This window comes from Streptococcus pseudopneumoniae ATCC BAA-960 = CCUG 49455 (assembly GCF_002087075.1).
Lineage (GTDB): Bacteria > Bacillota > Bacilli > Lactobacillales > Streptococcaceae > Streptococcus > Streptococcus pseudopneumoniae.
Window position 1 is genome coordinate 1 of sequence record NZ_MWSM01000013.1, and the last position, 57,671, is coordinate 57,671.

Annotated in this window: 57 protein-coding genes, 1 tRNA gene, 3 pseudogenes and 1 other annotated feature (1 of these 62 running past the window's edge); of the genes and pseudogenes, 11 read left to right on the forward strand and 50 right to left on the reverse strand. The window is 38.9% G+C overall.

Annotation, left to right across the window (positions count from 1 at the left end; all coding sequences use genetic code 11):
- Nucleotides 1–421 precede the first annotated feature (421 nt).
- From B4W83_RS03215 to B4W83_RS03250, 8 genes are all read left to right on the forward strand, one after another.
- Nucleotides 422–1,567 carry a site-specific integrase gene (locus tag B4W83_RS03215; RefSeq protein WP_000592975.1) on the forward strand — a complete coding sequence of 382 codons (1,146 nt, stop codon included), beginning with the start codon at nt 422–424 and terminating at the stop codon, nt 1,565–1,567.
- 131 nt (nt 1,568–1,698) lie between these two features.
- Nucleotides 1,699–2,268 (forward strand): CYTH domain-containing protein, encoded by a 570-nt coding sequence (locus B4W83_RS03220; protein WP_000681273.1) that lies wholly within the window; start codon nt 1,699–1,701, stop codon nt 2,266–2,268.
- Nucleotides 2,269–2,380: 112 nt separating this feature from the next.
- Complete coding sequence (locus tag B4W83_RS03225) at nt 2,381–3,340, forward strand: ribose-phosphate diphosphokinase (protein ID WP_001283810.1); 960 nt, start codon at nt 2,381–2,383, stop codon at nt 3,338–3,340.
- A 9-nt stretch (nt 3,341–3,349) separates the two neighbouring features.
- On the forward strand, nt 3,350–4,465 hold the full coding sequence (locus tag B4W83_RS03230) for a cysteine desulfurase family protein (protein ID WP_000639649.1): 1,116 nt from the start codon (nt 3,350–3,352) through the stop codon (nt 4,463–4,465).
- A gap of 4 nt (nt 4,466–4,469) precedes the next feature.
- Nucleotides 4,470–4,817: a DUF1831 domain-containing protein gene (locus tag B4W83_RS03235; RefSeq protein WP_000863540.1), complete on the forward strand. Its 348-nt coding sequence runs from the start codon at nt 4,470–4,472 to the stop codon at nt 4,815–4,817.
- Nucleotides 4,818–4,824: 7 nt separating this feature from the next.
- On the forward strand, nt 4,825–5,040 hold the full coding sequence (locus tag B4W83_RS03240; RefSeq protein ID WP_000462493.1) for a DUF4649 family protein: 216 nt from the start codon (nt 4,825–4,827) through the stop codon (nt 5,038–5,040).
- Nucleotides 5,041–5,122: 82 nt separating this feature from the next.
- Nucleotides 5,123–5,764 (forward strand): redox-sensing transcriptional repressor Rex, encoded by a 642-nt coding sequence (locus tag B4W83_RS03245; RefSeq protein WP_000653403.1) that lies wholly within the window; start codon nt 5,123–5,125, stop codon nt 5,762–5,764.
- Between the two features lie 17 nt (nt 5,765–5,781).
- A complete protein-coding gene (locus tag B4W83_RS03250) occupies nt 5,782–6,471 on the forward strand; it encodes a gamma-glutamyl-gamma-aminobutyrate hydrolase family protein (protein ID WP_000743351.1) in 690 nt (229 codons plus the stop codon).
- On the opposite strand, the gene radC is transcribed toward B4W83_RS03250, so the two are convergent.
- The 6 genes from radC to murA all read right to left on the reverse strand — a co-directional run bounded on the left by radC (nt 6,468) and on the right by murA (nt 13,971).
- Nucleotides 6,468–7,148 (reverse strand): RadC family protein, encoded by a 681-nt coding sequence (gene radC, locus B4W83_RS03255; protein ID WP_000286927.1) that lies wholly within the window; start codon nt 7,146–7,148, stop codon nt 6,468–6,470. The two genes, B4W83_RS03250 and radC, sit on opposite strands and share 4 nt — an antisense overlap.
- 42 nt (nt 7,149–7,190) lie before the next feature.
- A complete protein-coding gene (pcrA, locus tag B4W83_RS03260) occupies nt 7,191–9,482 on the reverse strand; it encodes a DNA helicase PcrA (RefSeq protein WP_000992883.1) in 2,292 nt (763 codons plus the stop codon).
- Between the two features lie 516 nt (nt 9,483–9,998).
- Nucleotides 9,999–10,859, reverse strand: a complete 861-nt coding sequence (locus B4W83_RS03270; RefSeq protein ID WP_000631540.1) for a methionyl aminopeptidase — start codon at nt 10,857–10,859, stop codon at nt 9,999–10,001.
- A gap of 15 nt (nt 10,860–10,874) precedes the next feature.
- Complete coding sequence (spxR, locus tag B4W83_RS03275; protein ID WP_000033819.1) at nt 10,875–12,152, reverse strand: CBS-HotDog domain-containing transcription factor SpxR; 1,278 nt, start codon at nt 12,150–12,152, stop codon at nt 10,875–10,877.
- The gene (locus tag B4W83_RS03280) at nt 12,145–12,696 is read right to left on the reverse strand and encodes a GNAT family N-acetyltransferase (RefSeq protein WP_001028719.1); all 552 of its coding nucleotides are present in this window, start codon (nt 12,694–12,696) and stop codon (nt 12,145–12,147) included. The genes spxR and B4W83_RS03280 overlap by 8 nt, the downstream gene beginning before the upstream one ends.
- 15 nt (nt 12,697–12,711) lie before the next feature.
- Nucleotides 12,712–13,971 (reverse strand): UDP-N-acetylglucosamine 1-carboxyvinyltransferase, encoded by a 1,260-nt coding sequence (gene murA, locus B4W83_RS03285; protein ID WP_001227095.1) that lies wholly within the window; start codon nt 13,969–13,971, stop codon nt 12,712–12,714.
- Between the two features lie 134 nt (nt 13,972–14,105).
- On the opposite strand from murA, the gene B4W83_RS12855 reads away from it, so the two are divergent.
- Entirely contained in the window at nt 14,106–14,321 is a 216-nt protein-coding gene (locus B4W83_RS12855; protein WP_031222405.1) for a hypothetical protein, read from the forward strand.
- 802 nt (nt 14,322–15,123) lie between these two features.
- On the opposite strand, the gene B4W83_RS12935 is transcribed toward B4W83_RS12855, so the two are convergent.
- From B4W83_RS12935 to B4W83_RS03495, 40 genes and pseudogenes are all read right to left on the reverse strand, one after another.
- Entirely contained in the window at nt 15,124–15,282 is a 159-nt protein-coding gene (locus B4W83_RS12935; protein WP_007284777.1) for a hypothetical protein, read from the reverse strand.
- A gap of 9 nt (nt 15,283–15,291) precedes the next feature.
- Complete coding sequence (gene obgE, locus B4W83_RS03300) at nt 15,292–16,602, reverse strand: GTPase ObgE (protein WP_004248745.1); 1,311 nt, start codon at nt 16,600–16,602, stop codon at nt 15,292–15,294.
- Between the two features lie 63 nt (nt 16,603–16,665).
- A complete protein-coding gene (locus B4W83_RS03305; RefSeq protein WP_000863859.1) occupies nt 16,666–16,800 on the reverse strand; it encodes a DUF4044 domain-containing protein in 135 nt (44 codons plus the stop codon).
- 58 nt (nt 16,801–16,858) lie between these two features.
- Nucleotides 16,859–17,035 (reverse strand): PspC domain-containing protein, encoded by a 177-nt coding sequence (locus B4W83_RS03310; protein WP_025170615.1) that lies wholly within the window; start codon nt 17,033–17,035, stop codon nt 16,859–16,861.
- A 29-nt stretch (nt 17,036–17,064) separates the two neighbouring features.
- The gene (locus tag B4W83_RS03315; protein ID WP_001219419.1) at nt 17,065–18,390 is read right to left on the reverse strand and encodes a glycosyltransferase family 4 protein; all 1,326 of its coding nucleotides are present in this window, start codon (nt 18,388–18,390) and stop codon (nt 17,065–17,067) included.
- A 15-nt stretch (nt 18,391–18,405) separates the two neighbouring features.
- On the reverse strand, nt 18,406–19,449 hold the full coding sequence (gene cpoA, locus B4W83_RS03320) for an alpha-galactosylglucosyldiacylglycerol synthase (RefSeq protein WP_000412290.1): 1,044 nt from the start codon (nt 19,447–19,449) through the stop codon (nt 18,406–18,408).
- 115 nt (nt 19,450–19,564) lie between these two features.
- Nucleotides 19,565–19,894 (reverse strand): metal-sulfur cluster assembly factor, encoded by a 330-nt coding sequence (locus B4W83_RS03325; protein ID WP_000331929.1) that lies wholly within the window; start codon nt 19,892–19,894, stop codon nt 19,565–19,567.
- A gap of 13 nt (nt 19,895–19,907) precedes the next feature.
- Entirely contained in the window at nt 19,908–21,017 is a 1,110-nt protein-coding gene (rpoD, locus tag B4W83_RS03330; protein ID WP_000201906.1) for an RNA polymerase sigma factor RpoD, read from the reverse strand.
- Nucleotides 21,018–21,019: 2 nt separating this feature from the next.
- Nucleotides 21,020–22,780 carry a DNA primase gene (gene dnaG / locus B4W83_RS03335; protein ID WP_000227873.1) on the reverse strand — a complete coding sequence of 587 codons (1,761 nt, stop codon included), beginning with the start codon at nt 22,778–22,780 and terminating at the stop codon, nt 21,020–21,022.
- Nucleotides 22,781–22,869: 89 nt separating this feature from the next.
- Nucleotides 22,870–23,628, reverse strand: a complete 759-nt coding sequence (locus B4W83_RS03340; RefSeq protein ID WP_000125438.1) for an ABC transporter ATP-binding protein — start codon at nt 23,626–23,628, stop codon at nt 22,870–22,872.
- Nucleotides 23,625–24,491 (reverse strand): ABC transporter permease, encoded by an 867-nt coding sequence (locus B4W83_RS03345; RefSeq protein ID WP_000637230.1) that lies wholly within the window; start codon nt 24,489–24,491, stop codon nt 23,625–23,627. Before B4W83_RS03345 ends, B4W83_RS03340 begins: the two co-directional genes overlap by 4 nt.
- A gap of 68 nt (nt 24,492–24,559) precedes the next feature.
- Entirely contained in the window at nt 24,560–25,564 is a 1,005-nt protein-coding gene (gene trpX / locus B4W83_RS03350; RefSeq protein ID WP_000792181.1) for a tryptophan ABC transporter substrate-binding protein, read from the reverse strand.
- A 266-nt stretch (nt 25,565–25,830) separates the two neighbouring features.
- Nucleotides 25,831–26,048, reverse strand: a binding site (T-box leader).
- A 69-nt stretch (nt 26,049–26,117) separates the two neighbouring features.
- Nucleotides 26,118–28,814: a phosphoenolpyruvate carboxylase gene (gene ppc, locus B4W83_RS03360; protein WP_000058212.1), complete on the reverse strand. Its 2,697-nt coding sequence runs from the start codon at nt 28,812–28,814 to the stop codon at nt 26,118–26,120.
- 24 nt (nt 28,815–28,838) lie between these two features.
- A complete protein-coding gene (gene ftsW / locus B4W83_RS03365) occupies nt 28,839–30,062 on the reverse strand; it encodes a cell division peptidoglycan polymerase FtsW (RefSeq protein ID WP_000703356.1) in 1,224 nt (407 codons plus the stop codon).
- Between the two features lie 143 nt (nt 30,063–30,205).
- Nucleotides 30,206–30,520 (reverse strand): annotated as a pseudogene (locus tag B4W83_RS03370) (helix-turn-helix domain-containing protein); the annotation flags it as partial.
- A 495-nt stretch (nt 30,521–31,015) separates the two neighbouring features.
- A complete protein-coding gene (locus B4W83_RS03375) occupies nt 31,016–32,299 on the reverse strand; it encodes a hypothetical protein (protein ID WP_000782009.1) in 1,284 nt (427 codons plus the stop codon).
- A 75-nt stretch (nt 32,300–32,374) separates the two neighbouring features.
- The gene (locus B4W83_RS03380; RefSeq protein ID WP_001127479.1) at nt 32,375–32,719 is read right to left on the reverse strand and encodes a hypothetical protein; all 345 of its coding nucleotides are present in this window, start codon (nt 32,717–32,719) and stop codon (nt 32,375–32,377) included.
- A gap of 240 nt (nt 32,720–32,959) precedes the next feature.
- On the reverse strand, nt 32,960–33,205 hold the full coding sequence (locus tag B4W83_RS03385; RefSeq protein WP_000536918.1) for a hypothetical protein: 246 nt from the start codon (nt 33,203–33,205) through the stop codon (nt 32,960–32,962).
- Between the two features lie 69 nt (nt 33,206–33,274).
- On the reverse strand, nt 33,275–33,643 hold the full coding sequence (locus tag B4W83_RS12290) for a hypothetical protein (protein ID WP_000447545.1): 369 nt from the start codon (nt 33,641–33,643) through the stop codon (nt 33,275–33,277).
- Nucleotides 33,644–33,773: 130 nt separating this feature from the next.
- Nucleotides 33,774–34,538 carry an ATP-grasp domain-containing protein gene (locus B4W83_RS03395; protein WP_000262013.1) on the reverse strand — a complete coding sequence of 255 codons (765 nt, stop codon included), beginning with the start codon at nt 34,536–34,538 and terminating at the stop codon, nt 33,774–33,776.
- A 62-nt stretch (nt 34,539–34,600) separates the two neighbouring features.
- On the reverse strand, nt 34,601–34,789 hold the full coding sequence (locus tag B4W83_RS03400) for a hypothetical protein (protein ID WP_000179767.1): 189 nt from the start codon (nt 34,787–34,789) through the stop codon (nt 34,601–34,603).
- A 320-nt stretch (nt 34,790–35,109) separates the two neighbouring features.
- Nucleotides 35,110–35,676, reverse strand: a complete 567-nt coding sequence (locus B4W83_RS03405; protein ID WP_000234981.1) for a hypothetical protein — start codon at nt 35,674–35,676, stop codon at nt 35,110–35,112.
- Nucleotides 35,677–36,144: 468 nt separating this feature from the next.
- Nucleotides 36,145–36,889 (reverse strand): annotated as a pseudogene (locus tag B4W83_RS03410) (CPBP family intramembrane glutamic endopeptidase).
- A gap of 261 nt (nt 36,890–37,150) precedes the next feature.
- Nucleotides 37,151–38,568: pseudogene (gtfA, locus tag B4W83_RS03415) on the reverse strand (sucrose phosphorylase).
- 8 nt (nt 38,569–38,576) lie between these two features.
- Nucleotides 38,577–38,897, reverse strand: a complete 321-nt coding sequence (locus B4W83_RS03420; protein ID WP_000343789.1) for a PTS sugar transporter subunit IIA — start codon at nt 38,895–38,897, stop codon at nt 38,577–38,579.
- A gap of 13 nt (nt 38,898–38,910) precedes the next feature.
- The gene (locus B4W83_RS03425; protein WP_000653346.1) at nt 38,911–40,224 is read right to left on the reverse strand and encodes a PTS sugar transporter subunit IIC; all 1,314 of its coding nucleotides are present in this window, start codon (nt 40,222–40,224) and stop codon (nt 38,911–38,913) included.
- A gap of 10 nt (nt 40,225–40,234) precedes the next feature.
- The gene (locus B4W83_RS03430) at nt 40,235–40,537 is read right to left on the reverse strand and encodes a PTS sugar transporter subunit IIB (protein WP_001020606.1); all 303 of its coding nucleotides are present in this window, start codon (nt 40,535–40,537) and stop codon (nt 40,235–40,237) included.
- Nucleotides 40,538–40,549: 12 nt separating this feature from the next.
- Nucleotides 40,550–41,980: a 6-phospho-beta-glucosidase gene (locus tag B4W83_RS03435; RefSeq protein WP_001062961.1), complete on the reverse strand. Its 1,431-nt coding sequence runs from the start codon at nt 41,978–41,980 to the stop codon at nt 40,550–40,552.
- 148 nt (nt 41,981–42,128) lie between these two features.
- The gene (locus tag B4W83_RS03440) at nt 42,129–42,881 is read right to left on the reverse strand and encodes a MurR/RpiR family transcriptional regulator (protein ID WP_023932686.1); all 753 of its coding nucleotides are present in this window, start codon (nt 42,879–42,881) and stop codon (nt 42,129–42,131) included.
- An 8-nt stretch (nt 42,882–42,889) separates the two neighbouring features.
- Entirely contained in the window at nt 42,890–43,612 is a 723-nt protein-coding gene (locus B4W83_RS03445; protein WP_000493321.1) for a MurR/RpiR family transcriptional regulator, read from the reverse strand.
- Between the two features lie 529 nt (nt 43,613–44,141).
- Complete coding sequence (rlmD, locus tag B4W83_RS03450; protein WP_000914557.1) at nt 44,142–45,497, reverse strand: 23S rRNA (uracil(1939)-C(5))-methyltransferase RlmD; 1,356 nt, start codon at nt 45,495–45,497, stop codon at nt 44,142–44,144.
- 73 nt (nt 45,498–45,570) lie between these two features.
- Entirely contained in the window at nt 45,571–46,545 is a 975-nt protein-coding gene (locus B4W83_RS03455; RefSeq protein ID WP_001227752.1) for a DUF1002 domain-containing protein, read from the reverse strand.
- Nucleotides 46,546–46,618: 73 nt separating this feature from the next.
- Nucleotides 46,619–47,233: a cell wall hydrolase Pmp23 gene (gene pmp23, locus B4W83_RS03460; protein ID WP_000476369.1), complete on the reverse strand. Its 615-nt coding sequence runs from the start codon at nt 47,231–47,233 to the stop codon at nt 46,619–46,621.
- Nucleotides 47,233–48,207, reverse strand: coding sequence for a nucleoid-associated protein (locus B4W83_RS03465; RefSeq protein WP_000356087.1), 975 nt, complete (start codon nt 48,205–48,207; stop codon nt 47,233–47,235). Before B4W83_RS03465 ends, pmp23 begins: the two co-directional genes overlap by 1 nt.
- Nucleotides 48,208–48,214: 7 nt before the next feature.
- Entirely contained in the window at nt 48,215–49,471 is a 1,257-nt protein-coding gene (gene glyA / locus B4W83_RS03470) for a serine hydroxymethyltransferase (RefSeq protein ID WP_000575507.1), read from the reverse strand.
- 62 nt (nt 49,472–49,533) lie between these two features.
- A complete protein-coding gene (locus B4W83_RS03475) occupies nt 49,534–49,965 on the reverse strand; it encodes a GNAT family N-acetyltransferase (RefSeq protein WP_000942969.1) in 432 nt (143 codons plus the stop codon).
- Between the two features lies 1 nt (nt 49,966).
- Nucleotides 49,967–50,569, reverse strand: a complete 603-nt coding sequence (locus B4W83_RS03480; RefSeq protein WP_000969285.1) for an L-threonylcarbamoyladenylate synthase — start codon at nt 50,567–50,569, stop codon at nt 49,967–49,969.
- Entirely contained in the window at nt 50,553–51,389 is an 837-nt protein-coding gene (gene prmC / locus B4W83_RS03485; RefSeq protein ID WP_000599420.1) for a peptide chain release factor N(5)-glutamine methyltransferase, read from the reverse strand. Before prmC ends, B4W83_RS03480 begins: the two co-directional genes overlap by 17 nt.
- Nucleotides 51,389–52,468, reverse strand: a complete 1,080-nt coding sequence (gene prfA / locus B4W83_RS03490) for a peptide chain release factor 1 (RefSeq protein WP_001028801.1) — start codon at nt 52,466–52,468, stop codon at nt 51,389–51,391. Before prfA ends, prmC begins: the two co-directional genes overlap by 1 nt.
- The gene (locus B4W83_RS03495; RefSeq protein WP_000068143.1) at nt 52,465–53,055 is read right to left on the reverse strand and encodes a thymidine kinase; all 591 of its coding nucleotides are present in this window, start codon (nt 53,053–53,055) and stop codon (nt 52,465–52,467) included. Before B4W83_RS03495 ends, prfA begins: the two co-directional genes overlap by 4 nt.
- 122 nt (nt 53,056–53,177) lie before the next feature.
- Here B4W83_RS03495 and B4W83_RS03500 point away from each other — a divergent pair, with 122 nt between their 5' ends.
- On the forward strand, nt 53,178–53,360 hold the full coding sequence (locus B4W83_RS03500) for a 4-oxalocrotonate tautomerase (RefSeq protein ID WP_001117401.1): 183 nt from the start codon (nt 53,178–53,180) through the stop codon (nt 53,358–53,360).
- A gap of 137 nt (nt 53,361–53,497) precedes the next feature.
- Nucleotides 53,498–54,871, forward strand: a complete 1,374-nt coding sequence (gene mnmE / locus B4W83_RS03505) for a tRNA uridine-5-carboxymethylaminomethyl(34) synthesis GTPase MnmE (protein ID WP_000632769.1) — start codon at nt 53,498–53,500, stop codon at nt 54,869–54,871.
- A gap of 45 nt (nt 54,872–54,916) precedes the next feature.
- On the opposite strand, the gene dapA is transcribed toward mnmE, so the two are convergent.
- The 4 genes from dapA to B4W83_RS03525 all read right to left on the reverse strand — a co-directional run.
- A complete protein-coding gene (gene dapA, locus B4W83_RS03510; protein WP_000121643.1) occupies nt 54,917–55,852 on the reverse strand; it encodes a 4-hydroxy-tetrahydrodipicolinate synthase in 936 nt (311 codons plus the stop codon).
- Nucleotides 55,853–55,907: 55 nt separating this feature from the next.
- The gene (locus tag B4W83_RS03515; RefSeq protein WP_000542464.1) at nt 55,908–56,984 is read right to left on the reverse strand and encodes an aspartate-semialdehyde dehydrogenase; all 1,077 of its coding nucleotides are present in this window, start codon (nt 56,982–56,984) and stop codon (nt 55,908–55,910) included.
- Nucleotides 56,985–57,326: 342 nt separating this feature from the next.
- Nucleotides 57,327–57,399, reverse strand: a tRNA-Thr gene (locus B4W83_RS03520).
- 100 nt (nt 57,400–57,499) lie between these two features.
- Nucleotides 57,500–57,671, reverse strand: the 3' portion of a protein-coding gene (locus B4W83_RS03525; RefSeq protein WP_000737071.1) for a QueT transporter family protein. The gene runs 338 nt beyond the window's last position; 172 of the gene's 510 nt are visible here — the last part of the coding sequence; its start codon lies beyond the right edge, outside the window; the stop codon is at nt 57,500–57,502.

A 57,671-nucleotide genomic window follows, 5' to 3' on the forward strand; every position in this document is an offset into this window, starting at 1 on the left:
TAATTGTTACTTCCCTTTTTTGAGTTATAAATACTTGAAATAAACAAAAGCACCCCCATATTCGCCAATAGCAACCTCATCCTATAGGTCTATTGTGCGAAATTGATATTTTTTGAAAATTATATTACAATACAGCTATCAGGAGTTTAGCTCCATAAAGTTTAGGTTTGGATTTTAGATCCATAACGTGATGGTAGCCGTATTTGATACGACTACTTTTCTTTTTATCTAGCAACTGTTTCCATTTTGGAAACAACTCAAAAAATCCCCACACTCTCCATCGCCAAACTTTGAGTGTGAGGATTCAACTTTCCACCTAGCAAGCAATGGAAAGGATGATAAAAAAATACAACTATAGTTTATCATAAGTTCTACACCTTTTCAACTATGCGGGCAAGCAATCGAAAAGAAAGGACTTTTTATGATAAAAAAATACCTTACAAAAAAAGGAGAGACTAGATATCTCTTTCAAACATATCTGGGTATAGACCCTGCTACTGGAAAAGAAAAGCGTACAACACGCCGTGGTTTTAAAACCATTAAAGAAGCTAAAGCAGCCGAACGTGACCTTCTCTTAGATGTTGAAGAGAACGGTTTTTCAAACAACGAAGATTTCCAGAACCCTACTTTCGCTGAAGTCGCTGAGTTATGGCTTGATAGCTATAAAAGTACTGTAAAACCAACAACCTATCAGAACGTTAAGAAAAAACTTCGTATTATAATTGACTCATATTTTACAGATATGAAAATTCAGCAGATCAGTGTAGCTTATTGTCAAAAGGTTGCTATCCAGTTAAGTAATCGCTATATCCTATATGCCAATTACTACTCTGTAATCAGCCGTATTTTCAAGTATGCCGTTTCTCTTGACATCATTAAGTTAAATCCCTTGGACAAGATTATCAAGCCTAAAAATAGACCCTTAAAGGGCAAAGAGAACCACTATACAAAACAGGAACTAACGGAGTTTCTTAAAGTTTACAAAGTAAATTGTAAGCCAGTAGACTACACCTTTTTTCACTTGCTCGCTTTTTCTGGATTGAGAACTGGAGAAGCAATTGGCCTCATGTGGTCAGATGTTGACTTTGAAAATAAGTTGTTAAGCATTTCTCGAACAGCTGTCGTTGTTAATAAAAAACAAACTGTTCAGGACCCTAAAACTAAAATGAGTAAGAGAGTGATCACCTTGGATGACACTACTCTGAACGTTTTGAAAATCTGGAAACGTCAGCAAATAAAAGAATATTTTCGGGCTAGTGTGCCTTACAAACATAATTCGAATTATATCTTTACGAATAGTTTCGGAGGATGGATTTCACCTTCAGCTGTGAAAGAGAGACTTAGAAGATTCTTTTGTGAACATAAAGATGTCAAAAAAATCACTCCTCACGGTTTCAGGCACACACACGCTTCTCTCCTCTTTGAAGCTGGTATTACAGCCAAAATTATTTCGGACAGATTAGGTCACAACAATGTTCAAACAACCCTTGATATGTATACCCACATCAATGATAATCAACGTTTTGAAGTCGTTGATCAGCTCATGGATTTCATTCGCTCCAGCTAAAAGTAGAGTCGTATTCAATCTCGTATTCACTTTTGGTTGACATGCTAGAAACCCACTGATTTCAAGGGACTAGGAAGCTGTGAGCAGTTTATAAATAATCCGCTTTCAACGATAAAGAAAAGGTAAGAAAAATGAAACATTTAGAAATTGAATTGAAAACACTATTGAAAAAAGATGAGTATGATCGTCTAAAAGACCAGTTCACAGGTGTCACTCCTGTTCTTCAAAAAAATTACTACATCGACACACCTGATTTTGAGCTGCGAGAAAAGAAAGTTGCTATGCGCATTCGAACTTTTGAAGACTGGGCAGAATTGACACTCAAAGTCCCGCAGAGTGTTGGAAACATGGAATACAACCAAAAATTGCAACTAAAAGATGCTGAAAACTATCTGAGCAAGAAAGAATTTCCTCAAGGGATAGTATTGGATGAATTGGCGAAACATGGTATCCAAACTAGTGAATGGCAGGTTCTTGGTTGTCTAACAACGCTTCGCTATGAAATGCAAACAGCTATTGGCCTCATGGCACTGGATGAAAGTCAGTACTTTGATATGACAGATTATGAATTAGAGCTTGAAGTGGAAAATCATGAGCAAGGCAAACAGGATTTCCAGCAATTTTTAGAGGAAAATCAGATTTCCTATCAAAAAGCTCCTTCAAAATTGGTTCGATTTGTCAAAAGCATGAAAAATAGCTGAAATAATCTCCATTTTTTGGTAAAATAGAAAAGATAAAAATACACAGGTTCTAGTTCATATATGTAAGATAAATATCACTAGGATTTAAAAAGTTTACAGAGGACGGTCTATAATGTCAGATAGAAAAAACATGAAACTTTTCGCACTCAACTCTAACCAAGAGATTGCACAGAAAATTGCTGAAGCTGTTGGTGTCCCACTTGGAAAACTATCGTCACGTCAATTTTCAGACGGAGAAATCCAAGTGAATATCGAAGAAAGTGTCCGTGGTTATGATGTTTACATCATCCAATCAACAAGTTTCCCTGTCAACAACCACCTAATGGAATTGTTGATCATGGTCGACGCTTGTGTGCGTGCAAGTGCCCACAGTATCAACGTTGTCCTTCCATATTTTGGCTATGCACGTCAAGACCGCATTGCTTGTCCTCGTGAGCCACTTACAGCAAAACTAGTTGCCAATATGCTGGTTAAGGCTGGGGTTGATCGTATCCTGACTCTTGATTTGCATGCCGTTCAGGTTCAAGGTTTCTTTGATATTCCAGTGGATAATCTTTTCACTGTCCCCCTATTTGCAAAACATTACTGCGATAAGGGACTACTCGGTTCAGATGTTGTTGTCGTTAGCCCTAAAAATTCAGGTGTCAAACGTGCGCGTAGCTTGGCTGAATATCTTGACGCTCCTATCGCCATTATCGACTATCCTCAAGACGATGCAACTCGCAACGAAGGTTATATCATTGGTGATGTTGAAGGTAAGAAAGCTATCTTGATTGATGATATTTTAAATACAGGACGTACCTTCTCTGAAGCTGCTAAAATCGTTGAACGTGAAGGAGCTACAGAAATTTATGCTGTTTCTAGCCACGGCCTCTTCGTCGAAGGAGCTGCTGAACTTCTTGACAATACTAATATTAAAGAAATTCTTGTGACTGATTCAGTAGCAACAAAAGAAAAAACTCCTAAAAATGTATGCTATATCACTGCTAGTGAGTTAATTGGTGATGCTATCGTCCGTATTCACGAAAGAAAACCAGTCAGCCCACTCTTTGCCTACAATAAAAAGAAATAAGGTGATTCTTTGATTTATTTGGACAATGCTGCAACGACTCCTATGTCAGCAGTTGCTATTTCAGCTATGACCAAGGTTATGCAAGAAAACCACGGAAATCCTTCTAGTATTCATGGTCATGGTCGTCAAGCTGGCAAACTCTTGCGAGAAGCCCGTCAGGAACTAGCCCAGTTACTAAGGACAAAACCTCAACATATCTTTTTCACTTCTGGTGGGACTGAAGCCAATAATACTACCATCATTGGCTACTGTCTTCGTCACCAAGAACAAGGAAAACATATCATCACAACTGCCATCGAGCACCATGCTGTCCTTGAAACAATTGATTACTTGGTTCAACACTTTGGGTTTGAAGCAACCATTATCCAGCCAGAAAATCAAGAAATCACAGCCCAGCAAATTCAAGAGGCCTTACGTGACGATACGATTTTGGTTTCTACCATGTTTGCCAATAATGAGACTGGAAACCTACTGCCCATTGCTGAAATTGGCCAAATACTCAAGCAACACCCAGCCGCCTATCATGTCGATGCAGTTCAGGCTATTGGTAAAATCCCTATACACCCAGAAGAATTGGGCATTGATTTTCTCACTGCTTCTGCCCACAAGTTCCATGGTCCTAAGGGAATCGGTTTTCTCTACGCATCTAGCATGGATTTTGATTCCTATCTTCATGGCGGAGACCAAGAACAGAAAAAACGAGCCGGAACTGAAAATCTAGCTGCCATCGTGGGTATGGTTGCAGCCCTAAAAGAAGACCTAGAAAAACAGGAAGAACATTTCCAACATGTACAAAATCTAGAAACTGCCTTTCTTGCAGAGCTAGAAGGAATTCAGTATTACGTGAATAGAGGACAAGATCATCTCCCTTATGTCCTCAATATTGGATTTCCTGATCAGAAAAATGACCTTTTACTCCTTCGGCTAGATTTGGCTGGAATTTCTATCTCTACTGGCTCAGCCTGTACGGCAGGCATTGTCCAATCCAGCCATGTTCTTGAAGCCATGTACGGGGCAAATTCAGAACGCTTGAAGGAATCCGTTCGTATCAGTTTGTCGCCACAAAATACTGTTGAAGACCTACAAACCCTCGCAAAAACCTTAAAAGAAATTATCGGAGGTTAGCCATATGGCATTTGAAAAAACCATTCAGTTAAAAAATTGTCGTTACGACTACACTCTTAGCCCTTCTGTTAAAAAATTCACCCTCAAAGATAACACCTTTTTTGAGACTAAGGTTGGTAACTATGAATTGACTCGCCTTTTGGAAAAAGTGCCAAACAGCGGTGAAGGCTTCCAACTCAAAATCATCATTAACAAGGAACTTACAGGGGCTAAAATCAATATCACTGACAAGTTTGGTCTTCGTCTAGTTGATATTTTCAAATCAGAAGACCACCACATTCATCAGGAAAAATTCTACTTCCTCATGGATAGCTTGGTAGAACGTGGTGTCTTTACAAAATCAGAAAGATAGGTCCCATATGTTTGAATTGACCTATAAGGACAGCTATCATGTAGAGCGTACACTCAAGTATGAGGATTATGAAGCTCTCATGCTGGCTTTGTCAGGATGTGTGACCCTGCCAGATACACTTTATGTAACTTCTCTGACTTTTAATAGCCAGAAAATTTATCAGGGTCTGGTCGGAGACCTCTACCGTTTTCTATCACATACAGATTTTTTACATCAAAACTAAGATTTTTCTTAGTTTTTTCTTGTTTTTGTTGATTTTTTCACAATGTTTCTATAAAATAGAAGAATAGAAAGGTTGTGATTTTGTGAAAGATAAACAGTTTGCTATTCCAAAAGCTACAGCGAAAAGACTCTCTCTCTACTATCGAATTTTTAAGAGATTTCATGCAGAAAAGATTGAACGTGCCAACTCTAAACAAATTGCAGAGGCTATCGGTATTGATTCAGCGACCGTACGTCGTGATTTTTCCTATTTTGGTGAACTTGGTCGTCGTGGTTTTGGCTATGATGTCAAAAAACTGATGACATTTTTTGCCGATTTGCTCAATGATAACTCTATTACCAATGTCATGCTGGTTGGTATTGGAAATATGGGCCATGCCCTTCTCCACTACCGCTTTCATGAGCGTAACAAGATGAAGATTATCATGGCATTTGACCTGGATGACCATCCTGAAGTCGGTACCCAAACTCCTGACGGGATTCCCATTTACGGAATTTCTCAAATCAAGGATAAAATCAAGGATGCCGATGTCAAGACTGCTATCCTGACCGTTCCCAGTGTTAAGTCACAAGAGGTTGCTAATCTCTTGGTAGATGCTGGTGTGAAAGGAATTCTTAGTTTTTCACCAGTCCATCTGCATTTACCAAAAGATGTGGTCGTTCAGTATGTCGATTTGACAAGTGAACTCCAAACCCTCCTCTACTTCATGCGAAAAGAGGATTAGAAAGTGAAAATCATTTTATGAAAAAACCAGTTATTGGGATAACAGGAAACGAAAAAACTCATCCAGATAATGACATCATGATGAGCTACGCAGCAAAAGGCTTTGTGGAAGGCGTTAAAGACGCTGGAGGGATTCCCATCATCCTACCGATTGGTGATCAAGAAATGGCCTGCCACTATATCAGTATGATTGACAAGCTCATCTTGACAGGTGGGCAAAATGTTGATCCAAAATTCTATGGTGAACCAAAAACCATTGATAGCGATGACTACCACCTTCAAAGAGATATATTCGAACTAGCCCTCATCAAGGAAGCTATCAAACAGAAAAAGCCTATTTTCTCCGTCTGTCGTGGGACTCAGCTTTTTAACGTTGCCATGGGCGGAACTCTGTACCAAGATATCGAAGATCATTGGCAGAATTGTTCTGCCGAGTACACAACTCAACGCTTGGTGACAGAACCTGATACTGTTCTCCGAGAAATCTATGGAGAAATCTCCCATATCAACTCCTTCCATCACCAGAGTATCAAGGATTTAGCACCAAATTTAAAGATTGCGGCTCATGATCCTAAAGATGGTATTATTGAAGCTGTCATGAGTACGGATGATGTTGCCTTTCTCGGTGTCCAATGGCACCCAGAATTTCTATTTGAAAATCGCCCCAAAGATAAAAACCTCTTTGACTATGTTGTTAATGAACTTTAGATTAAATCTGTCTTTTCACGGTAACTAAAGTAACTAGATTGTGAGACAATCAAATGGTCCAAGAGGACAATCCCCATCAGGTCGCAGGCTTCTTTAACAATTTTAGTGACATGATCATCATTTCGGCTAGGGGCTACCGCTCCCGAAGGGTGATTGTGGACCAAGATGAGTGAAGTCGCCATATGCTTGATAGCATAGTGAAGAATCTCTCGCGGCTCAGCGATACTACGAGTTGCAGAACCGATAAAAATGGTCTGTTGATGAATGATTTGATTTTGAGTATTGAGATAGAGCGCCACCAGGTGCTCTTGTTTTTTGTCCCCCAATTCCTGTTGCATCTTCTTGGCCAACTTTTGACTGCTGAGAATACTTTCCATCTCAAGAGTCTCGTGTTTGTGAATACGATGGCCCAGTTCAATCATAGCTTGTAATTCTATGGCCTTAACACGGCCGATACCAGACAGACTCTGCAATTCCTGCAGGGTCATTTTTTTCAAATCCGTTAGGCTTGAAAGATTGCTCAAGACTTTCTGGGCAATTTCAAAAACGCTAGCTTGACGTGTTCCTGTCCTGAGTAAAATAGCTAGCAACTCTTGATTACTGAGCGCTTCAACTCCTTCCTTGGCCAGTCTTTCTCTTGGTAATAGTGAATCTTCTTGGAATGAAATACTGTACATAAAAATCCTCCTCACTTTATTATTCGTGAGAAGGATGAAAAATTAGATTTTTTTCTCAATTGGGGCCACACTAGCCAAAAGTTTTTTCAAACCTACTTCTGGGAAATTGATTTTCAATTCCTGCGTAGCACCGCTACCTGAAACTTCCACAACAGTTCCCTCTCCCCACTTCTTGTGGAGGGCAATGTCACCAATGGACCAATTTGCCTCGCTAGAAGCTGATTTTGCTCCAGCTGTAAATTGACCAAATGGGAGACCGCTTGACTGGATAGATTTTGGGGCAGCACTGCGTTTACGGTCTTGAAGAGCCTGGGCAAGACTCATACCTTGACCGAAGGCAACCCCACCACTGCTATAAGATGCCTTAAAGCTTGTATTTGCTGGACGAGCCAGACCTTGATACTCAAGTAAGTCCGAGCTGATTTCGTTAATAAAACGAGTGGGACGGTTGTAGTTGGTACGACCAAAAAGCAGGCGCGAGTTGGCATTTGTTAGATAGAGGATTTTCTCTGCACGCGTGATACCTACATAGGCTAGACGGCGCTCTTCTTCTAATTCATCTGGATCTTCAGCCGCACGACTAAGTGGAAAGACATTTTCTTCCATCCCAATCAAAAAGACAACTGGAAACTCGAGACCTTTGGCAGCATGCAGGGTCATCAAGGTCACTTCTGATGTCTCCTGACTACCTGAATCTGTGTCCGCAATCAAGGCCAAGTCATTTAAGAAACGACTTAGTTTATCCAAACCAGTTTCTTCTTCTGGCCCATCAGAGGTGTCATCAAAGTTTTTCGTCACAGAAAGGAACTCTTCAATATTTTCAACCCGAGCCTTGCTTTCTAAAGTCGCTTGAGCATTTAGAATATCGACGTAACCTGTTTTTTCTAGGACGGCCTCAACCAACTCAGTAATGCTTAACTGGTCCAGTTGCTCCCGCAAATCCAGAATCATATTGGCAAAATCCCAGATAGATTGGGCTGCTTTCCCCTTGATACCAGACAACATGATATTAGCAGAAGAATCCAGCATAGACATGTTTTGCACATTCGCAAAGTCACGAATTTTCTCAACCGTTCCTGGCCCAATTCCTCGTTTCGGTTCGTTGATAATGCGCTCAAAACTGATATTGTCACTCAAATTGGCAATGAGGTTAAGGTAAGCGATAATATCGCGGATTTCCTTACGGCTGTAGAACTTGGTTCCACCAACCATGGTATAAGGAATATTGGACTTAAGCAAGGCTTCCTCAATAGTACGGGACTGCGCATTAGTCCGATAGAGAACTGCAAAATCCTTGTGAAGGAAGTTTTGACTCCGACCAAGTTCATCGATGGTTTTGGCTACAAATACAGCCTCATCTAGTTCATCATTGGCACGATAGTAAACGATTTGTTCCCCATCAGCATTTTGGGTCCAGAGATTCTTAGGACGGCGGTTTTTGTTGTTTTTAATGACCTCGTTGGCCGCTTGAAGAATAGTCTTCGTAGAGCGATAATTTTCTTCTAACAAAACAACCTTGGCTTGGGGATAATCTTTCTCGAAATCCAAAATATTCTGCATATCAGCACCACGCCAACCGTAGATGGACTGATCCGCATCCCCAACCACACAGATATTTTTAAAGCGTGAAGCCAAGAGTTTGACCAATTGATACTGAGCGTGGTTGGTATCTTGGTACTCATCAACATGGATGTACTGAAACTTCTGCTGATAGTAGGTCAAGACATCAGGATTTTGATCAAAGAGACGCAGGGTCAGCATAATCAAATCATCAAAGTCAACCGACTCCGACTGACGCAGTTCTTTCTGATAAGCTGTATAACACTGGGACACGATTTGCGTATACATATCGCCAGCTTGGGCAGCATAAGCTACATCATCAATCAGATCATTCTTAGCATTGGAAATGGTTCCCAAAATAGTTCGTTCATTCCATTTTTTAGGATCCAAGTTCAACTGCTTGAGAATGCGTTTCATGAGAGTTCGCTGCTCCCCTGGATCTACAATAGTAAAATTGCGATTGTAACCAATATGGTCCGCATCGCGACGCAGAATACGCACACACATGGAGTGAAAGGTCGCAATCAGACAGTCCTGAGTAGCTGGATTAAGGCTATAAGCACGCTCTTTCATCTCACGCGCAGCCTTGTTAGTGAAGGTAATAGCCAAGATATTCCAAGGATTGACCAGCTTTTCATCGATTAAATAAGCGATACGGTGGGTCAAAACTCGGGTCTTTCCAGAGCCAGCCCCCGCCATAATCAACAAGGGACCTTCTGTCGTTTGCACCGCCTCAGCCTGACGGTCATTCATTCCATTTAATAATGCGTTCATCTTCTCTTCCTTACTCTTGAAGTCAATATTTCTATTATATCAGAAATCAGGGAAAATAGAAACTTTACGGGGAGTAGCAAAATATAGCGGATTGAAACTAGAATACTACACTGTAGGTTTCTAAAACACTCGACTTTTTCACTTAATTTTTTCATGAACTAGCTCAATACATCAATATAAAAAAGGTAAATTTAAGATTGGCAATACGAACGTTAAACAGAATTCCATTTCTCTTTTTAAAACCAAAACAACGATATCGTAAAACCTCTACAGGAACAATAGATTGCGACACTAAAATATTCTCCCCTAGTTTTGCTTTACTAATAGTATATAGGAGGAGAGCCCTGAATCCTAGACCCTCTGTTATGATGTGGTTACAAACAGAGTTGGAAAAAATCTTAAAGTCAGAAAAACGCATGATATCAGCCCCTAACACTTGATACAATGCGTTTTATTATGAAAAGATCTACTGGATTTTTTATCAAAATAAACTTCCAGTAGTCTTTTCAATTTTTATTAATAAGTTCCTTCTTCACCTTGGCTAGTCAAGATAACAGGTCCATCTTTCGTAATGACAAATTGGTGTTCATACTGACATGACAATCCACCGTCAATGGTCTTATGCGCCCAACCGGTTTTCATATCTGTATCGATTTCCCAGTCACCTGTATTAATCATTGGTTCAATAGTCAAGACCATTCCTTCACGGAGACGAAGTCCACGACCAGCAATACCATAGTTAGGAACCATTGGTTCTTCGTGCATGGTTGGGCCAACACCATGACCAACCAAATCACGCACTACACCGTAACCACGACTTTCAGCGTATTCTTGAATGGCTGCACCAATATCACCAATACGGTTCCCAATAACAGCTTGCTCAATCCCCTTATACATTGCTTCTTTAGTTACATCCATCAAGTTTTTCACTTCTTCGGACGGTGTACCTACAGCATAAGCCCAACAAGAGTCTGCTAAACCACCAGAATAGCTCTGAGTGTATTTCTTCATTTGCTCAACATTGTTGAAGTTTAATTTTGAGACATTCAAATCAGACTTAGCAATTGGACCTCCCAAAACCATGTCAACCTTGAGCAAATCACCATCTTTCAAGATATAGTGACGAGGGAAAGCATGAGCTACTTCATCATTAAGAGAGCAACAGGTAGCATAAGGATAGTCCATCATGGCACCGTCAACTCCAATCTGAAGCGGAAGGAAATTTTCTTCCTTACAACGACGGCGAACGTATTCTTCAACTTCCCACATATCTACGCCAGGCTTAATCAAATCACGCAAGCCAATATGGATACTTGCTAAAAAATCACCGGCCTTATCCATAGCTTCGATTTCACGAGCTGATTTTAATGTTATCATTTTTTCTCCTAGTTTCTAATTAATTTTAACGGTTACATTTGCTTTTGAAACAATCTGATGACCATGATAAATATCGTAATCAATAATAGCTGACCGTCTAGTATGGTGGATAATGCGTGCTTGAATGCGCAGTGTATCATCTATCTGAACAGCCTGCAAAAAGTAGATGAGCATCTGCTCGATAATGAGATTGCGACCACTATTCACAACTAAATCTTGGGTCATGTGAGTCAGTATCTCCGCTAATACACCATTAGCCAAAACACCGTTTTTCTCAAGCATAAAGGGTTCCACTGTAATGACGACTTCATCATGGTGATAAGCGAGTTTTTGACCAATCTGCTCAGAAAAAGTTGGTAGAGCAGAAACTTGGGAACGACTCATCTTCTCCATGACATCTCGTCGTGTCACAACTCCAAGCAAGGTTTGATTATTCCGAACAACCGGTACCATTTCAAAGTCTTCAGCAATCATCCGTTGACTCACATTGGCAATATTTGTCGATAATCCAACTAAAAATAAACTACGAGACATGACCTTGTCAATTGTGGTACTTGGTGACTTATCACCAGCATCTCTCATGGTTACAATGCCAACAACAACCTGATGTTGATTGATAACAGGAAAACGACTGCTACGATTCTTGCGTACCAAGTACAAATAATCTTTAACGGTGTCTGTCTCTCTCAGAAAACCATACTCATGACTTGGACGATAAAGCTTCTCAACTGTCAAAATATCAGTCTTGATTCGGACATTTGACAAGGCTTTATTGATCATAGTCGCAACAGTGAAAGTGTCATGCTTGCTTCTTAGAACAGGAATCCCTTTTTGATTTGCCAGTTTAAGCACATCATCATGAACATGAAAACCACCTGTAACCAAAACGGCATTTTCATTTTCCAGCGCTAGTAATTGGATACGGGTCCGGTCTCCGACAATCAAGAGTCCCCCATCATGAAGGTAGGATAGGATGTTTTGTTCAGTCATGGCACCGATAGAGAACTTACTAAATTCTCTCTCTAAACCTTCTTTCCCAGCCAGAACCTCAGAAGAAGTCACCTCTGCAATTTCAGCAAACGCTAATCTCTCTATAGCAACTTTCTGGGATTTAACACGAATTGTTCCACTTCTAGGACGGGTCTCCACAATTCCACGGTTTTCAGCTTCTTTAATAGCCCGATAGGCTGTTCCATCACTAACTCCTAGATGATTGGAAATACTACGAACACTGACTCTTTTACCTACTGGTAATTCCTCCAAATAGCTTAGAATTTCCTGATGCTTACTCATTGAACTCTCCTTTTACATACCGAAATTCAAGATAATCCCGCATTTTTCTTGTGTAACGATCACTTCCTTTAAACTGACGAATCAATCGAAATCCAGACTTAAGGGCAACCCGTTGACTTGCTTCATTTTCGAGATGGGTAATAATAGATAATTGTTTTAAATCAAATTCTTCAAAAGAAAGCTGACAAATTTTTCTAACAACCTCTGTCATAAATCCTTGCGACCAAGCATCTTTTCTCAAAAAATAGCCAAGCTCAGCTTCTTTTTTGATTTCATCTAACTTCTCAAATTTAATAGAACCAATCATTTGTTGATTTTTCTGGTCACAAATTGCCCACACTCCCAAAGGGGACTTCATAAAGTAATTGGCAAGTGCATACTGACTTTCTTCCAGACTTGCCTGCGTTGGGAAAATAAATTGAAGATTTTCTGGATTTGAAGCTACCTCGTGGAAGTCCTGATTATCACTAAAAAAGAAAGGACGCAAATACAAGCGATCCGTTTCAAAAAAAGAAAACATTGCTAATTTGGTCCAAATATTCATAAACACCTCTACGGTTTAATACTCAACAAGTCTAATATCCGCTCCTAGATTACGTAATTTTTCGATAATATCAGAATAACCACGTAAGATAAACTCGACATTGATAATTTCAGTTTGTCCCTCGGCCATCAAACCAGCAATAACTAAAGCTGCACCTGCTCTCAGGTCAGTTGCTTTAACACTGGCTCCACGTAAACTACGTCCACCCGTGTACAAAATATGACCATTTGTTGTCGAAATGTTCGCATCCATCTTTACTAGTTCAAAAACATGATTTACACGTTTTTCGTAAATCGTATCGACAATTGTACCACGACCATTCGCTCTTAGTAAAAGTGGGGTAATCGGTTGTTGCAAATCAGTTGCAAAGCTTGGGTAAGGAGCCGTCTTAATATTGATTGCTTTCAAATTAGACTGTTCCTCGACAAAAATGCTGTCTTCAGATACAGTCATTCTCACTCCCATTTCTTCCAACTTAGCAATAAATCCTTCTAGGTGTTCGTAAAGAACATTATTGATACGAATTCCTTTACCAACTGCAGCAGCTAAGGAAATATATGTTCCAGCTTCAATGCGGTCTGGAATCACCTGATGACGGGTCCCATGTAATCTTTCGACACCATCAATAATGATGATATTGGTTCCTGCCCCACGGATATGGGCACCCATATTATTCAAGAGGGTAGCTACATCAATAATTTCAGGTTCACGGGCTGCATTTTCAATAATAGTACGACCATTTGCTTTAACCGCAGCAATCATCGTATTAATCGTTGCTCCTACACTAATCGTATCCATGTAAATACTTGTACCATGAAGTCCTGTATCTTTAGCAGATAACTTCATGTTATCTCCCTCGTAGCTAACAGTGGCACCCATAGCTTCAAAAGCCTTAAGGTGTAGGTCAATCGGACGAGGACCAAGGTCACATCCTCCAGGCAAGCCAACTGTGGCTTCACCAAAGCGACCTAAAAGACTTCCATAAAAATAATAAGATGCACGAAGACTATTGATTTTCCCATAAGGCATTGGAATATTTTGAACACCTCTTGGATCAATCTCCAAGACATCGTCATAACGCTTAACAGTAGCTCCCATCAATTCCATAATTTCGACAAGACTGGCTACATCCGAAATATCTGGAACGCAATCCAAAGTCACCACATCATCAGCCAAGATAATAGCCGGAATTAAGGCCACAACACTATTTTTAGCACCACTAATAGTGATTTCACCTTGTAGTGGTAATCCACCATTGATAACAATTTTTCTCATTCTAAGTTTTCAATACTCTCTCAAGATTTCTAATAAGGTCTTTAAAATAAATTATATCATAAATGCAACCTTTTTTCCATCCTTTTCAATTTTATTGGATAAATCAGAGTTGATGAGTTAGTCACTGATACTCAATGAAAACCAAAGAGCAGATTAGGAAGCTAGCCGCAGGCTGCTCAAAACACTGTTTTGAGGTTGTAGATAAGACTGACGAAGGCAGCTCAAAACACTGTTTTGAGGTTGCAGATAGAACTGACGAAGGCAGCTCAAAACACTGTTTTGAGGTTGCAGATAGAACTGACGAAGTCAGTAACATATATATACGGCAAGGCGACGCTGACGTGGTTTGAAGAGATTTTGAGTATAATCTTTCTCGAAGCGCTATTACCCCTTTTTTGTCCCCTGAAATCGAGTAGGAGCTAAGACTAGCTCCCTTATCTAAGTATCGGAATACGGCTGTTCAACTAAACTTTAGAAAGAACTTCTCCCCCTTCTCTCAGTTCACAGAAGCGTTTTATACATACCGTCCTATATTTCATGAACAAGACGTTTTCAGGCTAGCATCCTATCAGACAATCTATTTTAAAGATAACCGTGACTCAGGATCACTTCTATCTGTCGTTTTCTCTTTATAGTGATAGACCTCACGGGATAAGTCGTACATCTATCCTCGTTTATACAAGATATGAGGACGTTAAAAGGTTACAGTGAAAATAGGAAATCTTAGTACGAATTCAATTACTCTCGTGCTTTATGTACTACCTTTTTGGAATTTAGAGTTCTGAGCCCCCTTATCCACTATATACACCTTACTATCACGTTCCTGTTCGTAGAGCCACGATTTCGCTATCCCTTCCTCTGACGATTCTTATTTCCAGCGACAGACTTAAAACGGTCTATCCCCAGACCGTTTTAACCCGCTACCTCACGATAGTCAGGCTTGGGAATCGCTATTTGACTCGCCGAGAACTTTGACATCAGATATACTATAACAAAGTGAAATAAGAATCAAACAATTTAATTTTAAAATTCAAATCAATTGATAACAATATTTTAGAAGATATCCTGTGCTATTCCAGATTCAGTTTGCTATACATGCCCGTTGTACCACAAAATCCCGTGTCTGATGAGGCACGGGATTTTTTAGCTTCTTTACTGAGATGGATTGTCTTTTTTAGTTCGTGCCAATCTCAGAGCACGATTTGGATTGAGACGATTAAATAGTTCTTCCAATTTCTTTTCATTCCAAACATCTGCGGCGGAAACAAAATTGCCATCCGCATCTCGGAAAGATATCGGTTTATCTCCCATACTAGTCTCCTAGTCTACAAATTCAAATTCAAATTTACCAATGCGGACCAAATCCCCATCCTTAGCACCACGCGCACGAAGGGCTTCATCAACCCCCATACCACGTAATTGACGGGCAAATTTCATGACTGATTCGTCACGATCAAAGTTGGTCATATTAAAGAGTTTCATCAGTTTTTCACCGGAAAGTACCCATGTCGCATCGTCATCACGGCTAATTTCAAAGGCTTTCTCTTCCTCGTCAAATCCATAGTAAGCTTCTTCTTCCATATCGGACTCGTCGTAAAGCAAGAATTCTGGTGTTTTGTCTAACAATTCAGCTGTAGCATCCAAAAGCGTAGCCAGACCTTGCTTGGTCAAACCAGATATTGGGAAGATAGCTGGTAACTCTTCAAATTCATCGTAGTTTTCAGCCAATTTTTTCTTAAATTCTTTAAGATTTTCTTGACTCTCAGGCATGTCCATTTTGTTGGCTACGATAATCTGTGGACGCTCCATGAGACGAAGATTGTATGACTCCAACTCCTTGTTAATGGCAAGATAATCCTCATAAGGATCACGGCCTTCACTAGCTGACATATCAATGATGTGAAGGATGACACGTGTACGCTCAATGTGACGGAGGAACTGGGTTCCCAAACCAACACCTTGACTAGCCCCTTCAATCAAACCTGGCAAGTCGGCTACTGCAAAGGATTCACCTGATTGGGTGCGAACCATACCTAGATTTGGCACAATGGTCGTAAAGTGGTAGGCACCAATTTTAGGTTTAGCTGAGGTAATAACACTTAAAAGTGTTGATTTCCCAACAGATGGGAATCCTACTAAACCGACATCTGCCAAGATTTTTAGTTCCAATTGTAACTCACGTTCCTGACCTGGTTCTCCATTTTCAGAGATTTCCGGTGCAGGATTTTTTGGTGTCGCAAAGCGGATATTTCCACGACCACCACGACCTCCGTGGGCTACAATAAATTCTTGACCATGTTCAATCAAATCTGTCAAAACCTTGCCAGTCTCTGCATCACGAACAGTCGTACCTTGTGGTACTCGAACTCTAAGATCCTCAGCACCACGACCATGCATCCCTTTGGTCATCCCTTTTTCACCAGAATCAGCCTTGAAATGGCGATTGTAGCGGAAATCCATCAAAGTCCGCAGTCCTTCGTCTACAACGAAGACCACATTGCCTCCACGACCACCGTCACCACCCCAAGGACCACCATTAGGAACATATTTTTCACGGCGAAAGGCAACCATACCATCGCCACCATTACCAGCCTTGACCTTAATCTTGGCTGTATCTAAAAACATACTCATTATTTCTTCTCACTTTAAAAAAGGGCTGGGAAATCCCAGTCACTAAATTTTCTTGAATCTATTTTATAGATTACTGAGGGCACCAATTGCAGTTGCAAAAATTCCCAATAAACTTGCTACTAGCATGATAATCACGATAAACAAGGTTATTTTCTCAAACATAGTTTTTTTACGATTTCCATTATCTCCAAATGCCATTTTTTTCTCCTTCGTCACATTCTATTTTCTATTATCTTAGCATGAATTGAGCTAGTTTTCAATAGTCACTTGCTACTGGTGCGATAATCCATAAAATGATATAAGCTACAATTCCCGCTCCGTAACAGCAAGCAAGAACACCCCATATTACACGAACAATAGTCGGATCCATATCAAAATAATGGGCTACCCCGGCACAAACACCAGCAATTTTTTGATCACTACCACTTCTCATCAATTGTTTTTTCATAGCTATTCCTCTTTCTATTCTTCATGGTCTTTCCAATAATCTCTGATGCTGATTAACTGTGTTTTTGAAGCCTTCAGCATGCGTCTAGAGCCTTTTACCGGTACAGAGACCACCTTTTGCGGAAGATACAAAACTGTTTTAAAAATACGCTGACTGACCGTATCATCTTTAGCCAAATCTTTCTGGAAATTATTTGAAATAATGGCATCCAGATAAAACTCATGCACCCGTTTTCCAAAGTTCTCAGCTGAAATCTCATACAATTTCTCTGATAAAGTATGCTCATTCATGTCTGGTGTTGCAATCAGGGCTTCTAAAATAGCTCCAGCCAAATCATGTTCTCCATAGTACAAGGTTCCAAACATTTTATCACTGATCAGATTGTCCAGATAAGGATTTCCATGAGAAATGACAGGCGTCCCACTAGCTAAGCTTTCCAAGTAGGTCAAACCTTGGGTCTCACTTGTCGATGCCGAGATGAAGAAATCCGCCGCCTTATAGTAGAGCGCTGTCTCACTAGGAGCAATCATGCCTGTAAAGATGACGGAGTCTTGAATCTCTAGTTTCTGAGCTTGCTCTTTGAGGTCATCCAGATAAGGGCCATCCCCAGCAACTACCAGTTTAACCTTGTCTTCTTCTTTCAGAACTTCTGCAAAGGCTACTAGTACTGCTTGAATATTTTTTTCATAGGAAATTCTGGAAAGACTCAGCAACATCTGGTCATCATCTTGAATCCCTAATTTACTACGTAGTTCTTTCAAATTTTCCTGCTTGATTTCCGGACGCTCAAACTTGGCTAATTCAATCCCAGTTGGAATGACACGTTTTTCAACCTTAACCTTATAGTCAGATAGCAAATCATGGACAATCTCACTCGGGCAAATCACCCCATCCACATCATGCAAAAAACCTCTAACCAGATACTTGACCATGCTAGGACGAATCAACATCCCCTTGGCAATATAATGCACATAGTCTTCGTACTGGGTGTGATAGGTATGGATGACTGGAATCTTCAATTCACGCGCAATCCAAATCCCCAACAAGCCAAGAGAAAATTCTGTCTGAGTATGGATAATATCCAGTTGATATTGTTTAGCAATTTCAAGCGCCTTGCTGAATCCTCGATAGGCAAAGCGGCGATCCTTAAAAGCAAAAAAGGGAACACTTGGAATGCGGATAATTTGCCAATCTTCGTAGCGATTGACATCCTTATCTGTTGTCGTAAAGATAAAAACAGCATGTCCCTGCTTTTCAAGTTCGGTTTTCAAGGTTCGAATACTGGTCGCCACACCTGAAACCTGAGGAAAATAGGTATCTGTAAATAAACCAATTCGCATAGATTACCTCACTTTTTACTTTCTCCCTAAAGCGGCTTGTTTCTCATAAAAGTCCAACCAGATTTGTAACAGATGCTCTTCAGAATACTCTCTAGAAATATTCTTAGCCTTTTCTTTAAGATTTTTTAAGGCAGCAGGATTTGCTTGATATTCCAAAATAGCCTCTTTCATCTCTTCTCTATCTGCTGTCGCCCGATAATTTCCCTCTAAAATTACCTTATAAAGATCTAAATCACGCAACATAATAGGAGCTTCACAACTGGCAGCCTCTAAAATAGTCATCGGAAAGAGTTCATTGTAACTAGGAAGCAAGAAAAGATCCGCTAGGGCATACAACTCGCGCATTCGCTCTGGTGAGACAATTCCTGGAAAAATCAAATTTTTAGGGGGATTTTCCATCATTTTCTTGTAGCGTTCATAACCATCTGTCATGCCACCAAAAGAGAAACCACCGGCCCAGATAAAGGTAATCTGAGGCAATTCCTCAGCCAGACGGATAAAGTCATCAATCCCTTTACGTTTCTGAACTTGACCAGCACCTACTACGATAAACTGATTGTCACTAAGACCTAGCTCTGTTCGCAGTCTGACCACCTCTTCTTGTGGAAGGGGGTGCCATTTTTCCTTGTTGACAAAGTTAGGAATATAGGTCACTTTTTCACGTGGAATACCAGCTGCCACCAAATCCTCAATAAACATCGGATTGACCACCACCAAGTGCTCCATCCGGTTGTAAAAAGAAAATACATAGCGTTTAACAATTCCCTTTAAGAAAAATGGAATTTTCAAACTCCCCTCAAGTGTATCAGGCAAAAAATGCACATAGCCAATTTTCCTTCCTGAGCGTTTCTTTTGAAAGGTTGATAAATAATAGGGGAAATCAATTGTATGAAAGTGAGTCACATCTGCCTCTATTGGAAGATTTTCTGTAACAATCAATTGGTCCTTGGCATCACGATGAAGAAGACGAACTAATTCACGGTAAGCGCCCGAAACTCCTTGCCCTGCTACTTTCTCACTTGAACTCAACATATTGATGCGTAATTTCTTTTTTTCCATAACTACTATTATATCATTTTCTTTGAATAAAATCAGCAAAAGAAAGGAGAGACTAGAGGAAAAGAGGGGGAAATTTCCTCGCTCTTCCAATAATCTCTCACATGCTTTTATTTGTTTACTTAATGCCTAGGGCAATGCGTGCATAGCGACTCATTTTTTCAACTGTCCAGGCTGGATACCAAACTAATTTGACCTCAGTATCCGTTACTTCTGGCACCTCTGTCATGGCATCATAAATCTGGTCTGTCAAAAGGTCTGCTAGGGGACAACCCATAGTTGTCAAAGTCATATCAATCTCTGTTTGCCCTGTGTCACCGTCAAAACGAATCTCATAAATTAAACCAAGATTGACAATATCGATTCCCAACTCAGGGTCGATGACTTCTTCTAAGGCTGTTAAAATCCGTGTTTTGATGTTTTCGATTTGCTCTTCTGTATAAGCCATATTTTCCTCACTCTTAGTCTTCAATAAAATCACGAAGCGGTTTGCTGCGACTTGGTTGGCGTAATTTTCTCAAAGCTTTAGCTTCAATCTGACGGATACGCTCGCGAGTCACGTTAAAGACTTTACCCACATCTTCAAGAGTGCGCATTTTCCCATCATCTAGTCCAAAACGTAGACGCAAAACATTTTCTTCACGGTCTGTAAGAGTATCCAAGACCTCATCCAACTGCTCACGCAAGACGATACGAGTCGTATAATCCACTGGATTTTCAATCACTTCATCTTCGATAAAGTCTCCAAGATGGCTATCATCTTCTTCACCGATAGGAGTTTCAAGAGATACTGGTTCTTGAGCAATCTTCAAGATTTCACGAACCTTATCAGGTGTCATATCCATACGTTCAGCAATCTGTTCTGGTGTTGGATCTTGACCTAATTCTTGAAGGAGATTACGTTGTTCACGAACCAATTTATTGATGGTTTCAACCATGTGGACAGGGATACGGATGGTACGAGCTTGATCCGCAATAGCACGAGTGATGGCCTGACGAATCCACCAAGTTGCATAAGTTGAAAACTTGAACCCTTTAGAATAGTCAAACTTGTCAACCGCCTTCATCAAGCCCATATTTCCTTCTTGAATCAAGTCAAGGAACTGCATACCACGACCGACATAGCGTTTGGCGATGGAAACAACCAAACGAAGGTTGGCTTCCGCAAGACGTTGTTTGGCTTCGATATCACCAGCTTCAACAGCCAGTGCCAATTCTTTTTCCTCTTCATTGGTCAAGAGAGGAACGACTCCGATTTCTTTCAAGTACATACGGACAGGGTCATTAACCTTAGCAGAAGTTGATCCAATCAAGTCCTCATCGCTGAGTTCTGGTTCTTCTTCATTGCTAAGAACACGCGCACTCGGATTTCCTTCGTTATCTGTGATCGAAATTCCTGCATCCTGAATCCGTTGCAAGAGATCTTCAATCCCATCAGCGTCCAAGGTAAAAGGAACGACAAGACTAGCATTGATTTCATCATCTGTTGCTGTCCCTTTTTGCTTATGATTACGGATAAATTCTGCTACTTGTACGTCAAATGTTGTTACTTCTTTTTGTTTTGTTGCCATTATTACTCCATTCTTCTCTTTTGGGAAATTAAACGTTCCAATTCTTCTAGGGCTGTATCTGTATCTCCTACATGGCTAGCTTCCTGCACCTTCTTTTTAATTCTCATATTGTCCTGATTCAAGAGAGCCTTGTTTCGAGTCAACTCTACCTCACTAAGTTCCTGCGGAGACATCTCAACAGGCAAATCCTGAGCTAAGACTTGGTACCAAGCTCTTTCAACTTCCTCTGTCTGTTCTGCTAGAACTTCTGGAGGAAGATTGCCATACTGACCAAGCAAGTCATATAAGACCTGAAATTCAGGTGTGGCAAATGCAAAGTCTTCCCGCAAGCGGTAATCGTTCAAAACAAGAGGAGATTCCATCATTCTATAAAGTAGATGGGCTTCTGCCCTCATAATAGCCGATAACTGCTTGGTGACAGGCATAGTGATTGGCGTCGGTCTGGAAATTCCTTCCATGCGATTCTGCCTTTGCGCCTGACGACTCTCATTAACAATCTGCTCAATCTGAGCATAATCAAAGGATGCCAGACTGTCAGCTAAAATATGAATATAGCTGTTTTGAGCAGTGATAGACTTTTCTTGAACAATCAAGGGAGCTATTTTTTCAATAAACTCAATCTGAGCCTGCAAATTTTCACTGTTTTCAGGCTTATACTGATGAATGTAGAACTCAATCGGACTAATACGAGTTTTCGTTAACAGATAGGCCAAATCTTCTGGTCCATTTTTTTGTAGATACTCATCCGGATCCAAGCTATCAGGCATGCTGACGATTTGCACAGGCATATCACCAATTTCGTCCAGCGCTTTCAATGTCGCAGCTTGTCCAGCCTTATCGCCATCATAAACAAGAACCAACTTCTTGGTTAATCTTTTCAGATGCTCAACATGCTCACGACTTAAAGCTGTTCCCATAGATGCGACAGCATTTTCGATTCCAGCCCGATAGGCTGCAATGACATCCATGAATCCTTCCATCAGATAAATCTCACTGGCTTTTCCAGAAGATTTTTTTGCCCTATCCATATGATATAATTCGTAACTTTTGTTAAAAATTGCAGTCGATCGGCTATTTTTATACTTAGAAGTTTGTGAATCCGTTTTCTGCCAGATACGACCTGAGAAGGCAATGACCTTTCCTTGGTCATTTGTCAGGGGAAACATAATCCGATTGTGAAAGGTATCTACAAATTGATTGGCATCCGAGAGATAAAACAGACCTGAATCTAGGAAATCCTCATCACGATACTGACCAGACAAACGTTGATAGAGATAGTTTCGTTCTGGAGGTGATAAACCAATCCGAAAATGCTTGAGCACTTCATCTGTCAAACCACGCTGATAAAGGTAGTTTCTGGCCTCTTCCCCCATGGTCGTTGTCATGAGAATAGCATGATAAAATTTAGCCGCATCTTCGTGCATATCATAAAGAGCTTGGTGAGGCGAGGCTGGCTTTTGTTCACTATAAAGCGGTTTTTCCACCTCAATTCCAACACGCTGACCTAAGATTTGGACAGCCTCCATAAAGGGAACACCTTGGTACTCCTCGATGAACTTAAAGACATCACCTGAGCGACCACAACCAAAACAGTGGTAAAACTGCTTGTCCTCTACAACGTTGAAAGAAGGTGTTTTTTCACCATGAAAAGGACAGAGCCCTAGATAGTTCCGTCCTGCCTTTTGTAAAGAAATCACATCTCCTATGACTTCCACAATGTTGGCATTGTTTTTGATTTCTTCAATGACTTGTTTGTCAACCATACACAATACCTCCATGTTATCATAGTTTACTTTATATAGTATACTTTATTTCAGAAAAAAAGTAAACCATTTCACTCATTTTCCCTACTTTATTCAAAGAGTTGATAATAATCAGAGATTTTCATTTTTGCTTTATCTTCCTGGTTCAAATCTTGAATAATTTGTCCTTCTTTCATGACAATTAAGCGATTGCCATACTTAAGAGCATCTTCCATATGATGAGTAATCATAAGCGCTGTCAATTGATCCTTCTTGACAAATTCATCTGTCAATTCCATGAGGGCAACACTTGTCTTTGGATCAAGAGCTGCAGTATGCTCGTCTAACAAGAGTAATTCAGGTCGCTTCAAGGTTACCATCAAGAGACTCAAGGCTTGTCTTTGACCACCTGATAAAAACTCAATCGGTGTATTCAAATGTTTCTCAAGACCGTTTCCCACTTTTTCAATAGTTGCCTGAAACTCATCTTTATAGCTAGCCAGACGTCTCGGAAACAGTCCACGCTTTTCACCACGAAACTTGGCAATCAAAAGATTTTCAGCCACCGTCATACGGGGAGCTGTCCCCATCTTGGGATCTTGGAAAACACGTGACAGATACTTAGCCCGCTTCTCTGGTGAAAACTTGGTAACATCTTCACCCAAAATACGGATAGTTCCACTGGTTAGTGATAAAGTTCCTGCAATAGTATTAAAAAGAGTTGATTTTCCAGCACCATTTCCACCTAAAATCGTGATGAAATCCTGTTCAAAAATTTCTAAGGAAACATCATTTAAAATAATCTTTTCTTCATCAAAGCCATTTTTAACGACTTTGGTTGCATTTTTTAATTCTACAATTGCTGTCATTTGCTTAATTTGGCTCCTTTCAAGATTGTTTGCTTAAATGTTGGAATCATGAGACAGACTGCTAAAATCACGGCGCTGTACAAACGAAGATAACTTGTATTAAAGCCAAGCGCAATAACTGCCCACACTAAGAATTGATAAGCGATAGAACCTACAACGATGGTAACCAAACGCTCTGCCAAGCTCAAACTCTTGAAAATAACTTCTCCAATAATCAAACTGGCAAGCCCCACAACGATAACCCCGATTCCTCGAGATACATCAGCATACCCTTCTTGCTGGGCAATAAGAGCACCTGCAAGGGCAATCACACCATTTGATAAAACCAAGCCCATAAGCTCCATGCGTCCAGTATGAATCCCGAAACTTCTAGCCATATCAGGATTGTCACCTGTAGCAATATAGGCTTGTCCGAGTTTGGTATCCAAGAAAAAGAGCATGAGAGCAATAACAAGACTGACAAAGATAAGACCTGTCAAAAGTTGATTCAAATCCGAATCAAAAGGCAAAACATCCTGAATTTGCTTGGTTCCAAGCAAGCCTAAATTTGCACGTCCCATAATCAAGAGCATGATAGAGTGACAGGAAGTCATCACCAAAATCCCTGAGAGCAAGGTTGGAATCTTCCCTTTTGTATAAAGAAGTCCTGCCACCATTCCAGCCAAACAACCTGCTCCTACAGCAAGCAGTGTCGCTAAAAAAGGGTTCACGCCTTTGGTTATCAGAGTGACAGCAACAGCTCCCCCAAGAGGGAAGGAACCTTCTGTCGTCATATCTGGAAAGTTTAAAATCCTAAATGTCATAAAGATTCCCAGACCTAGAATAGCCCAGACAAATCCTTGAGAAATAATGGAAACAATCATATTTTATTTAATCCTTTCTATATTCATCTTTTTAAAAAATGGGAAGAGTCTCCTCCTCCCTTCCTTATTTATTCGATGACTTGTCCTGCTTCTTTGAGAACAGACTCAGGAATCGTAATACCTAGTTCTTGTGCTATTTTTTTATTGATGACTGACTTACCAGTTGAAAAGACATTGACTGGGGTATCAGCTGGTTTTGCACCTTTCAGAACTTGCGCAATCATTTTTCCAGTTGCCACACCAAGGTCATGTTGGTCAACTACAACTGATGCCAAACCACCTACTTCTACCATAGCTGCCGCACTTGGATAAATTGGTTTCTTAGAACTTTGATTGCTAGAGACAACCGTTGGAAATCCTGATGCAATGGTGTTATCAATTGGAACCCAAATAGCATCTACCTTGCTAGTCATAACAGTGACAGTTGAGGCAATTTCATTTGTTGAAGGAACTGCAAATGTTTCCACTGTCAGACCTGCTTTTTCAGCATAAGCCTTAAATTCTTCGACCTGTGTTTTTGAATTGTCTTCGCTACTTGAGTAAAGGGCTCCGATTGTTTTCACATTCGGTGTCAGAGCCTTGATGAGTTCAACTTGTTGTTGAGCTGGATTGTGGTCAGATACCCCTGTAATGTTGCCACCTGGTTTTTTCAAATCTTTGACCAAGTTAGCACCAATTGGGTCTGTAATAGCAGCCATGATAACCGGTAGGTCTTTTGTTGCACTAGCCAAGCCTTGGGCTGCTGGTGTTGCGATACCAACCACAAGATCATTACCATTTGCAACCAATTGTTTACTCATTGTCGCAACCTTACTTTGGTCACCTTCTGAGTTCATAAAGTCGATCTTCAACTGGTCATCTTTATATCCTTCTTCAGCAAGTCCAGCTTGAATCCCTTTATAAATCAAATCAAGGGATGGATGGCTCACAAATTGAAGCACACCAATCTTGGTTATTTTCTTCTCATCCTTATTATTCTGAGATTCTGGTTTATTCATTGAAGAGTAAATCAAGCTTCCTGCTACTAAGACTGCTAAGGCAGCGACAATTCCAATTAAACGTTTATTTTTCATTCTGTTTCTCCTTTTTAATTCCTTTAAAATACTTCACTTATCTAATACTCTTCGAAAATCTCTTCAAACCACGTCAGCGTCGCCTTACCGTAGGTATATGATACTGACTCTGTCAGTTCTATCCACAACCTCAAAACAGTGTTTTGAGCAGCCTGCGGCTAGCTTCCTAGTTTGTACTTTGATTTTCATTGAGTATAAACAAGCGACGCCATCGTTTTCTTTCCATACTAACCTCCATCAAAAAAAGTCCTCACACAAAAAACTTGTGTGAGGACGTCGATGCGCGGTACCACCTCAATTATAGGGAATTTCCCTATCGCTCTGTCTCGCAATAACGAGATGCACTGTAAGGTGTGCTCACCGAATTTTTATGATTTCAAATTCTAAATAACATTCAGCCCAATTTTCATCATCGCCACTTATCTGTTTTCAGCTACCACAGACTCTCTTGAAAGTTTGTACGATTACTTTTCTGAATGGTTAAATTATATCATTTTTAAACTACTTGTCAATAGTCTATTAGAATTTTTTTCATCTTCACTTTTGAAAATGATTAGCCTGAATTACGCAATCCTGTTGCAATTCCGTTGATGGTGATATGAATCAATCGTTCTTGATCACTGGACAATTCTCCACGACGTTGGCGTTTGATCAACTCCAACTGAATATAGTTGAGAATATTAAAGTAAGGCATACGGTAATCCAGACTAGCTTTTAGATATGGATTGTCAGCTAAGAGTTCGTCATGTCCTTCAATAGCCAGGATAACGTTCTTAGTAACTTGCCATTCATTTAAAATAGTCTCATAGATGGCCTTAACTTGCTCGTCTTCACAAAGTTTAGCATATTCAAAAGCAATATTCATATTTGATTTTGACAAAACCATATCAACATTTGAAAGAAGCGATTGGAAGAAAGGCCAATTTTGGTACATATCTCGTAAAATAGCAATATTTTCTGGATTTTTATCGATAAATTCCTTGAAGCTTGAACCAACCCCGTACCATCCAGGGAACATAACACGACTTTGTGACCATGAGAATACCCAAGGGATGGCACGCAAACCACCGATTTCAGTAATCGTCTTACGGGCAGCTGGGCGAGAACCAATGTTAAAGCTTGAAATAGCCTTGATTGGACTTGACTCGAAGAAATAATCATAGAAATGCTCATTACCAAAGACCAAATCACGGTAGATATCGTAACTACGGTCCACTACTTGATCCATAATGGCTTCATAACGATTTGAGGTATTGGTATCGCTCTTCTTCTGAGTAATCATACGGTTAATAGCTGCCGATACTAGCATTTCAAGGTTATAGTAAGCAGCGTCTTTATTACCGTATTTATTGCCAATTACTTCACCCTGCTCCGTCAAGCGGATACGATCCTTGATAGACTTGAGCGGTTGAGATGTGATGGCTTCATAGGTTGGCCCACCACCACGACCGACAGTCCCACCACGGCCATGGAAGAAGGTAACCTTAACGCCAAATTCATCTCCAATAGCAGTCAATTGTTGTTGAGCCTTGTAGAGGGTCCAACATGATGACAAGTAACCGCCATCTTTATTACTGTCAGAGTAGCCCAACATGATTTCTTGATAGTTATTACGTGAAGCAATCCATTTTTTGGCAAGAGGAAGAGAAAGATATTGTCTCATTGTTTCCTCTGAATGATCCAAGTCTTCAATTGTTTCAAAAAGGGGAACAATCTGAACACGCGCCCTTTCCGTATCCACCAGTCCTACTTCTTTTAATAGAATAGCTAATTCTAGCATATCAGAAAGGCTGGTTGCATGTGAAATGATGGTCTGACGGATGACATCATCTCCCAACTTATCTTTCAAAACACGAGCCGTCTTAAAAATAGCTAGTTCTTTTGCTAATAATTCTGATTTTTCTGCGTGAGTCGCAGAAAGAATTCGGGGATCTTCTTCTAATTCTTTCAAGAGAAGGTCACACTTTTCTTCTTCGCTCAACTCGCTATAGCGAGAATGAATTCCTGCTGATTTCAAGAGTTCTGCCACACAGGCTTCATAGACGCTAGAGTCTTGTCGCATATCAATTGATGCTAGGTAAAAACCAAATATCTCTACTGCCTGCAATAATTCCACAAAATCACCTGAAATCAAGGACTCTCCCTTATTTTCTAGTAGAGAATCTCGAATGGCAATCAAATCCTTGTAAAAATCATTGGCTGTTTCATAACGAGGCCCAACTTCCTTATCCTCAATCAGATAGGTTTTAGTTGCCTGAATTTTTGATTGAATATCAAACAAGGCACGACGGTAAAGCTCTTTTTCGCGGTAAATCGAATTATCCTTAGACTGACGAGCCATTTCTCTGACTTGCTTGCTGACATTGACAATGCTAGTTGAAAGAGAAAATTCACGATAAAGTTGGTAAATCTTTTCATCATAATAGTTCATGATGACTTCACACTGAGTAAGTGCAGACTGTTTCAAGGTCTCTGCTGTAACAAAGGGATTCCCATCACGGTCTCCACCAATCCACATTCCCATGGTGATCGGTTTAGCCTGTTTTAAATTCAATCCATGGGCTTGCGCTAAGCGCTTATACTCCGTCGTCAAGTGAGGTACAGCTTTCAAAAAGGAGCTGTTGTAATATTCCATAGCATTCGTGATTTCGTTAGTCACTTTTAATTTTTTCTCACGAATCATGTCTGTCTGCATGATAATTTCGATGTAACGACGCAAATCATTGTGCCATTTTTCTTTATTGATCAACCCCAACTTAACATCACGGTATTTACGCAAAAGACTATGAATATGATTTGTTAAATCCAACATACTTTTGCGTTGCACTTGTGTTGGATGGGCTGTCAAAACAGGGACAACATTCAAGTGTTCAAGAATTTCAACGGCATTTTCTTTTTCAGCAACCATTTTGATCGTTGTAGATAATTTACCTAAATAGTCCTGATCAATATTATTTTGATGATTGATTTCATAAGCTAAATCCACATCCTCTGAAATATTAATCAAAAGAGGTAAGATTGAAAAATAGCGTGAAATATAGACCATTTCATCATTTGATAAGCTAGTCACTAGACGGTTTAGACCTTGATAATCTTCCTGCGTTGATAATTCTTTCAACTGCATGATTTTTTCAAAGGTCTCTGGGGCAAGCATATTTTTAGTAATATCTTCCAGCAATTCTGTTAGAATCAATACTTCTTCTTGCACAACACTTTTATTACTATAATTTTCTAATTTTTGAAGAGACATAGACTATCCTTTCTTTATTCTACTTCACAGAAGGTTCATTGGTTGATTTTCCAATTCTCGGTACAACTTAGCACGTTTTTCACTGGCATCAATATTTAAGACAAAGGCCACTGCCACTGACAAGACTAGAAGACTGTTTCCACCCTGGGATAAGAAGGGAAAGGTTACTCCTGTAGATGGAATCAAGCCCGAAATCCCTCCGATATTGACAAATACCTGAACCAACATCATCCCTCCGACACCGAGTGCAACCATGGCATTGAAAGGATTCTCCGCTCGGATACCGACCAAGATAATCCGCAAAATCATGAAAAACAAGAGAGCTAAAATAAGACTGGCACCAACAAAGCCAAATTCTTCAATCACGATAGAAAAGACAAAGTCTGTATGAGCTTCTGGTAAATAACCTCGTTTTTCAATCGAATTCCCAAGACCTAGACCAAACCAACCGCCATTGACCATGGCAAAATAAGAATTAGATAACTGGTGACCCGCATCCGCACGATCGGCAAAAGGATTAAAAAAGGCACTAAAGCGCTTGGCTACATAGCCAAATACTGGAATTTTTGAAAAGGTCTCAACACCGATTAGGCTGATAGTGGTCAAGAAAAAGACAGAAGCGGCAGATACGAGGGCCAGAATGGTTGAAAACCAGCGATAAGCGATTCCACTAACTGTATACATAATCAAGGAAACCAAGACTAAAATAGTCGCATTTCCTAAATCAGGGAAAATTCCCAAACTTCCAATCAGAACTAGGAGAACGAATCGCCAATCATTAAAAGCACGGGGAAGCCATTGATTTTGAGTCAAAACTTGAAAATCATAAATAGCTATTTCTTCTTGCTGTTTGGAGAATCGGTGAGCCAAATACCAAATAATAATGATTTTTAAGTACTCAGCTGGCTGAATAGTTACTCCTGCAACCGAAATCCAACCGTATGCCCCGTTTACGGAAATACCAATAAAACGAGCTAAGAACAATAAAAGCATTTCTATCAATATAACTAAAATGATTAGTCGCTCATTTCTCAAAAAATCTAGTCTCAATTTATAAATTAAGGCAATCAGTATCAAACTAACAATCCAAAAGATTCCTTGGTTTCGAACCAATTGCAAGGCGCTCTTGCCTTCTTCAATTAAAATAGCGCTGGTGGTCGAATAGACCACAATCAAGCCCAAAATAGATAAAAGCAAGTAAGGAATCAAGATGGAATAATTTAATAAGTGCCTCTTACTAATCTTCATAGTATCACCACTCTACTAGGATACAGACAAATCTGTTCCAAATTCCGTTTTATTTTCTAGTTTTGATTGCTATTATACCATTTTTTCAGAAAGAAAAAAACTCTTACCTTACAATCCTTCGAATTTTACTGTTTTTACAGAATTAAGGCAGAATTTGAAATCGTAAAACCATTTTGAATAAGAGTTGCTTCAATCCATTGACTCCGACTAATTATGTTGCTTTCGTGAATGCCAAAATCAGCCGCAATTTGTTCATAAGTGCACTATTCTCGCATGTATTGAATAGTTACCATGAGGAGATCGTCTAGGCTTAATTTGGGTTTTCGTCCACCTTTTGCGCGTTTACGTTGATAAGCTGTTTTTAACACAGCTAACATCTCTTCAAAAGTCGTGCGCTGAACACCTACAAGGCTCTTGAAACGGCTATCGCTTAATTGCTGACTTGCTTCAGAATTCATAGTTTTATTGTATTATATTTTGTTTCGCAGAAAGTCTATTATTCCTTTCGTTCAAAGGTTTCTACGCTTTTAGCAACAAAGCTACACACTGAGCGTTTCGGACTTACCTTATCGTTTCGTCGTAAACTCCTTACTCTACGACAGCTATCCCATTGGCGGAGAATCTACTTCTACTTCGCTGATGACTCAGCTCGTACAAGCAATCCTACACACTCCACGTGATGCGTATGCGGAACTCAAAAGGTTTGGGGAACCTTTTGAGGATTAACTTCGTTTCTCCAACAAGCTTACACACTCCACGTGTGGTGCTAGCAAACTTCTATATTATAGAATGAAAGTGACTGAGTTGTTGTTTAAAATTAAACTTCAGAATGAAAGTATATACTATCTTGTATCAAATGGCTATTTAAAATAAATATGTAAAACTATTTATTACTAAAATAGTTAATCATATACTCCTATAACACTACAATCTGTAAAAATAAAAACACAAAGTTACCAGTAGTACCTTTTCTCACTTAGATATTGTTCCTTTTGTTCTCTAGAATTTTCATGATTTCTAATTCCTAGTAATTCATCTGTTGAAGAAACTATTGGGTCTATCCAGTCAGCTTTGGATCTAATCCAATCAATTTCATCCTTACTAAGTTTCCCCGCTATCTCCAGTTTATCAGCCATCAATCTTAAATCATTTGCTGTTTTAAAATCTTCTAGCATATTCAGAAGAGACATTGTCCGCTTCTTCTCTTCTTCGATTCTATTTTGTAATTTTCTTTTTCGCTCTTGTTCCTCTTCGTATAGTCTTGCTTTCTCTTCACGTTCAAGGCGTAAGTTCTTAACTTTATAATACTCTTGGTAAATTAAAACAATTATTTCTGGGATTGATTGTTCAAGTGTGAATTCTTTAGTATCTTTAATGTATTTACCATCTATTATCTTAAATCGAAAGTTTTCATTTGGAATATAGTCATACTTCTTTATTCTTGGTTTAAAAGCATATCTATTAAACTTAACGCTATCATTGTACTTCGCTAATTCTTTAGCTTCTTCTTTTGTTAATTCATGACTTACTTTGTCTGTTGATTCTATAACTTCAAAACGAACAATATCCTTATCAATTTGAATATCCCAATTTGAAGTTACATTATCACCGATTCTTTCAATAACAGTAACTAGTGTATCTAAAAAGCGATATAAGCGTGGAAGAGAATTTAGTGAAATATTTTTTACAAATTTAGGTTCTTTTAAATCATTATATCTGTGCCTAGAATCAAAGTAAGGATAAGAAGCAGCTTTTTCCCTCTTATTCCACTCTGTAATTTTATCTCTTAGATTAGCTACGGATTTATGTAATCTCTTATTTGGAGCCTGGTTTAGGTTTGAAACTGCTTCAATAATACGCTCTATTTTATCGTCGTCTATAAATGATAATGAACTTCTTATACTAGTTGTATCAAGTTTAACAGTATCTCCGTTTTTATCTTCCATACTATCTTCTTTATGTTTAGCAGCTTTAATTCTACTGTTCTTTAAACTTTTTCTATCAATATTAACTTCATTTACGTCATTTTGTGGTAATGGAACGATAAATTCACTTAAGTCTTGTCCAGTATTCTTACGATACCAATAACTCCCCTTTGGAATTGGGATTTCAAATTCTTTACATTTCTTGAGTAAGTCAGAATAGCTTAAATCATATTTCAATGAAACTTGTTTTGCACTTATCTCCCAGATTTCTTCATAGAGTTCTTCTCTAGAAAAGGTCTTTATCATCTTCATTTGAAACACCTTTACCCTTATATTTTACATCACCGTTTTTATATTTACCAAGCGAAAACGCAAATTCAAAAACTTCTAATTCTTCACTTCTGCATTTTCGCTTAATATAAAAAGTAAATCTTGTTTTAATCCGTTAAATTCCTCTATAATTTTATCTAAACTAGTTTCAATATTTTCAACACGGATCTCTGATAGCTTACCATGATTGTATGAAATCATTCTTTCAGCGATAATATGATATGACCAACTCTCAGTGAAACGTCTGTCTCTTTCTTCGTTATGAATAGCAAAACCAATTGGAAGAAGATTATTTCTAAGACCTATCGCAACTGCTTGTGAACTTATACCTAAATAATCACCAGCAATTTTTAATGTGATTTTATTTAATTTTCTAATATCTTCGTCGGTATATTTCGGCATGTTAGTACTCCTTTGTTATAATTGCAAATGCAATATTATCTAATTTAAAATATCTTGATGGGCTGCTTCTAGTTGTTTTCCATAATAAAATTAATTTGTGGTACATCATTCTCTGAAAGTTAATAATCTAAAATCTTTTCAATGAAAAATTTATATTAAGCAATAAATAATCTCTTCAGATTAAGAGTTTCTATCTTTTAAAGTAAATCCATTTATCAATTCCATATATAGACGTAATAGTTATTTACTATCTAGGTCAAAACCAATCTGCCAAAATCCCATATCAAATATTTTCATTTGAGGATACAGCATATCAGCAACATTAAAATTCTTTTGAACTGAATCTAACTGTTCTATGTTTTTTTCATAAAAATCTACTAGTTGTAAAATAGATTTAATGTTATAGGTTCCACTTGCAATCTTTTGTGATCTTATTCCAGAAACAAAATATCTATCATATGCCGGAACACAACCGAGTGTCCCCATCAGTATCTTTGTGATTAATGTATCTGATAAGTTGTTTTTTAGTGCTGAACCTCTCACTTCACGCCTAATTTAATCATAATAAGTTGCAATAAATTCATTAATTTCCTTTAGCAATTTTTGGTTAGTTTCATTTTTAAAATCTTTACATTCTATTCCTGCTAGAGAATCATATTCATTGCTTAAGATTTCTCTTACTACAGGTATATGTACTCTATAATCCTTTTGTAATAAGAATGAAGAACCTCGATACATCCCCCAACTTGCTAAATAAAATGCAAGTTGTAAACTCAGGTAATCAAGATTCACATTATTCTCTTTTCGAGCTGTCATAAAATGTGAATAACAATGCTCCCATGAACGATATCTATCATGTTCATCAGTTTTCAAATCGTTATAAAACTCAGTTGATGATTTAATAATCATATCAATTGTTTCCATACTTCCTGCTTTCCTAATCAACTTTCAAATATATAGCGTTTTCATTATTTTCTTAATCTATTATATCATTATTCAAAACAAAAAACTGCAACTTACTCGTTGCAGATACACAGATTTAATTCTGTTCTTTTTAGAAACTTATATTTTCATTTTCAGGCATAGTAAAGACATCGTTTTTTTCAAAATAAGGTTTTACCATTTCTTTCCATCTAGCTTTATGAAAATTGATTGAGTTTAAAGGAGATAGGCCATAATTTCCCAATGCATAACCATCATTTACTTCAACAACAAGTGTTCTGCCATCACTAGTAACACCGATATCTAGTCCATAAGCTATTGGCGCATCTTTCCAACATGATATGGCTTTATCAATTACACTAGGATCAAATTGTGCATGATAATCACCTGTATAGGGTCGAACATCTAATACGCGACCATCTAAAACAAAACAACGCCATTCTGCTATGAATTCTACAACCTCACTAATCCATATAGGATAGTCAAAAGGTAGACCAATACCTATCAAATCACGGGTTCCGTTAACAACTCTTCCAGTAAAGACTTTTGAACCAGCTTTAGGCTTAATAAATTTTCCCCAATTATCAGGTATATTTACAATCTCTCCTAAAACACCTTCATAAATCTTTCGACCATAAAAGTCTTTAAGCTCAATAGGATAGTCATAAACCGGAACATTTAACCCCATCATTTTTAGTAATGCTCTGGTCTCCATTATATAATCTACAACTATATCTTTACTTGTTAACTGTTCTATTTCAGAAAAAGATTGATATAAAATAATTTCTTCTCCTTGTAAGTAGGCACCTACTTGAGCATTGTATTTATTAATTGAAACTTCACTTGGTAGTTTGCTTTGTCTAATATAAACAACCATTTCATCACTCCTACTTCACTAGTGTTGCACCTGTTTGTAAAAAAATAATAGCATTTTTGCTGTTATTTTTTTGAGTAAATAGCTCCCATAATATCATCGAAATAATCAACAGTATTAAGGAGTAATTCTATAACCTGGGACTTTGTTAGTCGTATTCCTCTTCTATCTCTAGCATCTTCTACTAAATTTTCAAGTTTATCTAGATTTTTATCATCCAAGCTAATCATTATTCTATTTTTATCAGTTGCCATTTTCTTCACCTCTAGTTAATTCTATCAAAAGTGTAACACTTGTGTCAACTGGCTTTTATAATACATTAGTTTAAAAGTGGAGAGGATTTTTAACACAGTAACTTTAAATCTTTGGTATTAAAAAATTTTCACAGTATTTATAGAAATAAAATCTGTCTCAAATAAGTTATCAAATCTAGTATAAATTATGAGCGGCTACTCTAATACTTTTCCTCTAAACAAGACAAAGGCTTACACTCAATGATTTTCTTACCCCCTTCGTTACAATGTTTTGACATTTTTACTAGCAAAGGTACATACTCACAAGGAACTTTGATCGACTATTGAATCTCTCCCACTTCTTCTTTAACATATCCTTCTACATCTTCAATCTCTACAAACATTGGGTCTAAGTGACACAAGAAATGCCAATTTTCTGCACCTTTTTTTCTGTAGAGAATCGCTTCACCGTCTTCACTTCCGAAAAAGCTTCTATCTACTTCATATCCACTGCCTTCTAGAAAGTCTTTTGCCTGCCGATAGTTTGCTTCTCTTGCTTCCACATAGGTTTTAACTTCATCGTTGTTAACGACATATGCATCGATTTTGGAATAGCCTTCAATTACTTTTTCGTTTGGTTCGGATAGATTCGAGATCTTTTTCCAAATAATGTCTACATTTTCCTTAGAGTCAAACATAAATTTAGAAAAAGGTACAATGTTTCCGTTATAGATAATTTCCATATAGTCTGGTAGGTTTGTAGGATTAAAAAACTCTACTTCAAATCCATCTTCTGTTTCTAAAGTATATCCAGGGATTTGTGCTACAAAAGTTTTCCCATCTTCTATGGAATCAAATGCGACTAAATCTTTAGAATAATTATTTTGAGATAACTCTAATATAACCATATATAACCTCTTCTAAATTGTCTGTAGATTGATTTTTCAGAACATAATACTGATTAGTTAGTAACCGTTAGGATATAGCAAATTCTTTTTTCCACCTTCTTAAAACATCATTTCAAGGCTACATACTCAGCGGTTCGCTGTTACCCTATCGTTTCGTCGTAAACTTATTACTCTACGACAGCTATCCCATTGGCGGACTCAAAAGGTTTGGGGAACCTTTTGAGGATTAACTGCGTTTCACTAACAAACTCACACACTCAACATGTGTTAATATTCTTCTTTTATACTAATAAACAAAAGGCAATGAAAATCATTTTAAAATGATACTGTGGAACGGAAAGATTTTCGCCAGTTGCAAAAGAAACGACATTCATCATTCCACTTGAAATTACAACAGAAAATTCTTTAACATCGATTATCTAGATAGACCGATTGTTACCTTCAATAATGGATATACTGATCTAAATTTTAAAATGTTGTTTCCTTACTAATTCTATTACTCGCCAATATAGTATAAATAAAATAACCAATAAAAATGACAATAAAAATAACATTAATTTTTAACACAAAATAGAGATTTAACAAATTTGCGAACGCATGAAATAATATACAGTATCCCACAGATTTCGTTTGACGGTAAAGAAGACCTAAAACAAAACTTAAAAATAATGTATATATAAAAAACAAAATAAAAGGAAATCCTTGATGACTTTCTCCAACTATAAACCATAAAGGCAGATGCCAAATTCCCCAAATTGATCGTACAATCAAATTAGATTGCCAATATGTATATTTTTTATCAAGTAACGGTTGTAATATTCCTCTCCACCCTAATTCTTCATGTCCACCACCAAAAAAAAATTAGTTGTATAAAGAATAATGGCATTAGATAAATTGATACTCCATTTAATTCTAAGGAAGATACAGAAAATAGTATCAAAATTGCTAACATATGAATAATGAAATAGATACTACTATTTTCTCTCTTATTAAATAAAAAATGTTTAAATTTTATATTATTACTTTTCAAATAAAACCCACTTGCAATAGCTGGTCCGAGTGCACCTATTATATGTAAAGTTCTCCCTATAAAAGTTTCTAATCCAAAAATATGAGATTGCGTAAAGATGGCAAGAATCCCCCAAGCTATATAAGTAATTCCAAATGTACAATAAAGATAATTTTTTAAATTCCTTTTATCAATTTCTGTCATTTTATCTTCCTAATCTTGATTATTTTATGAATAATATTTTTACTGCTTCTTAGTTGCTCTCGGTTATAACTACCTATATTCTATCACAAAAATAGGAGCAGTTTAATTGACTGTTCCTGTTTTTTTATTACAAATATTCTCGAACAATTATCGTCACAACAGAATATAATTCATAGTTTACGTTTAAGTACTATTTTGTTACTAACTAGCTAACAAAAAGAGTGAGGAAATCAAACGTTTCCACCACTCTTTTGTATTCTATTATAGATAAATCGATGTTCTTTCACTATCTATTTTCTCTGTAATTTCAAATGATTTATCTTTCAGATTAGCTCTTAATTCTGCCACTGTATTGGCATCGGTATTGGTCCAACTGATGTGGATAGTATTAGCGTCTTCCATGTCAACAGTAAACTCTCCATCAAATGCTGCGCTGCTATTACGGAATTTGAGCAGATTGAACAAGGACAACTGGGCGTTGAACTTCTCGCTCAATTTCTTCCAAATCATAATAGTGACGGTTGATGTTGCGGCCTTCTTTGGTTGATTCGAGCAATTCGATATCATTTTCTCCTGCCAACAAGCCAACGTAGTAAATCTGCGGAATACCTTGTGCAAAACATTGAAGCACACGTGCCAAGAGATAGGCTTGGCCATCATTTCCTAAAACTGAATAGTAGGTACAATTTATCTTATAAATATCCAAATTGTTGTAGTCCTCTGTTTTGACATTTGCTCCTTGGGCATAGAGGGCTTCTCTTGTCACCTCTGTTTCCTCATCTGTCAGCAAGTCCTTGACATCGACCACTCCGTGTCCAAGGTTGTAAATTGCTTGCGAGGGCAGATTTCCATCCAGTGAACAAGACGGTTGACATTACCTGAATAAAGAGCATGAAGAACCAGCATCGGAAGGGCAAAGTCATAGACATAGTAGTCTTGCTCAGCGATTTTTTGCTGAATGGTGTAATGTTCATGAATTTCTGGAAGAATTTCCACTCCTTTTGGTGCCAATAGCTGACGCGGAAAATGAAGCATTTCCCAAATATCTGGCTCAACAAAGAAACAGTTGGTGCCGATTTTCTTATTGGCGTAGGCAAAGGCGTCCAAGCGAATAATGGAAGCTCCGTGGTCCGCCAGCTGTTCCAGATTTTCCTGAATAAAGCGACGAGTTGTTTCTGTTGTCACATCGAGGTCGATCTGTTGCTCATCAAAGGTACACCAAACTTTTTCCTTACTACCATCAGCAAACTTGGCAATGCGATAGGGAGCACGTGGCTTCCGTTTGTAAATCAGGTCTACATCTTCCTGAGTCGGCCCACTGTTTGGCCAAAAATTTTTGTAGCGGATAAACAAATCCGCATAGGCAGACTCATCTTTCTTTTCTAGGAAATCAAGGAAAAAGGCGACTTGGCTGAGATATGGTTAATCATGAAATCAAACATGAGGTAGTAGTCTTGACTGAGTGCCTCAATATCGCTCCAATCTCTAAAAGCCTCATCAACCTTGGTATAGTCCATGGGTGCAAACCCGCGGTCGCCTGACGATGGAAAGAAGGGAAGAATATGGACCCCACCGACCACATCTTTCAAAGGGCCTTCTAAGACCTACTTCAAGTCTTTCAGATTTTTTCCAAGACTGTCTGAATAGGTAATTAACATTGCTTGATTTTTTACTTTCATAACTTGCTCTATTTACCTTCCTCAAAGCGTTTATAGACTGCTATAAATTCCTCAGCAATCGTTCTAAAACCTTCTGCACTCATTAACTGATCCTCAGCGTGCATCAGAAGTAGACCTGTTTGGCTTAATGCCCCATTCATTTCTTTTGTCAAAAGTGAGTGGTGAGCATTGTGTCCCTGTACAAATGCTTCTTCGCCTTGTTTAATTCTATCTTTAGCCTGCTCGAATTCACCCTGCTTAGCCAATTGAATAGCATCGATGTACATAGATTTTGCTGTTCCTACATAGGTGATAATTTGAAAACACACTTCGAGTACTTTTTCGTCCATTTTAATACCTCTCTTACCAATCTTCGTCTTCTAAATCGCTTGTTTCTTGCATTACAGCTTGTAAAGCTTGTTTATCCATCTGTTTAATAAATGGATAATAAACAAAGAAAGACATAACCAAAATAAGTGTTTGCAACAAGGCTGTTTTCCAACCACCGATGATAAATCCTGAAATAATTGGAGGACAAGTCCACGGAACTTGAACGGCACCATACATAGGTGTCAGTCCAAAATAAATCGCTGAATACTGGATGATACAAGATAAAATAGGCGTTAATATAAAGGGAGTTGCTAAAACTGGGTTCATTACAATCGGCAAACCAAAGAGCACCGGCTCATTGATATTAAAGATGGCTGGAACCATTTCAAGACGTCCAAGAATTTTTAGTTGTTTTGATTTTGCAAATGCAACCATGTAAACTACCAAACCAATCGTAATCCCGGCACCTGTAACATTGATAAATTGATTAAAAAATTGAATCGTCACAATATGACCACCATTGGCTAGATTTAATTCAAGGCCCTTATCTAAAATGGCTTGGTTTTCCAAAGCATTCGCCTGTAGCAAGCCACTCATGATGCCACCAACTACAGTTGAGCCGTGCACCCCAAACATCCATAAGAATGGTACAAGGAAACACATAAGCACCGCACCAAACAATGAGTCAGTCAAGCCTTGCATTGGTGTTTGAATAAGATTATAAATCATTTCAATCGTTGTGACCTTAAACAATTGTTCAACAAGTCCGACAAAGATCGTTGCCGCTGTGATGATAACAGTAGCAGGAATCAAGGCTGAAAATGCGTTGGCTACACCAGTTGGTACGCCATCTGGCATTTTGATTTTGATATTTTTCTTCAAAAACCAAGAATAGCTTGCTCCTACAATCAAACCAACGATAATGGCACCAATCATCCCTTTCCCGGAAGTCCAATCCTTCAGAATAATGTTACCAACTACATCCCCATTTTTAGAAATCAAACTGGAGGGCTGGATTAGCAAGAAAACTGCTAGGGCAATGACACCTGCCCCAAGCGGCTCCTGTTTTTCTAGCTTAGCATAGGTATACGCAATCCCAATGACTGTTACAATCGCACTGATATTAAAGGTTGCACCAATTGCTTGATTGAGAACAGGGGTAATACCACTAGTTTCTAACATCGTTGCTAGAGCTGGAACTGGAAGATTGGCCAAGATAAGAAAGATGGAGCCAACAATCAACAATGGCATAGAGAAAACAATACCATCTTTTATCGCTGTTACACCTTTGGTATTGACAAAGGCCATCATCCCATCAACAAACTTTTTAATCAGTTTATCCTTCATCATCTTCTCCTTATTTTTTCATCATGTAAGCTTGTTTAAGAACTGCCATACCGTTTGCAGTGCCATAATCAGCCATTGCAATCACTTCTACAGGAACATTGTGAGAAGCACAAATTTCTTTTGCTTTTTCAAGTTGGAAACCAACCTGTGGGCCTAATAGAGCCACATCAATATCTCCAACTCTTTGTTCCAATTCACTGATGGAATAAGCTGCAATTGTTGCATCTTTCCCTTTTTTCTGAGCCGCTTCTTTCATTCGCTCAACCAAAATACTTGTTGACATACCTGCTGCACAAAACAATCCAATATTCATTTTAATTACTCCTTATAATTCGTTTCCATTTGATGTAATCACTTTTTGATACCATGTAAAGGAATCTTTCTTCATTCGTTGCAAAGTTCCTTCGCCATTATTATTCTTATCGACATAGATAAAGCCATAACGCTTCTCCATTTCACCTGTACCAGCACTAACAATATCGATACAGCCCCAAGGGGTATAACCAATGACATTTACGCCATCTTCTTCAATCGCTAACATCATTTGTTCAATGTGTTGTTTGAGGTAATCAATGCGGTAAGAATCATGGATTCCATCAGGCTCTACCTTATCATAAGCACCGAATCCATTTTCAACTATAAAAAGCGGACAATGATAGCGATCGTATAAAAGATTTAAGCTATAGCGTAATCCCTCAGGATCAATCTGCCAACCCCAATCGCTTGATTCAATATAGGGATTTTTCTTAGTATAAACATCTTTGAAAAGTTCTTCTGTTTCCTCAGATGCTGTAGCAGTCACTGTATCACTCATATAGTAACTCAAGCCAATATAATCTACACAACCTTCTTTTAGAGTTTCTAGATCTTCTGGTAAAATATCCAGTTTGATATTATTTTTTCGACAAAAGGCCTCGATATAGTAAGGACGCTCTCCAAAAACATGAAGATCTCCATAGTGAAATAAACGATGCTCCATTGCCTTCTGGCTAGCAAGTATATCTTTTGTATCACATGTATTCGGATAAAATGGTACCATTGCCAGCATACAACCAATTTTGAAATTTTTATTGATTTTCCGACCCAATTGTACAACTTTTGCAGAAGCCACTGACTGATAATGGATAACCTGCTGTAGTACCTCAACTGGATTTTCATCTTCTTGATAAATGACACCAGAATTAGTCCATGAGCACCAAGGAACATTAATTGCACCTTGATTATTGATCTCGTTAAAGGTCATCCAATACTTAACTTTGTCCTTATATCGTTCCATGACGACTTCCGCAAAACGAACAAAGAAATCAATCAACTTGCGATTACGCCAAGCACCATACTTAGTAACTAGATGATAGGGCATTTCAAAGTGACTGAGTGTGATGACCGGTTCAATTTGACGAGCTAGCAGCTGATCAAATAAATCATCATAAAATTTCAACCCTTCTTCGTTAGGTTCTTCTTCATCTCCATTTGGGAAGATACGAGTCCAGGCAATCGAAGTTCGAAAACACTTAAATCCCATCTCAGCGAATAATTGTATATCGTCCTTATAGGTTCTGTAAAAATCTATTGCATCATGATTCGGATAATATTCGTCAGGTAAGACGCCATCAGTAATCTGTCGAGAGTGGGTAGCACTTCCAACCGTCATCACATCGGCTATCGAAATGCCTTTTCCACCTTTATCATATCCTCCTTCAATTTGGTGAGCAGCAACTGCCCCACCCCATAAAAAGCCTTCTGGTATTTTTGCCATTTTACCAATCCTTTCTGTATTTTGTACTAGCGCTATGAACAAGTCTATTTTATAACATACTGTATCTGCTGACAATAGATATTGAGATAGAAAATAAATGTACAGTCGAACAATATTTGTTACATAAAAAAAACAAGAGTTTTCACTCCTATTTTTTTAAATAAACTTGGTAACGTAAGGATTCTAAAAAATAGACAACTGGAATCTGAGTGGTCAAATTAGTGGAACGTAGCGAGGAATCTGCGTAGGCAACTGGCATAAAGTAGGATAAATTTATATCCGATAGCTGTGATAAAGTGGAAATATCTGTATTTGTCAGACTAACAATCTTAGCATTTCTTTCTTTGAATCCCTGTACCAGAGTTAGAACTTCTTCTGTCTCACCGCTGACACTTAGAGCAATAACCAAAACATCCTCCAAATTAGAATGATGCAATTTCAGAGAATAAAATGGGTTAGTAATAGCAAAGCTAAGAATACCGATTCCAGAAAAAAGATATGAGCCATATTCTGCCAAACTTAGACTAGTACCCACCCCTAAAAAGATAACTTGTTTGGCTTGAACGATCAAGTCTGCTATCTCTGATAGTTGTTTTTTTAAAGCTTCATCTTGGACACTAGTCTGTAAAAATTGTATTGCTGGAATATCAATAGGAAAGTAGTGACGATGTTTATTTTCCTTATCTTCCGACCTTGACAAAGCATATTTTAAATCATTGTAGCTATCAAATCCCATCTTTTTCGCAAAACGAATGATGGTTGTTGTCGATAGATTTATAGATGTCGATAGCTCTCTGATAGTCATCGTAGCAACTTTATCTCTATGTTGCAATATAAAATTATACACGCTTAATTCACTATTATTTAGCCCTTTTACTTTATGATAATCAAATAAATTCATAGACACCCTTATGCTTTTGTAGTATATAGTTGTTTCATTAACATTTCAATAATAAGAATAACAGGTACCTGCGTCGTAATATTAAACCCATTTAAAAATAATTGAGGAACATGATAGGTTATGGAGCAATCAGATAGCCTTGACAATGTTGATTCCAATGTATTTGTGATGGCAATAACTGGACAACCTTTTTCCTTTAATTTTTGTACAATTTTCAATGTTTGAGAAGTCTCACCAGATTCGGATAAGGCAATGACACAAGTTTTTTCCATACTGTTTTGTAGCACTGGTTGCCAAGGATCTTCAATACACATACTAAATTTGCCAATATTTGAAAAATAGCGCGCTCCATATCGACCTAAAGTTCCAGAGGAACCAATTCCGACAAAAACAATCTGTTCAACTTTCTTTAAGATTGCCACAGCCTCCATAATCAGCTGCAAAAAAGTATCTTGCTCAGTATAATCAATGAATAGCTTCAAAGAATGATTGTTTTGATTGTTTAAAATAATTTGCTCATTTTTTAAATATTCTTTATAAGCAATCTTAAAATGGCTATATCCATCAAATCCTAGATGCTTGCAAAATCGTTGTACGGTTCCAACTGATACATGTGCAAGTTGGGCCAATTCCTTGATTGTCATAGAGGATATATTTTCATTTTCTAAAATAGTTGTATAAATAGCATTTTCTAAGTCGTTAAAACTTGCTACAACCTCATAACTAAACATATAATTCCTTTTTCTATCTCTATTGATTTGCTTACAATGTAACAAAAAACTAATAACCAAAGTGTTCCACACTAAAATAATGGAGAGCATAATGGCTATAAAACCAAGTCAGCATTAAAATCTATTAGAAAACCAGACGAATCAGATTTGTCTAACGAGACATGGTTAAGAGAAAATACTTTAAAACAGTATTGCCTTATGTCCTAGATTATATCATATTTTTGAGCATACTTTGAGTATTGTTAGTTAATTGACTTAAAAGAAACATAACAAGAGCTTATCTCTATTAAATTGTATCAATTTCAATCGCCCATTCTGGAGATATGTAAGGTGTGGACGTTTCTATTCCCACAATCTCCTTGTCAATGGAAACAAACACGTACCCACAGGGTAAATGGAAATAGAAACTGATAATTTCTAGCTATCACTTCTATTCATTCCAAAAATTTTCTCACTCTGATACTTCCCCACGCCAATACAAAAAGCCTTGCAATCAAGGCTTTTCGTTATCCCTTTCATTCAAAGGTTTCTAGGTTTTTACGAGCAGAGCAACACACTCCACGTGGTGCGTCTGCGGAAAAAGATCAACCGGCTGGACTTTCTTCAATTCATATCCCAATTCTTGGTAGAGTTTGATATCACGCGCCATGGTTGCGACATTACATGAGATATAGGCGATGCGGTTAGCTCCTGTTTGGGTACTAGCTTTGATAAAACTCTCGGTGAGTCCTTTTCTTGGTGGATCAACTAGGATAAGGCTTGGTTGAATTCCATCTTTAAGCCAATTCTTCATGGCGTTTTCAGCTGTGTCACAGACATAGTTGGCATTTGAAATATTGTTCAGTTGAGCATTCTTCTTACTATTCTCAACCGCTTCTGGAATTACTTCAACACCATAGACTTCCTTGACGTGTTTCGCAACAGAAATACCAATCGTCCCGATACCAGAATAGGCATCAATGACCACATCATCTTCTTTTAATTCAGCAAAGTCAATAGCTGTTTGATAAAGTTTTTCAGCCATTTCAGTATTGACTTGATAAAAGGCAGGGCCAGCGATTTGGTAGTCATTTCCCAACATCTGGTCAGTGATAAAATCTTGTCCATAAAGCGTACGCCATTCCTTACCAAAAATAGCATTAGTGTTCTGGTCATTGATATTTTGCATAACAGACACAATCTCTGGAAACTGCTTGATGACTTGTTCAATCAATTGGTCAACACGAAAAACTTTGGGACGAGTTGTCACCAAAATGACCATGATTTGCCCTGAATAGTGCCCACGACGCACCACAAGATTTCGAATCAAGCCAGATTGTTCCTTTTCATCATAAGGTTTCAAATCATAACGACGTAGCAAGTCACGTAGACCTACTACTACCTCATCAATCACAGAATCTTGTATAAAGAAATCTTCCAAAGGCATGAGGTCGTGGGAATTCTTACGGAAAAATCCTGTTTCCAAAACACCATTCACTCGACGAACAGGGACCTGTGCTTTGTTACGGTACTTGACTGGATTTTCCATACCTAAAGTTTCAGCAACCTCTATATCATCAATTCCAGCAATCTTATATAGACTGTCTTTGACTTGCTTGGTTTTAAACTTGAGCTGTTCTGGATAGGCAAGATGACCTAAATCCGCGATTCCTGAACGCAGGTAAGCCAAATCTAAATCTTGATTACGGTGTGGTGATTGGACAAGGTATTCTTCAACTTTCCCAAAACCAATCTTTTTATTAACCTTGAGGACACGCATAAGGATTTTTTCACTCGGTAAAGCATTCTCAACAAAAAATACCAAACCATCCACCTTGGCAACTCCTGCCCCTTCATGGGTCAAGTCAACAATCTCAACTTCTACAATATCATTTTTCTTTAACATTATTTTCTCTTTCTATTGGCCGACAAAAAAGACGGCAACGTTAGGGTTACCATCTATTATACCATGAAATTTCTTAAGAACCAAAACTCTTGAAGAAGTTGACAATGGCTTGCCAGAGGGAACTTAAGAAGTTCCCACCGTCCTCTAGCGCCTTATCAGCATCAAAGTTAAGGTTGATATTTTTAAAACTGTCGCCAGCTTGTGAAACAATACTTTGTTTAAGGTCATTTAGAGTTTTAGTGAAGTCTGTATTGCTAAGAATATCACTTTTTGAGAGATTCAAAGCAAAATTGATGATGATATTGATTTGGTTTCCTGTTATAACCTGATCAAGTTTGTAATTTTTCAAGGTATCTTCAACAATTTTACGGACATCTTCCTCTGTCAGATTTCCCTTACTTTCTTTAGCTTTGGCGAGTCCTGACTTAATATCTGCTAAGGCAACGTTTAATTTATTAGCATCATAGCCTGTTTTGTCCTTGTTTTCAGCATTGATATCGGACAAAGCCTTTAGCTCTTCTTGAGCCAAATCTTTGTTGGCTTGTGGCACCTTGGCTCCATTAGCTTCTAGCGAATAATAAATCCCTGCTAAAGCACTCTCACCTGTAACTGGAATAGGGGCTGCTACAGTGATTTTAGCATGTTCCACACCCAAGGTTACTGCTGCATTTCGGTACATATCCTGAGTCACCTTAGTGATGTTCTCTGGTGTTTCAATCTTGACCTCAAGTGGCGACTTGTCACCTAGTTTTTGAATCTTGGCTGATGAATACAATTGTAAGCTAGAGTCATTGGCCACATTCATAATCTTAGAATAGACATCAGGTGTCATGGTCTTGAGTTCTTTGGTGTCTGTTGAGGCATTGTAGCCTAGTTTTTTAAGGGTTTGATTTTTTTGATCTTCAGACAATGATGAACCTAGGACATATTCAGGTTGAACATAGGTTTCATCGATAACTTTTTGAACATCTGTTGCTGCATGGGCGCTATTCATAGCTGTTACTGCCCACAAGACCGCAGCACTGGTCAGAAAGAGTTTCTTTCTCATAGGGAATTCCCTCCTTTACCTTTTTAGAGTAATATATCTATCTTAAAGAAAACTTATAACAAAAACACCTGGATTAGCCAGATGTTGAAAAGAGAGTGAAACATTTGATGATGTAAAGGTTAAGATGAACCTGCCTAGAATAGTAATAGTTTCCTCCATTTACATAAAGTTCAGCACCGTGAAAAATGGAAATAGGGTGAATATAACTATAAGTCTTTCCAGTGGTATTACCAAGCAAGGGAGCAACAGTCTCACGAGAGTACTGTTTGGCCAGAGCCAAGGTATTTTCCTTGCCATTTTGGGCGATAAAATCGATATAGGCTGGTCCAAAATTATAGGCTTGAACAGCCGTCCAGACATCAACACCCTGCTTCTGGGCCAGATAGAGATTGTCTGTCAGAGTTTGAACGCCTTGCCGAATGCTAGAGGCGTTATCATTTATGGTGTTGGTGGAACCACTGGCAGACTCACTAGACTGCATGACGTCGCCTTCTTTTCCTTTTGTTTCGGTATAAATCATAGCGAGCACAAGCTCTTCGTTTGCTGGGGTGTCTTTTTCACTCAAGATTTCTCGCACCATGGGTTGATAGGTCATAACTTGCTTAACATCTTGGTGAATGCGGTAAGCTTTATATCCAGCAAAAAGGAAGACTGCTAGTACAAGCACTCTTCGAATTCGTTTAAACATTATTTACTTTGGATATCCTCGATATTTTTGATTAAGATAGAGTAGGTTCCATTGTCGTTTTGGATAAACTCAACAGACTCGGCGTCTTGATAGACGTTATTGGGAACGATGAGCTCAATTCCATTTGACAAGGAAAGTTTTTGATTTTCAAATTTCTTTAATTGGCGACTGGCATCAATTTCATCAAATTGAACAGGTTCTGGTACGGCTTCTTTGACTTGGTCAATAAAGCTCAAACGAGCCGTCAGATTGTTGTCAAAAAGGTCATTGGCCAGTTTCTCTGGTGACAATTCATTGCTTTCTTCTAGGTTGTTGAAAATCGCTGATTTGACCTTGGATTGAAATTGAAAATCATCTGTGTTAAAAGTCTCAGCAATGCGCTGTGCTGTTTTTTCCAATTCCTTGATAGATTTCTTAGGAGAAATCTTAGGAGCGACAGCAAGAAGATTATCTGAAAAATAGTTCAAGAAAGCCCCGTTATACTTGATTCGTTTTTCAATCAGATGGTACTTGCGACTCTGAAGATTAACCACCAAGGCCTCATCAGCCCCTGTTCCAAATCCAGGCAGGTTATTCTGAGTCAGCTTGATTGGATTATCAACTTCTCCTCCGAGGTGAGTCAAGGTCTCACGCAGGGCAATTCTCAAGAAAGCGAAATGTTCCACACCTTCTTTAGACAATTGCACAAAAATCAAGTCATTGGTCTTGAGATTTTCAGAAATGCTAAACTCCTCTTTCCAGAGATTAGCCAGTGTTACTGATGTCTCCAATAAATCGTCTGTGATGTGATTGAAGAAGGGATTTTCTTCCTCGAAAATCCCAGTCTTGGCTTCATCTGAATACACACGTTCAATTTTTTTACGCAGGTATTCTTCGATTTTTGGAGTAATATTGAGAAGCTTATCCGCTAGGAACAGCTCGGTATCAGCCGGACTGAACTGGTGAATAATGGCTTTCTTAATATAAATGTCCATAAAAGTTTTAGTCCTCGTATAATGGGAAGGCGTCTGTCAACACTTTGACTTCACTTCTCACTTCTTCTAAGACAGCTTCATTTTCTGCATTCTTAAGGGTTTTAATGATGAGTTCAGCCACTTTGCGACTCTCTTCTTCACCAAATCCACGCGCAGTAATGGCTGCAGATCCGATACGAATCCCACTTGTCTTGAATGGTGACAAGGTTTCGTAAGGGATTGAGTTTTTATTTAGGGTAATATTGACTTCATCCAGCAAGTTTTGGGCAACTTTTCCGTTTTCTACAACTTTAGTCACATCCACTAGGAAGAGGTGATTTTCAGTCCCACCAGAAATGATACGGAAATCAGTGTCTTGCAAGAAAACATCTGCCATAGCCTTGCTGTTCTTGATAACATTAGCAGCATATTCCTTGAAGGCTGGATCTAATACTTCTTTGAAAGAAACAGCTTTAGCTGCTACAACATGCTCCAAAGGGCCGCCCTGAATACCAGGGAAAATAGCTGAATTGATTTTCTTAGCAAGTTCTTCGTCATTAGTCAAAATCAAACCACCACGTGGTCCACGAAGGGTTTTGTGGGTCGTTGTTGTAGTGATATGAGCGTATGGTACTGGGCTTGGATGAAGGCCAGCCGCAACCAAACCAGCGATATGAGCCATATCTACCATGAGCTTAGCACCAACGGCATCTGCAATTTCACGGAATTTTGAAAAGTCGATAATTTGAGAATAGGCTGAAGCACCTGCTACGATCAATTTTGGTTTTACTTCTTGGGCTTGCTTCAATATAGCATCAAAGTCCAATAATTCCGTTTCAGGATCTACACTATAAGAAACAAAGTTGTAGGTTTGACCTGAGAAGCTAACTGGAGCTCCGTGGGTCAAGTGTCCACCTGCTGCTAAATCCATCCCCATAACGGTATCACCTGGCTCAATCAAGGCCATGTAAGCCGCACAGTTGGCTTGGCTTCCTGAGTGAGGTTGGACATTAGCAAATTTTGCACCGAAAATTTCTTTTGCGCGTTCAATAGCAAGAGTCTCTACCACGTCTACCACATCCGTTCCACCATAATAACGGCGGCCTGGGTAACCCTCGGCATATTTGTTTGTCAAGATAGACCCTTGAGCTGCCATAACAGCCTTGGAAACTACGTTTTCCGAAGCAATCAACTCGATATTATTCTGTTGGCGTTCTTCTTCTTTGGCAATAGCATTCCAGAGATCAGCATCGTATGCTTTAAAATCATCTTTGTCAAAAATCATAGGTCTTCTCCTTTTATTGTGTGACTAGTCCATTAGTTTAATTTTCTTATTAGAAAATCAAACTAAAAGATGCGAATAAACCGTTTCTGCATTTTATCACAAGTATAACCAACTTTTTCATAAAATGCATGAGCACCCAGACGATGATCGGCAGAGTTTAAGCGGATAAACCCATAACCACGTCTTTTTGCTTCTTCTTCCAACCCTTGTAATAAGCTTTTACCAATACCTTGACCTTGCGCTTGAGGTGAAACTGCTAAAGCTAAAATATTAAATCCTGCTTTAGAATAAAGTGATTCATAGACCTCAGCGTGGACATATCCAAGCAAGGCATGACTAGCTTCATTCTCATAGCCAAGTAGGAAATGATGGGAATCCTGAGATAGTCTAGCAAATTGACTAGCCGTGTCCTCTGGACTAAAAGAATAACCCAAAGCCTCTTGGTTGATCTCACATATAGCGTTCACATCAGTTTCTCTTAAATCTCTTAGCATCTCATTCCTCCTCAAAAGAAATCTCTGGCAACTGAGCAAGAATATCTTCTCGCTTAATGGCCCCTTGGCGTAAGATTTTCACCTTGTCTCCAGACAAGTCCAAAATAGTCGAATCCTGTCCAGTTAGAAAAGCATCGTCTTCTAGACCCAAAACCTCTTGGTCAAAATCCTTCAGAATTTGTTCAAAGGTTACACCACTTGACTGACCTGAAATATTGGCAGACGGCCCAATCAAGGGTCCCGTCTCTCTAATCAAATCAAGCGTGATGGGATGACTAGGCATCCGAAATCCCACCGTTGCGAGACCCGAATTGACCCAATAGGGAACTCGGTCATTAGCTTCGAGAATAATGGTCAAGGGACCTGGTAAAAAGGTCTCTACAAGTTTTTGAAGATAAGTTGGCTGATTCTTTGAAAAGTGCAAGATATCCTCTAAAGAGGCAATATTGAGATTGAGTGCCTTGTCTCTGGGACGACGTTTAATCTGGTATACATGATTAACTGCTTTTTCGTCTAGAGCCTTGGCAAAAAGACCATAAACAGTCTCTGTAGGCAGAACAACAGCTCCACCCTTTTCCAACTCTTGCCTAATCCTGTCCATCATCAACCACAACCATCCTATCTTGACCAAATTGATCCTTAAGCGTTCTTACACGTTTTTCAGGAAGATGCTTCCTAAAAAGTTCAGGAACACTTTGACCTTGCTTGTATCCAATTTCAAGGTAAATCTTACCACCATCTTTGAGATAGTCTTTTGCATCTTCCGCAATTCTACGGTAAATAGCTAGGCCATCCTCGTCTGCAAAGAGAGCTAGATGAGGCTCCGAATGCAAAACATTCAAGCCAACCTCTGACTCATCTTCACGAGAGATATAGGGTGGATTGGAAACAATTATATCATATTTTTCAGAAATTTCTGTAAAACAGTCAGATTTTTTTAAAAATATTTGAAGATTTTGATTTTTAGCATTTTCGTTAGCTAAATCTAAAGCATCTTGGGAAATATCTGCTGCTGTCACTGACCAATCTGGTCTATTTTTTGCTAGAGCGAGAGCAATAGCTCCACTACCTGTCCCGATATCTAGGACCTTAAGATTTTCTTCAGAATTTTCAGCCAGGATAAGCTCGACTAATTCCTCTGTCTCTGGACGGGGAATCAAAACCCGCTCATCAACTTTTAACTGCATTCCATAAAAATCTGCCTGTCCGATGATATACTGTGCTGGTTTATGATCTACTAACTGTTGAAAAATTCCTTTTACAAATTGTTTTTCTTCCTCTGTTACCTCTTTCTGGAGGGCAAAAACAAAATCTGTGAAAGGAAGATTTTTCAGGCCACGATAGACAAAAGAGAGGCTTTCAGCTTCCTCTCCTTGTCTTATCAACTCTTCTTCAAAATCTGAAAATAATTGAGCTAATATCATTATTTATTTAATTCTTCTAATTTTTGTGTTTGGTCATAGAGCACCAAAGCATCCACAACCTCATCCAATTTACCAGACAAAATAGTATCTAGTTTTTGGAGAGTCAAGCCGATACGGTGGTCTGTGACACGGTTTTGTGGGAAGTTATAAGTACGAATACGTTCTGAACGGTCACCAGTACCGATTGTTGATTTACGCTCAGCGTCTTGTTCATCCTGAGCAATTTGTGCAAAGTGGTCAGCAACACGCGCACGGATGATTTTCATGGCTTTCTCACGGTTCTTCTGCTGGGTACGTTCTTCCTGCATCTCAACTTTAATATTGGTTGGCAAGTGAACGATACGAACGGCTGTCGCAACCTTGTTGACGTTCTGTCCACCAGCACCAGAGGCGTGATAGATGTCGACACGAAGGTCTTTTGGATCAATGTCGTATTCAACCTCTTCAACTTCTGGCATAACAAGAACTGTCGCTGTCGAAGTATGAACACGGCCTTGGCTTTCTGTCACAGGGACACGTTGCACACGGTGGGCACCTGATTCGTACTTGAGTTTAGAGTAAACCGACTGACCAGAAACCATAGCAACCACTTCTTTAAAACCACCGACACCGTTCATAGAGGCTTCCATGACTTCAAAGCGCCAACCTTGGGCTTCCGCATACTTTTGGTACATAGTTAGCAAATCTCCAGCGAAAAGTGCCGCTTCGTCTCCACCAGCTGCTCCACGGATTTCAAGGATGATATTCTTGTCATCGTTTGGATCCTTTGGAAGGAGCAAAATTTTCAGTTTTTCTTCATATTCTTCTTTTTCAGCCTTGGCATCTTTGAGTTCTTGCTTGGCCATTTCTTCCAAGTCCGCATCTCCGCCTGATTCCTTAATCATCTCTTCGGCATCGACGATATTTTGAAGGACTTGTTTATACTCACGGTAGGCTATTACGGTGTCACGATTGGAAGCTTCTTCTTTTGAAAGCTCCATAAAACGCTTGGTGTCTGAAACGACATCAGGGTCACTCAGCAATTCTCCTAGTTCTTCATAACGGTCTTCTACAGCTTGTAGTTGATCATAGATGTTCATTTTTCTTCATTCTCCTTATTGATTTCAGGGGCAAAATAATGTTTACGGCAAACCGAGATATAGGTTTCATTACCACCAATCTGGATCTGTTCTCCATCGTAAACGGGCAGTCCATCCTGTGTTCGCAACACCATGGTCGCCTTTTTCTTGCAATACTGACAGATGGTCTTGATTTCGTCAATCTTGTCTGCTAAAAGCAAGAGATATTTGGAACCTTCGAACAATTCATTGCGAAAGTCATTTTTCAAGCCAAAAGCCATGACGGGTATGTCTAACTCGTCCACAACACGAGCTAGGTCGTAAACATGGTGGCGTTTAAGAAACTGGGCTTCATCGACCAAAACACAATAAGGTTTTTCTGGTAGGTCTCGGATATAGCCAAAGATATCCGTTGTTTCCTCAATCGCAAGGGCAGGGCGTTTCATGCCAATTCGACTCGACACATAGCCAACACCGTCACGCGTATCCAGAGCCGAGGTCATAATGACAACACCTTTTCCTTGCTCCTCGTAGTTATAGGCCACTTTGAGAATCTCAATCGTTTTACCAGAGTTCATGGTCCCATAACGATAATACAACTGTGCCATGTTTCTTGCTTCACGTCCATTTCTAAATTTTTGCTACATTCTAGTATATCATAATTTTCTGAAGCTTTAAACGGCAAAATGTGGTAAAATGGAAGAAATCAAAACTAGTGGAGGAAGCTATTATGCCATTTGTACGCATCGATTTATTTGAAGGACGCACGCTCGAGCAAAAGAAAGCTCTTGCTAAGGAAGTAACGGAAGCAGTTGTCCGCAACACTGGAGCCCCTCAATCTGCTGTCCATGTCATCATCAACGACATGCCAGAAGGAACTTACTTCCCACAAGGGGAAATGCGTACTAAATAAGCTAGCTTAAGCAGAATTGCTTAGGCTTTTTCAATCTCCAAGTAGCATCCATTGAAGAAATAGTTCAAATTTGTTACAATTTGAAAAGAGACTTGGAAAAATTTCCAAGAAAAGAGTTATTGATTAAAGGAAACATTATGATTACACGAGAATTTGATACCATCGCTGCTATCTCTACTCCACTAGGTGAAGGGGCTATTGGTATTGTCCGCTTGAGCGGAACAGAAAGTTTTGCTATTGCGCAAAAGATTTTTAAAGGAAAATACTTGAGTCAGGTTGCTAGCCATACACTTAACTACGGTCACATCGTTGACCCTCAAAATGGTAAGGTCATGGACGAGGTTATGGTTGGAGCCATGAAGTCTCCAAAAACCTTCACTCGTGAAGATATTATCGAGATTAACACTCACGGTGGGATTGCGGTGACCAATGAGATTCTCCAGCTAGCTATCCGTGAAGGAGCTCGGTTGGCAGAACCTGGTGAATTTACCAAACGTGCCTTCCTAAATGGACGTGTTGACTTGACTCAGGCTGAAGCCGTTATGGACATCATCCGTGCTAAGACAGACAAGGCTATGAACATTGCAGTTAAACAATTAGACGGCTCACTTTCTGACCTTATTAACAATATCCGTCAAGAAATCCTTAACACACTTGCCCAAGTCGAGGTCAATATCGACTATCCTGAGTATGACGATGTTGAAGAAGCGACTACTGCTGTGGTCCGAGAAAAGACAATGGAGTTTGAACAATTACTAACCAATCTCCTTAGAACAGCCCGTCGCGGTAAAATCCTTCGTGAAGGAATTTCCACTGCCATCATCGGACGCCCCAACGTTGGGAAATCAAGCCTTCTCAACAACCTCTTACGTGAAGATAAGGCAATCGTAACCGATATTGCTGGTACGACACGTGATGTCATTGAAGAATACGTCAACATCAACGGTGTTCCCCTAAAATTGATTGACACAGCTGGTATTCGTGAAACGGATGATATCGTTGAACAAATCGGTGTCGAGCGTTCGAAAAAAGCCCTCAAGGAAGCTGACCTAGTACTACTAGTGTTAAATGCTAGTGAACCACTAACCGCCCAAGACCGCCAACTCCTAGAAATCAGCCAAGAAACCAACCGAATTATTCTCCTTAACAAAACTGACCTGCCAGAAGTTATTGAAACCTCTGAACTTCCAGAAGATGTCATTCGCATTTCAGTCCTTAAAAATCAAAATATCGATAAGATTGAAGAGAGAATCAACAACCTCTTCTTTGAAAATGCTGGTTTGGTTGAGCAAGACGCAACCTACCTGTCAAATGCTCGTCACATTTCCCTGATTGAAAAAGCAGTTGAAAGCCTACAAGCTGTTAACCAAGGTCTTGAACTAGGGATGCCAGTTGACTTGCTTCAAGTTGACTTGACTCGTACTTGGGAAATCCTCGGAGAAATCACTGGAGATGCTGCTCCAGATGAACTCATCACCCAACTCTTTAGCCAATTCTGTTTAGGAAAATAAGAAAAATCCATGCTCGTTATTGCGGTCATGGATTTTATTGTCTTATTAGTAATCTGGTCTTAAGACACCTGTTACAGTTGCCTTAGTCGCTTCGTAGTCGCCATCTACAACAACCTTGATAATGCGTTTGGCATCTTCTTCTGGTGCTGGAACAAGAGGTAGACGAGTTGGTCCAGCTGCAAATCCCATATAGTTAAGAACTGCCTTGACAGGAGCAGGACTTGGATAAGAGAAGAGGGCATTGACCTTAGGAATGAATTTACGTTGAATAGCTGCGGCTTTCTTCATATCGCTTTTTGCAATGGCAGTAAACATTTCGTGCATCTCATCCCCATTTGTATGAGAGGCAACAGAAATAACCCCATCCGCACCAAGGTTCATGGCATGGAAAGCATCTCCATCCTCACCTGTATAAATCAAGAACTCTTCTGGCTTGTGCTCAATCAAGTAAGCCATATTGGCCAAGCTGGTACATTCTTTGACACCAATAATATTTGGATGGTCAGCTAAGCGAAGCATGGTTTCTGGAGTCAATTCGACAACTACACGCCCTGGAATGTTATAGATAATAATTGGTAGGTCAGAAGCATCTGCAATGGCTTTAAAATGCTGATACATTCCTTCTTGAGAAGGTTTGTTGTAGTAAGGCACAATAGCAAGTCCAGCAGCAAAACCGCCGAATTCCGCGACTTCTTTGACAAACTCGATAGAGTCACGCGTATCATTGGTACCAACACCCGCAATCAAAGGAACGCGTCCATTGACAATCTTTTGTACAGCCGCAAACAACTCCAACTCTTCATCGTGAGTCAAGGTTGGACTCTCAGCAGTGGTCCCTGCGAGAAGAATTCCATCCGTATGATGAGCCAACAAATGCTCAATCAAGGCTGGAATAGCATCAAAGTTGATGGAACCATCCTGATGGAAGGGGGTAATAAAGGCTGTGATGATTTTACACTCTTTTAAATCTTGATAAGACATGAAAACACCTCTCTATTTCAAAGAAGGAGTTCATCTGAACTCCTAAACGATATGACTATTTTAATTCAAATTTCAATTCAGCTGTTGGACGAACCAAGCCACGTTCATGAAGAGTTTCAGCAATCTGAACTGAGTTCCAAGCAGCACCTTTGAGCAGGTTGTCTGAAACAACCCACATGTGGATTCCTTTTTCAGCATCCAAGTCTTTACGGATACGACCAACAAAGGTATCACGCGAACCAACTGCATTGATAGCTTGAGGATAAATTTGATGAGCTACATCATCTTCAAGAACAGCACCCGGGAAGGCTGCGATAGCTGCTTTGACTTCTTCGATTGGAGCCACTTCTTTTGTTTCGATATAAACAGACTCAGAGTGAGCTGATAAGACTGGAATACGAACACATGTTGCTGAAACGGCAATACTATCATCTTCCATGATTTTCTTAGTTTCCTTAGTCATCTTCATCTCTTCATAAGTGTAATCATTGTCAGTGAAGACATCAATTTGTGGAAGAGCATTGAAGGCGATAGGATAATGTTTCTTGTCACCACCTGAAGGCAAGATTTCGGCATGCAAATCACGTGGGGTTACACCATCATTCAAGACTTCACGAAGTTCACGTTGTGTCTCAAGAATTGCTCCCATACCAGCACCTGAAACTGCTTGGTAAGTTGAAACAATGATACGGTCCAAGCCCCATTTTTGGCGAACTGGCTCAAGAGCCACCATCATTTGAATTGTTGAACAGTTAGGGCAGGCAATAATCCCATTGTGGGCATCAAGTGCGTGAGCATTGACCTCTGGAACAACCAAAGGAACGTCTGGATTTTGACGGAAGTAAGATGTATTATCTACTACTACCGCTCCAGCTTTCACTGCGTATGGTGCATACTTAGCTGATGTAGAACCACCTGCTGAAAAGAGAGCAATATCAACTCCTTCAAAAGCTGTTTCAGTCGTTTCTTCAATCGTAATATCTTGATCTTTAAATTTCAAAGTCTTGCCTGCTGAACGTGCAGAAGCAAGTAAACGAATTTTATCGATTGGAAGTGTTGATTCTTCCAACATTTTTATCATCTGAGCACCGACAGCACCTGTCGCGCCGACTACAGCAACTGTATATCCCATAAATAACCTCTTTCGGAATTTTCTAAAAATTTCTATAATAGAAGTATTATACTACTTTTTCCATGAATTGCAAAGCTTTTTCATCATTTTTTGGAAAATAAAAATCCCCAGTCGTTAGACTAGGGACTAAGAGGCATCTTCATGTGATGAGCAGGTTCACACAACTCATCAAGGTCCGCTCCTGCGTTATGACCTCCTTATGCTCAATAGTAGTCCGAAGACTACCTATCGACTCATCGCATATTCTATATTACTAGAGATACTTGATTTTGTCAATAAGAAATTTTTTCGATCGAGTATAACAAAAAACTCTCGTATTCAAGAGTTTCCCTATACATATCATGCTAATTGCCGGGATTGAACCGGCGACCTCATCCTTACCATGGATGCGCTCTGCCAACTGAGCTAAATCAGCTTACTTAAGTAAGTATACTATAATCAGAAAAACTTGTCAAGTTTTCTTAGAAATTTTCCATAAGAAAAAGCCAGGTAAAGGCTACCTAGCTTGTCCTGTTCTATTTGCTTAAATCGATTCGACGACCAATTTTACCAATGATAATCGCTCCAATAATCAATGAGGCAAATTCACCAATTCCTGTTGTAAACCAAGTAAGGAAAAATGGTAATTCTGCTACAATATTTAACTCTGCAGCGATGGTAAACATGGAAATTGAAAAGAGGATTGAA

What these genes read in the sequence shown, in the direction of transcription:
- B4W83_RS03420 (WP_000343789.1), bottom strand. Translation starts at nt 38,897, where the DNA reads ATGGACGAAAAAGTACTCGAAGTGTGTTTTCAAATTATCACCTATGTA.
- B4W83_RS03385 (WP_000536918.1), bottom strand. Translation starts at nt 33,205, where the DNA reads ATGGGGACACTCGGTTGTGTTCCGGCATATGATAGATATTTTGTTTCT.
- B4W83_RS03315 (WP_001219419.1), bottom strand. Translation starts at nt 18,390, where the DNA reads ATGCGAATTGGTTTATTTACAGATACCTATTTTCCTCAGGTTTCAGGT.
- B4W83_RS03235 (WP_000863540.1), top strand. Translation starts at nt 4,470, where the DNA reads ATGGCATTTGAAAAAACCATTCAGTTAAAAAATTGTCGTTACGACTAC.
- radC (WP_000286927.1), bottom strand. Translation starts at nt 7,148, where the DNA reads ATGTACAGTATTTCATTCCAAGAAGATTCACTATTACCAAGAGAAAGA.
- B4W83_RS03425 (WP_000653346.1), bottom strand. Translation starts at nt 40,224, where the DNA reads ATGAAGGATAAACTGATTAAAAAGTTTGTTGATGGGATGATGGCCTTT.
- B4W83_RS12855 (WP_031222405.1), top strand. Translation starts at nt 14,106, where the DNA reads ATGAAAACCAAAGAGCAGATTAGGAAGCTAGCCGCAGGCTGCTCAAAA.
- B4W83_RS03435 (WP_001062961.1), bottom strand. Translation starts at nt 41,980, where the DNA reads ATGGCAAAAATACCAGAAGGCTTTTTATGGGGTGGGGCAGTTGCTGCT.
- mnmE (WP_000632769.1), top strand. Translation starts at nt 53,498, where the DNA reads ATGATTACACGAGAATTTGATACCATCGCTGCTATCTCTACTCCACTA.
- prmC (WP_000599420.1), bottom strand. Translation starts at nt 51,389, where the DNA reads ATGATATTAGCTCAATTATTTTCAGATTTTGAAGAAGAGTTGATAAGA.
- B4W83_RS03395 (WP_000262013.1), bottom strand. Translation starts at nt 34,538, where the DNA reads ATGGTTGTTTATATTAGACAAAGCAAACTACCAAGTGAAGTTTCAATT.
- B4W83_RS03440 (WP_023932686.1), bottom strand. Translation starts at nt 42,881, where the DNA reads ATGAATTTATTTGATTATCATAAAGTAAAAGGGCTAAATAATAGTGAA.
- B4W83_RS03480 (WP_000969285.1), bottom strand. Translation starts at nt 50,569, where the DNA reads ATGATGGACAGGATTAGGCAAGAGTTGGAAAAGGGTGGAGCTGTTGTT.
- B4W83_RS03515 (WP_000542464.1), bottom strand. Translation starts at nt 56,984, where the DNA reads ATGGGATATACAGTTGCTGTAGTCGGCGCGACAGGTGCTGTCGGTGCT.
- pmp23 (WP_000476369.1), bottom strand. Translation starts at nt 47,233, where the DNA reads ATGTTTAAACGAATTCGAAGAGTGCTTGTACTAGCAGTCTTCCTTTTT.
- B4W83_RS03325 (WP_000331929.1), bottom strand. Translation starts at nt 19,894, where the DNA reads ATGGCTTATACAGAAGAGCAAATCGAAAACATCAAAACACGGATTTTA.
- ppc (WP_000058212.1), bottom strand. Translation starts at nt 28,814, where the DNA reads ATGTCTCTTCAAAAATTAGAAAATTATAGTAATAAAAGTGTTGTGCAA.
- B4W83_RS03345 (WP_000637230.1), bottom strand. Translation starts at nt 24,491, where the DNA reads ATGATTGTTTCCATTATTTCTCAAGGATTTGTCTGGGCTATTCTAGGT.
- B4W83_RS12935 (WP_007284777.1), bottom strand. Translation starts at nt 15,282, where the DNA reads ATGGGAGATAAACCGATATCTTTCCGAGATGCGGATGGCAATTTTGTT.
- B4W83_RS03475 (WP_000942969.1), bottom strand. Translation starts at nt 49,965, where the DNA reads ATGCTAAGAGATTTAAGAGAAACTGATGTGAACGCTATATGTGAGATC.
- trpX (WP_000792181.1), bottom strand. Translation starts at nt 25,564, where the DNA reads ATGAAAAATAAACGTTTAATTGGAATTGTCGCTGCCTTAGCAGTCTTA.
- B4W83_RS03500 (WP_001117401.1), top strand. Translation starts at nt 53,178, where the DNA reads ATGCCATTTGTACGCATCGATTTATTTGAAGGACGCACGCTCGAGCAA.
- B4W83_RS03495 (WP_000068143.1), bottom strand. Translation starts at nt 53,055, where the DNA reads ATGGCACAGTTGTATTATCGTTATGGGACCATGAACTCTGGTAAAACG.
- pcrA (WP_000992883.1), bottom strand. Translation starts at nt 9,482, where the DNA reads ATGAACGCATTATTAAATGGAATGAATGACCGTCAGGCTGAGGCGGTG.
- rpoD (WP_000201906.1), bottom strand. Translation starts at nt 21,017, where the DNA reads ATGGCAACAAAACAAAAAGAAGTAACAACATTTGACGTACAAGTAGCA.
- B4W83_RS03430 (WP_001020606.1), bottom strand. Translation starts at nt 40,537, where the DNA reads ATGAATATTGGATTGTTTTGTGCAGCAGGTATGTCAACAAGTATTTTG.
- B4W83_RS03270 (WP_000631540.1), bottom strand. Translation starts at nt 10,859, where the DNA reads ATGATAACATTAAAATCAGCTCGTGAAATCGAAGCTATGGATAAGGCC.
- B4W83_RS03280 (WP_001028719.1), bottom strand. Translation starts at nt 12,696, where the DNA reads ATGAATATTTGGACCAAATTAGCAATGTTTTCTTTTTTTGAAACGGAT.
- B4W83_RS03340 (WP_000125438.1), bottom strand. Translation starts at nt 23,628, where the DNA reads ATGACAGCAATTGTAGAATTAAAAAATGCAACCAAAGTCGTTAAAAAT.
- B4W83_RS03310 (WP_025170615.1), bottom strand. Translation starts at nt 17,035, where the DNA reads ATGAGAAGTGGTAGTGATCAAAAAATTGCTGGTGTTTGTGCCGGGGTA.
- B4W83_RS03380 (WP_001127479.1), bottom strand. Translation starts at nt 32,719, where the DNA reads ATGCCGAAATATACCGACGAAGATATTAGAAAATTAAATAAAATCACA.
- B4W83_RS03250 (WP_000743351.1), top strand. Translation starts at nt 5,782, where the DNA reads ATGAAAAAACCAGTTATTGGGATAACAGGAAACGAAAAAACTCATCCA.
- B4W83_RS03215 (WP_000592975.1), top strand. Translation starts at nt 422, where the DNA reads ATGATAAAAAAATACCTTACAAAAAAAGGAGAGACTAGATATCTCTTT.
- B4W83_RS03375 (WP_000782009.1), bottom strand. Translation starts at nt 32,299, where the DNA reads ATGAAGATGATAAAGACCTTTTCTAGAGAAGAACTCTATGAAGAAATC.
- cpoA (WP_000412290.1), bottom strand. Translation starts at nt 19,449, where the DNA reads ATGGAAAAAAAGAAATTACGCATCAATATGTTGAGTTCAAGTGAGAAA.
- obgE (WP_004248745.1), bottom strand. Translation starts at nt 16,602, where the DNA reads ATGAGTATGTTTTTAGATACAGCCAAGATTAAGGTCAAGGCTGGTAAT.
- B4W83_RS03400 (WP_000179767.1), bottom strand. Translation starts at nt 34,789, where the DNA reads ATGGCAACTGATAAAAATAGAATAATGATTAGCTTGGATGATAAAAAT.
- prfA (WP_001028801.1), bottom strand. Translation starts at nt 52,468, where the DNA reads ATGAACATCTATGATCAACTACAAGCTGTAGAAGACCGTTATGAAGAA.
- B4W83_RS03220 (WP_000681273.1), top strand. Translation starts at nt 1,699, where the DNA reads ATGAAACATTTAGAAATTGAATTGAAAACACTATTGAAAAAAGATGAG.
- dnaG (WP_000227873.1), bottom strand. Translation starts at nt 22,780, where the DNA reads ATGGTTGACAAACAAGTCATTGAAGAAATCAAAAACAATGCCAACATT.
- dapA (WP_000121643.1), bottom strand. Translation starts at nt 55,852, where the DNA reads ATGTCTTATCAAGATTTAAAAGAGTGTAAAATCATCACAGCCTTTATT.
- B4W83_RS03455 (WP_001227752.1), bottom strand. Translation starts at nt 46,545, where the DNA reads ATGAGAAAGAAACTCTTTCTGACCAGTGCTGCGGTCTTGTGGGCAGTA.
- B4W83_RS03305 (WP_000863859.1), bottom strand. Translation starts at nt 16,800, where the DNA reads ATGGCATTTGGAGATAATGGAAATCGTAAAAAAACTATGTTTGAGAAA.
- spxR (WP_000033819.1), bottom strand. Translation starts at nt 12,152, where the DNA reads ATGAGTAAGCATCAGGAAATTCTAAGCTATTTGGAGGAATTACCAGTA.
- B4W83_RS12290 (WP_000447545.1), bottom strand. Translation starts at nt 33,643, where the DNA reads ATGGAAACAATTGATATGATTATTAAATCATCAACTGAGTTTTATAAC.
- glyA (WP_000575507.1), bottom strand. Translation starts at nt 49,471, where the DNA reads ATGATTTTTGACAAAGATGATTTTAAAGCATACGATGCTGATCTCTGG.
- B4W83_RS03405 (WP_000234981.1), bottom strand. Translation starts at nt 35,676, where the DNA reads ATGGTTATATTAGAGTTATCTCAAAATAATTATTCTAAAGATTTAGTC.
- B4W83_RS03240 (WP_000462493.1), top strand. Translation starts at nt 4,825, where the DNA reads ATGTTTGAATTGACCTATAAGGACAGCTATCATGTAGAGCGTACACTC.
- murA (WP_001227095.1), bottom strand. Translation starts at nt 13,971, where the DNA reads ATGAGAAAAATTGTTATCAATGGTGGATTACCACTACAAGGTGAAATC.
- rlmD (WP_000914557.1), bottom strand. Translation starts at nt 45,497, where the DNA reads ATGTTAAAGAAAAATGATATTGTAGAAGTTGAGATTGTTGACTTGACC.
- B4W83_RS03445 (WP_000493321.1), bottom strand. Translation starts at nt 43,612, where the DNA reads ATGTTTAGTTATGAGGTTGTAGCAAGTTTTAACGACTTAGAAAATGCT.
- B4W83_RS03225 (WP_001283810.1), top strand. Translation starts at nt 2,381, where the DNA reads ATGTCAGATAGAAAAAACATGAAACTTTTCGCACTCAACTCTAACCAA.
- ftsW (WP_000703356.1), bottom strand. Translation starts at nt 30,062, where the DNA reads ATGAAGATTAGTAAGAGGCACTTATTAAATTATTCCATCTTGATTCCT.
- B4W83_RS03465 (WP_000356087.1), bottom strand. Translation starts at nt 48,207, where the DNA reads ATGGACATTTATATTAAGAAAGCCATTATTCACCAGTTCAGTCCGGCT.